The 56,693-nt window shown below is 66.2% G+C and carries 49 protein-coding genes and 1 tRNA gene (1 of these 50 running past the window's edge); 33 read left to right on the top strand and 17 right to left on the bottom strand.

Annotation, left to right across the window (positions count from 1 at the left end; translation table 11 throughout):
• Positions 1–1,521 carry the 3' portion of a Fe-S protein assembly chaperone HscA gene (gene hscA, locus AC3WR5_RS29705; RefSeq protein ID WP_492489177.1) on the top strand. 339 nt of this gene lie to the left of the window's left edge, so 1,521 of the gene's 1,860 nt are visible here — the last part of the coding sequence; the start codon falls outside the window, past its left edge; its stop codon occupies positions 1,519–1,521.
• A 40-nt stretch (positions 1,522–1,561) separates the two neighbouring features.
• Positions 1,562–1,900, top strand: coding sequence for an ISC system 2Fe-2S type ferredoxin (gene fdx / locus AC3WR5_RS29700; protein WP_141284680.1), 339 nt, complete (start codon positions 1,562–1,564; stop codon positions 1,898–1,900).
• Positions 1,901–2,027: 127 nt separating this feature from the next.
• Here the strand turns inward: fdx and AC3WR5_RS29695 are convergent, their stop codons facing one another.
• Entirely contained in the window at positions 2,028–2,297 is a 270-nt protein-coding gene (locus AC3WR5_RS29695; protein WP_141284682.1) for a hypothetical protein, read from the bottom strand.
• Positions 2,298–2,440: 143 nt separating this feature from the next.
• Here AC3WR5_RS29695 and tsaD point away from each other — a divergent pair, with 143 nt between their 5' ends.
• Complete coding sequence (tsaD, locus tag AC3WR5_RS29690; protein WP_492489175.1) at positions 2,441–3,478, top strand: tRNA (adenosine(37)-N6)-threonylcarbamoyltransferase complex transferase subunit TsaD; 1,038 nt, start codon at positions 2,441–2,443, stop codon at positions 3,476–3,478.
• Positions 3,479–3,490: 12 nt separating this feature from the next.
• On the opposite strand, the gene AC3WR5_RS29685 is transcribed toward tsaD, so the two are convergent.
• Positions 3,491–3,940 (bottom strand): Hsp20/alpha crystallin family protein, encoded by a 450-nt coding sequence (locus AC3WR5_RS29685; protein WP_492489173.1) that lies wholly within the window; start codon positions 3,938–3,940, stop codon positions 3,491–3,493.
• Between the two features lie 464 nt (positions 3,941–4,404).
• Between AC3WR5_RS29685 and rpsO the strand changes: the two genes are divergently transcribed.
• The 23 genes from rpsO to AC3WR5_RS29570 all read left to right on the top strand — a co-directional run bounded on the left by rpsO (position 4,405) and on the right by AC3WR5_RS29570 (position 26,127).
• Positions 4,405–4,674: a 30S ribosomal protein S15 gene (gene rpsO, locus AC3WR5_RS29680; RefSeq protein ID WP_141284687.1), complete on the top strand. Its 270-nt coding sequence runs from the start codon at positions 4,405–4,407 to the stop codon at positions 4,672–4,674.
• Between the two features lie 212 nt (positions 4,675–4,886).
• Positions 4,887–7,166: a polyribonucleotide nucleotidyltransferase gene (gene pnp / locus AC3WR5_RS29675; RefSeq protein ID WP_141284689.1), complete on the top strand. Its 2,280-nt coding sequence runs from the start codon at positions 4,887–4,889 to the stop codon at positions 7,164–7,166.
• A gap of 10 nt (positions 7,167–7,176) precedes the next feature.
• A complete protein-coding gene (locus AC3WR5_RS29670; RefSeq protein WP_492489171.1) occupies positions 7,177–8,169 on the top strand; it encodes an NAD(P)H-quinone oxidoreductase in 993 nt (330 codons plus the stop codon).
• 39 nt (positions 8,170–8,208) lie between these two features.
• Positions 8,209–8,949 (top strand): triose-phosphate isomerase, encoded by a 741-nt coding sequence (tpiA, locus tag AC3WR5_RS29665; protein ID WP_141284693.1) that lies wholly within the window; start codon positions 8,209–8,211, stop codon positions 8,947–8,949.
• Between the two features lie 60 nt (positions 8,950–9,009).
• Positions 9,010–9,399 carry a preprotein translocase subunit SecG gene (gene secG / locus AC3WR5_RS29660; RefSeq protein WP_141284695.1) on the top strand — a complete coding sequence of 130 codons (390 nt, stop codon included), beginning with the start codon at positions 9,010–9,012 and terminating at the stop codon, positions 9,397–9,399.
• A 267-nt stretch (positions 9,400–9,666) separates the two neighbouring features.
• Positions 9,667–9,751: transfer RNA gene (locus tag AC3WR5_RS29655), tRNA-Leu, on the top strand.
• A gap of 171 nt (positions 9,752–9,922) precedes the next feature.
• Positions 9,923–10,282 (top strand): NADH-quinone oxidoreductase subunit A, encoded by a 360-nt coding sequence (locus AC3WR5_RS29650; protein WP_141284717.1) that lies wholly within the window; start codon positions 9,923–9,925, stop codon positions 10,280–10,282.
• Positions 10,283–10,357: 75 nt separating this feature from the next.
• Positions 10,358–10,834, top strand: coding sequence for a NuoB/complex I 20 kDa subunit family protein (locus AC3WR5_RS29645; RefSeq protein WP_141284697.1), 477 nt, complete (start codon positions 10,358–10,360; stop codon positions 10,832–10,834).
• A 21-nt stretch (positions 10,835–10,855) separates the two neighbouring features.
• Entirely contained in the window at positions 10,856–11,455 is a 600-nt protein-coding gene (locus AC3WR5_RS29640) for an NADH-quinone oxidoreductase subunit C (RefSeq protein ID WP_492489168.1), read from the top strand.
• Between the two features lie 13 nt (positions 11,456–11,468).
• Positions 11,469–12,722, top strand: coding sequence for an NADH-quinone oxidoreductase subunit D (locus AC3WR5_RS29635; protein WP_141284701.1), 1,254 nt, complete (start codon positions 11,469–11,471; stop codon positions 12,720–12,722).
• Positions 12,719–13,255 (top strand): NADH-quinone oxidoreductase subunit NuoE family protein, encoded by a 537-nt coding sequence (locus AC3WR5_RS29630; protein ID WP_492489167.1) that lies wholly within the window; start codon positions 12,719–12,721, stop codon positions 13,253–13,255. The genes AC3WR5_RS29635 and AC3WR5_RS29630 overlap by 4 nt, the downstream gene beginning before the upstream one ends.
• A 3-nt stretch (positions 13,256–13,258) precedes the next feature.
• Positions 13,259–14,605, top strand: a complete 1,347-nt coding sequence (gene nuoF / locus AC3WR5_RS29625) for an NADH-quinone oxidoreductase subunit NuoF (RefSeq protein ID WP_492489165.1) — start codon at positions 13,259–13,261, stop codon at positions 14,603–14,605.
• A 16-nt stretch (positions 14,606–14,621) separates the two neighbouring features.
• On the top strand, positions 14,622–16,937 hold the full coding sequence (gene nuoG, locus AC3WR5_RS29620; RefSeq protein ID WP_492489164.1) for an NADH-quinone oxidoreductase subunit NuoG: 2,316 nt from the start codon (positions 14,622–14,624) through the stop codon (positions 16,935–16,937).
• Positions 16,938–16,960: 23 nt separating this feature from the next.
• Complete coding sequence (gene nuoH / locus AC3WR5_RS29615) at positions 16,961–18,016, top strand: NADH-quinone oxidoreductase subunit NuoH (RefSeq protein ID WP_492489163.1); 1,056 nt, start codon at positions 16,961–16,963, stop codon at positions 18,014–18,016.
• A gap of 15 nt (positions 18,017–18,031) precedes the next feature.
• Entirely contained in the window at positions 18,032–18,529 is a 498-nt protein-coding gene (nuoI, locus tag AC3WR5_RS29610; RefSeq protein ID WP_492489162.1) for an NADH-quinone oxidoreductase subunit NuoI, read from the top strand.
• Between the two features lie 60 nt (positions 18,530–18,589).
• A complete protein-coding gene (locus AC3WR5_RS29605; protein ID WP_492489160.1) occupies positions 18,590–19,228 on the top strand; it encodes an NADH-quinone oxidoreductase subunit J in 639 nt (212 codons plus the stop codon).
• A complete protein-coding gene (gene nuoK, locus AC3WR5_RS29600) occupies positions 19,225–19,539 on the top strand; it encodes an NADH-quinone oxidoreductase subunit NuoK (RefSeq protein WP_141285363.1) in 315 nt (104 codons plus the stop codon). Before AC3WR5_RS29605 ends, nuoK begins: the two co-directional genes overlap by 4 nt.
• 25 nt (positions 19,540–19,564) lie before the next feature.
• Positions 19,565–21,601 carry an NADH-quinone oxidoreductase subunit L gene (gene nuoL / locus AC3WR5_RS29595; RefSeq protein WP_492489158.1) on the top strand — a complete coding sequence of 679 codons (2,037 nt, stop codon included), beginning with the start codon at positions 19,565–19,567 and terminating at the stop codon, positions 21,599–21,601.
• A gap of 19 nt (positions 21,602–21,620) precedes the next feature.
• Positions 21,621–23,096: an NADH-quinone oxidoreductase subunit M gene (locus tag AC3WR5_RS29590; RefSeq protein WP_492489157.1), complete on the top strand. Its 1,476-nt coding sequence runs from the start codon at positions 21,621–21,623 to the stop codon at positions 23,094–23,096.
• Between the two features lie 19 nt (positions 23,097–23,115).
• Entirely contained in the window at positions 23,116–24,618 is a 1,503-nt protein-coding gene (gene nuoN, locus AC3WR5_RS29585) for an NADH-quinone oxidoreductase subunit NuoN (protein WP_141285367.1), read from the top strand.
• Positions 24,619–24,637: 19 nt separating this feature from the next.
• Positions 24,638–24,982 (top strand): DUF2818 family protein, encoded by a 345-nt coding sequence (locus tag AC3WR5_RS29580; protein ID WP_492489156.1) that lies wholly within the window; start codon positions 24,638–24,640, stop codon positions 24,980–24,982.
• Positions 24,969–25,601: an NUDIX domain-containing protein gene (locus AC3WR5_RS29575; protein ID WP_492489155.1), complete on the top strand. Its 633-nt coding sequence runs from the start codon at positions 24,969–24,971 to the stop codon at positions 25,599–25,601. Before AC3WR5_RS29580 ends, AC3WR5_RS29575 begins: the two co-directional genes overlap by 14 nt.
• 7 nt (positions 25,602–25,608) lie before the next feature.
• Positions 25,609–26,127 carry a DUF1178 family protein gene (locus tag AC3WR5_RS29570; RefSeq protein WP_492489154.1) on the top strand — a complete coding sequence of 173 codons (519 nt, stop codon included), beginning with the start codon at positions 25,609–25,611 and terminating at the stop codon, positions 26,125–26,127.
• Positions 26,128–26,145: 18 nt separating this feature from the next.
• Here the strand turns inward: AC3WR5_RS29570 and AC3WR5_RS29565 are convergent, their stop codons facing one another.
• Complete coding sequence (locus AC3WR5_RS29565; protein WP_492489152.1) at positions 26,146–27,552, bottom strand: FAD-binding oxidoreductase; 1,407 nt, start codon at positions 27,550–27,552, stop codon at positions 26,146–26,148.
• Positions 27,549–27,962 carry a DUF2069 domain-containing protein gene (locus AC3WR5_RS29560; RefSeq protein ID WP_492489255.1) on the bottom strand — a complete coding sequence of 138 codons (414 nt, stop codon included), beginning with the start codon at positions 27,960–27,962 and terminating at the stop codon, positions 27,549–27,551. The genes AC3WR5_RS29565 and AC3WR5_RS29560 overlap by 4 nt, the downstream gene beginning before the upstream one ends.
• Before the next feature lie 19 nt (positions 27,963–27,981).
• On the opposite strand from AC3WR5_RS29560, the gene AC3WR5_RS29555 reads away from it, so the two are divergent.
• The gene (locus AC3WR5_RS29555) at positions 27,982–29,226 is read left to right on the top strand and encodes a YihY family inner membrane protein (protein WP_492489150.1); all 1,245 of its coding nucleotides are present in this window, start codon (positions 27,982–27,984) and stop codon (positions 29,224–29,226) included.
• An 87-nt stretch (positions 29,227–29,313) separates the two neighbouring features.
• On the opposite strand, the gene AC3WR5_RS29550 is transcribed toward AC3WR5_RS29555, so the two are convergent.
• Complete coding sequence (locus AC3WR5_RS29550; RefSeq protein ID WP_492489148.1) at positions 29,314–29,889, bottom strand: helix-turn-helix domain-containing protein; 576 nt, start codon at positions 29,887–29,889, stop codon at positions 29,314–29,316.
• Positions 29,890–30,109: 220 nt separating this feature from the next.
• On the opposite strand from AC3WR5_RS29550, the gene kbl reads away from it, so the two are divergent.
• Complete coding sequence (gene kbl / locus AC3WR5_RS29545) at positions 30,110–31,312, top strand: glycine C-acetyltransferase (protein WP_492489146.1); 1,203 nt, start codon at positions 30,110–30,112, stop codon at positions 31,310–31,312.
• Entirely contained in the window at positions 31,309–32,262 is a 954-nt protein-coding gene (locus tag AC3WR5_RS29540; RefSeq protein WP_492489144.1) for an NAD-dependent epimerase/dehydratase family protein, read from the top strand. The genes kbl and AC3WR5_RS29540 overlap by 4 nt, the downstream gene beginning before the upstream one ends.
• A gap of 53 nt (positions 32,263–32,315) precedes the next feature.
• Here the strand turns inward: AC3WR5_RS29540 and AC3WR5_RS29535 are convergent, their stop codons facing one another.
• Genes AC3WR5_RS29535 through AC3WR5_RS29525 form a run of 3 tightly spaced genes read right to left on the bottom strand, consistent with a single transcriptional unit; the run spans position 32,316 to position 34,815 of the window.
• On the bottom strand, positions 32,316–32,666 hold the full coding sequence (locus tag AC3WR5_RS29535) for an Mpo1-like protein (RefSeq protein WP_492489142.1): 351 nt from the start codon (positions 32,664–32,666) through the stop codon (positions 32,316–32,318).
• An 11-nt stretch (positions 32,667–32,677) separates the two neighbouring features.
• Positions 32,678–33,484 (bottom strand): alpha/beta fold hydrolase, encoded by an 807-nt coding sequence (locus tag AC3WR5_RS29530; RefSeq protein ID WP_492489141.1) that lies wholly within the window; start codon positions 33,482–33,484, stop codon positions 32,678–32,680.
• Positions 33,484–34,815: an O-acetylhomoserine aminocarboxypropyltransferase gene (locus tag AC3WR5_RS29525; RefSeq protein WP_492489139.1), complete on the bottom strand. Its 1,332-nt coding sequence runs from the start codon at positions 34,813–34,815 to the stop codon at positions 33,484–33,486. The genes AC3WR5_RS29530 and AC3WR5_RS29525 overlap by 1 nt, the downstream gene beginning before the upstream one ends.
• Before the next feature lie 77 nt (positions 34,816–34,892).
• Between AC3WR5_RS29525 and AC3WR5_RS29520 the strand changes: the two genes are divergently transcribed.
• Positions 34,893–35,360: a CBS domain-containing protein gene (locus AC3WR5_RS29520; RefSeq protein ID WP_492489137.1), complete on the top strand. Its 468-nt coding sequence runs from the start codon at positions 34,893–34,895 to the stop codon at positions 35,358–35,360.
• 39 nt (positions 35,361–35,399) lie between these two features.
• On the opposite strand, the gene AC3WR5_RS29515 is transcribed toward AC3WR5_RS29520, so the two are convergent.
• On the bottom strand, positions 35,400–37,790 hold the full coding sequence (locus tag AC3WR5_RS29515; RefSeq protein WP_492489136.1) for a putative bifunctional diguanylate cyclase/phosphodiesterase: 2,391 nt from the start codon (positions 37,788–37,790) through the stop codon (positions 35,400–35,402).
• Positions 37,791–37,988: 198 nt separating this feature from the next.
• Here AC3WR5_RS29515 and aroC point away from each other — a divergent pair, with 198 nt between their 5' ends.
• Positions 37,989–39,083 (top strand): chorismate synthase, encoded by a 1,095-nt coding sequence (gene aroC, locus AC3WR5_RS29510; RefSeq protein WP_492489134.1) that lies wholly within the window; start codon positions 37,989–37,991, stop codon positions 39,081–39,083.
• Between the two features lie 86 nt (positions 39,084–39,169).
• Here aroC and AC3WR5_RS29505 read toward each other — a convergent pair whose 3' ends face one another.
• Both AC3WR5_RS29505 and AC3WR5_RS29500 read right to left on the bottom strand, forming a co-directional pair.
• Positions 39,170–42,382 carry an efflux RND transporter permease subunit gene (locus AC3WR5_RS29505; RefSeq protein WP_141289317.1) on the bottom strand — a complete coding sequence of 1,071 codons (3,213 nt, stop codon included), beginning with the start codon at positions 42,380–42,382 and terminating at the stop codon, positions 39,170–39,172.
• Positions 42,383–42,385: 3 nt separating this feature from the next.
• Entirely contained in the window at positions 42,386–43,540 is a 1,155-nt protein-coding gene (locus AC3WR5_RS29500) for an efflux RND transporter periplasmic adaptor subunit (RefSeq protein ID WP_492489131.1), read from the bottom strand.
• Positions 43,541–43,925: 385 nt separating this feature from the next.
• On the opposite strand from AC3WR5_RS29500, the gene AC3WR5_RS29495 reads away from it, so the two are divergent.
• Both AC3WR5_RS29495 and AC3WR5_RS29490 read left to right on the top strand, forming a co-directional pair.
• A complete protein-coding gene (locus tag AC3WR5_RS29495; protein WP_492489129.1) occupies positions 43,926–45,107 on the top strand; it encodes an efflux RND transporter periplasmic adaptor subunit in 1,182 nt (393 codons plus the stop codon).
• Positions 45,108–45,130: 23 nt separating this feature from the next.
• Positions 45,131–48,379, top strand: coding sequence for an efflux RND transporter permease subunit (locus tag AC3WR5_RS29490; RefSeq protein ID WP_492489127.1), 3,249 nt, complete (start codon positions 45,131–45,133; stop codon positions 48,377–48,379).
• A gap of 28 nt (positions 48,380–48,407) precedes the next feature.
• Here AC3WR5_RS29490 and AC3WR5_RS29485 read toward each other — a convergent pair whose 3' ends face one another.
• The 6 genes from AC3WR5_RS29485 to AC3WR5_RS29460 all read right to left on the bottom strand — a co-directional run bounded on the left by AC3WR5_RS29485 (position 48,408) and on the right by AC3WR5_RS29460 (position 56,496).
• The gene (locus AC3WR5_RS29485) at positions 48,408–50,738 is read right to left on the bottom strand and encodes a methyl-accepting chemotaxis protein (RefSeq protein ID WP_492489125.1); all 2,331 of its coding nucleotides are present in this window, start codon (positions 50,736–50,738) and stop codon (positions 48,408–48,410) included.
• 197 nt (positions 50,739–50,935) lie between these two features.
• Positions 50,936–52,183: an AGE family epimerase/isomerase gene (locus AC3WR5_RS29480; RefSeq protein ID WP_492489123.1), complete on the bottom strand. Its 1,248-nt coding sequence runs from the start codon at positions 52,181–52,183 to the stop codon at positions 50,936–50,938.
• 98 nt (positions 52,184–52,281) lie between these two features.
• Positions 52,282–53,358, bottom strand: coding sequence for an ABC transporter ATP-binding protein (locus tag AC3WR5_RS29475; protein WP_231012981.1), 1,077 nt, complete (start codon positions 53,356–53,358; stop codon positions 52,282–52,284).
• A gap of 18 nt (positions 53,359–53,376) precedes the next feature.
• A complete protein-coding gene (locus AC3WR5_RS29470) occupies positions 53,377–54,252 on the bottom strand; it encodes a carbohydrate ABC transporter permease (protein WP_492489121.1) in 876 nt (291 codons plus the stop codon).
• On the bottom strand, positions 54,249–55,127 hold the full coding sequence (locus tag AC3WR5_RS29465) for a carbohydrate ABC transporter permease (protein WP_231012979.1): 879 nt from the start codon (positions 55,125–55,127) through the stop codon (positions 54,249–54,251). The genes AC3WR5_RS29470 and AC3WR5_RS29465 overlap by 4 nt, the downstream gene beginning before the upstream one ends.
• 127 nt (positions 55,128–55,254) lie before the next feature.
• Positions 55,255–56,496, bottom strand: a complete 1,242-nt coding sequence (locus tag AC3WR5_RS29460; RefSeq protein WP_231013015.1) for an ABC transporter substrate-binding protein — start codon at positions 56,494–56,496, stop codon at positions 55,255–55,257.
• Positions 56,497–56,693 lie beyond the last annotated feature (197 nt).

Raw genomic sequence — 56,693 nt, 5'->3', positions numbered from 1 at the left:
GTGGCGATCCAGACGCGGCAGGGCGCGAAGACGCCGGTCGAGGTGTCGGCCGAGATCCTGGCCACGCTGCGTTTCCGCGCCGAAGACACCTTCAATGACGATGTGTTCGGCGCCGTGATCACCGTGCCGGCGTATTTCGACGACGCGCAGCGCCAGGCCACCAAGGACGCGGCCCAGCTCGCGGGCCTGAACGTGCTGCGGCTGATCAACGAGCCCACCGCTGCCGTGGTCGCGTACGGGTTGGACCACGGCAGCGAAGGCCTCTACGCCGTCTACGACCTGGGCGGCGGCACCTTCGACATCTCGCTGCTGCGCCTGACGCGCGGCGTGTTCGAGGTGGTTGGCACCGGGGGGGACGCTGCGCTGGGCGGCGACGACTTCGACCACGCGATTGCCGACTGGGCCGTGGCCCAGGCCGGCCTGACGCTCGCCAGCGCGCATGACAAACGCAGCCTGCTGGTCGCCAGCCGCGCTGCCAAGGAAGCGCTGACCGATGCGGCTGAGACCACACTGCGGGTCGTGCTGTCTGGCACCGAGCTGACGCTGCCGCTGAGCCGCGAGCAGTTCGAGGCACTGACCAGGCCGCTGCTGGACCGCACGCTGTCTGCGGTGCGCAAGGTGCTGCGCGATGCCAAGCTGAGCCGGGACGAGGTGCAGGGCGTCGTGCTGGTGGGCGGTGCCACGCGCATGCCGGCGGTACGCGAGGCCGTGGGCGCGCATTTCGGCCGCCCGCCGCTGATCGACCTGAACCCTGACGAAGTGGTCGCGCTGGGCGCTGCGATCCAGGCCAATGCGCTGGCCGGCAATGCGCGTGACGGCGACGAGTTGCTGCTGCTGGACGTGATCCCGCTGTCGCTGGGCCTGGAAACCATGGGTGGCCTGGCCGAGCGCATCATCGAGCGCAACACGACCATCCCAGTGGCCAAGGCACAGGACTTCACCACCTTCAAGGATGGCCAGACCGCGATGGCGCTGCACGTGGTGCAGGGTGAGCGTGAGCTGGTCTCGGAATGCCGTTCGCTGGCCCGCTTCGAGTTGCGCGGCATCCCGCCCATGGTGGCCGGCGCGGCGCGCATCCGCGTGACTTTCCAGGTCGATGCGGACGGGCTGCTGGGTGTCAGCGCGAAGGAGCTGATCTCCGGCGTCGAAGCGGCCGTGCAGGTCAAGCCCAGCTACGGCCTGGCCGACGACCAGATCGCGAAGATGTTGCAGGACGGTTTTGCCAGCGCCGAGACCGACATGCGCGCCCGTGCGCTGCGCGAGGCCAAGGTCGAGGCCGAGCGCATGCGCCTGGCCACGCTGGCCGCGATGGCGGCCGATGGCGACCTGCTGAGCCAGGCAGAAGGCGCCGAACTGCAGCGGCTGCTGGCTGCCTTGGCCGAAATCGCCGCTGGCGACGATGCCGACCGCATCACCCAGGCCGTCGAGGCGCTGGCCGAAGGCACCGAGGCATTTGCCGCTGCGCGCATGAACCGCGGCATCCAGGCCGCGTTGACTGGCCGCAGCCTGGACACGCTCTGAACACCGCGCAGCACCGCCGGCTGAACACTTTCAAGACACCATGCCCATCATCCGCATCCTTCCCCACGCCGAGCTGTGCCCGCAGGGCGCCGAGATCACCGCGCCCGAAGGTACCTCGATCTGCGAAGCCTTGCTGGACCATGACATCGAGATCGAGCATGCCTGCGAGATGAGTGCCGCCTGCACCACCTGCCACGTGGTCGTGAAACAGGGCTTCAACTCGCTGGGCGAGATCGACGAGATCGAGGAGGACCTGCTGGACAAGGCCTGGGGCCTGCAGCCGACCTCGCGACTCTCCTGTCAGGCGATGCTGGCCAAGGAAGACGTGACGATCGAGATTCCGAAGTACACGATCAACCATGCACGCGAACGGCACTGAGCCGACAGGCGTGATGGCGGCGCTTGAGTCGCCGCGAACGCCGGCATTGCGCCAGCGCGGCGACTGAGCGGTTCGGATCAAGAAGGACGCAGGCCGGGCAGGGCGTCATGCCCTTCGGCGAAAGTCCTCAGCTGACGCGGCTGTGCCCGATGTGGAAGGGCCAGCTCACTTTCCAGCGGCTGGGCTTGGGCGGCTCGGCTTCCCGGTCTTCCAGCAATTCGCGGGATTGCAGGTACTGCAGCAGGTTTCGCACTTCCGTGGTCGACACGCCGCTGCACTTCTGCAGGTGCGGCTCGGTCACATGGCGCTGCGACAGCTCGCTCACCATGCGGCGGTAAGCGGTGCGACGAAATTCGGCCGGAAGATCCGGCCAAGCAACAAGCTTGTATTCCTTCATGGCCCCAACAACCTTTGTTTTTGAATCTGCAACGACGTGCGCACTTATGGTGCGGCGCTGACCATTCTCTACAAACTTCGTGAAAATGCACAGTCCCGCGCCAGATCATCTGAAAAATATTTCTGTCTCGACTGAGGCTTGCCGTGTCCATCACCATCCTGGGTTTTGAATCCTCCTGCGACGAAACCGGTGTCGCCTTGGTGACTTGTTCGCCAGGGCAGGTGCCGGTGCTGCGGGCCCACGCCTTGTACAGCCAGGTGCAAATGCATCAGGCTTATGGCGGCGTGGTTCCGGAACTGGCGTCGCGCGACCATGTGCGGCGTGCATTGCCACTGGCGCGCGAAGTGCTGGCCAAGGCCGGGGCCGAGCTGGCTGAGGTGGACATCGTGGCCTACACGCAAGGGCCAGGCTTGGCGGGGGCTTTGCTGGTGGGTGCTGGCGTGGCCAGCGCGCTGGGCGCGGCGCTGGGCAAGCCGACGCTGGGTGTGCACCATCTGGAAGGCCACCTGTTGTCGCCCTTCCTGTCGGCCGATCCGCCGGAATTTCCCTTTGTGGCCTTGCTGGTTTCAGGTGGCCACACGCAACTGATGCGGGTCGATGGCGTCGGTCAATATGGCTTGCTGGGCGAAACCATTGACGACGCGGCCGGCGAGGCCTTCGACAAATCCGCCAAGCTGCTGGGCCTGGGTTACCCCGGGGGGCCCGCCTTGTCCCGGCTGGCACAGCAAGGCGATGACCAGGCCTTTGACCTGCCGCGGCCTTTGCTGCATCAGCCCAACCTGGACTTTTCGTTTGCCGGGCTGAAGACGGCGGTGATGATCGCGCTGCGCAAGCTCGGGCCAGCACCCAGCGAACAGCAAAAGGCGGATCTGGCGGCCAGCACCGAGGCAGCCATCGTCGAGGTGCTGGTGCGCAAGTCGCTGCGGGCGCTGAAGGAAAGCGGGCTACAGCGGCTGGTGGTGGCAGGTGGCGTGGGCGCCAATTCGCGCTTGCGGCGCGATCTGAACGCCGTGGCCATGCGCCGCGGGCTGCGCGTGCACTATCCGGAACTGGAACTGTGCACAGACAACGGCGCGATGATCGCAATGGCCGCGGCGATGCGCCTGCAGGCCGGGCTGGCCCAGCCCACCTGCGACTATCGCTTCGAGGTCAGGCCGCGCTGGGAGCTGGGTGCAGCCTGAGGTTCCTCAAATTCAGCTGACGGTCAACTGCGAGGCTTCCGTCGGCTGGCGCTTTTGCAGCGTCAGGGTCAACACGCCGGCTTCCAGCTTGGCTTGCGAGCTGGTCTGGTCGATCTCGACCGGCAGCACGAAGCTGCGCGCAAAGTTGGCCAGGGTGCGCTCACGGTAGATCACGCGCACACCTTCTTCGGCCGCAGGCGCGGCCGGCAGCGGCGCTTCGATGCGCACGCGGCGGCCTTCGACGGCGATCTTGATGTCTTCCTTGCGCACGCCGGGCAGGTCCAGCTGCACGCTGTAGGCCTTGTCGGATTCGCTCACGTCCAGCGCGGGGCTGAGGGTGTTGTCCTGGTTTTGTGTCGTCACGCCCAGCAGGCGGTTCAAGGTGTCATCGACCACGCGGTCAATGCCGCGGCTCAGCGGCGAGGTGCGAGCGGTGGTGCGGGTCAGCGGAACGAGCAGCATGTGAAACTCCTGAAAGATCAATGAAATTCGGGCTGTCTGGCTGCGCCGGGAATCGGCGGGCTCACGTCCCTTGTGGCTGCAGTTGGCAGCGGCCGAATGCATTTCAAGGGCTTGCACGGCGCGGCAAAAATATGCCGCCAACCGGCTTGAAACAAGGCCTTGCGCCGCCATGGCGAGCCGATCGGGGCGCCCTGGACGCCAGGTGCCCGGCTGGCAAGTCCGGACACGCTTGCGGTGTCCCATCGGGCGGGAAATCGTTTCGGGCTATAATCTTTGGCTTCCGCCTTTTGTGGCGACTGACGTGCAAAGCTTTGGGGCTGAAGTCGTTGGTTGCCGGAAGATGCGGATGCATCGCACGGCGTGGGTCGGTTTCACCCGCGACCGCAAGTTAAAACCGGAAACCGTTGATCTGCTTCGCGATTGATCGAAGGCAGCGGCGGCATTCCAAAACAAAGGAAATCGCCATGTCCGTGGTTGAAATGAAGAAGTCTGACATCGTCCAGGCCCATGCTCGCGGCCCAGCCGACACCGGCTCGCCCGAAGTCCAGGTGGCCCTGCTGACTGCTCGCATCAACGAGCTGACCCCCCACTTCAAGACCCACGCGAAAGACCATCATGGCCGCCGTGGCCTGCTGAAGATGGTCAATTCGCGCAAGAGCCTGCTGGCCTACCTGAAGGCCAAGGACGCCGACCGTTACACCGCGCTGATCCAGAAGCTGGGCCTGCGCAAGTAATCTCCCATCAGTGACCAAGAGCCTGTCTGGAACCATCGCCAGCACAGGCTCTTTGTTTTTGGAGCCAACCGGAATCGGGGCATTGCTGTGTCATTCCAACAGGCGGCTGGAGTCCGCCGCCCGTTGGAATGGCATCCCGCCCGACGCCGTCTGACTCCCGGTCCAAAAGCGCCACCGAAAGCGTGCTAGTCCCTCTCAAGGAGACCAATAACATGAGTCTGTTCAACAAAGTCACCAAGACCTTCCAGTGGGGCCAACACCAGGTCATCATGGAAACCGGTGAGGTCGCGCGCCAATCCACCGGCGCTGTGCTGGTCAACATCGAAGACACCGTGGTGCTCGCCACCGTGGTCGCCAAGAACGACCCGAAGCCGGGCCAGGATTTCTTCCCGCTGACCGTCGACTACATCGAGAAGACCTACGCTGCCGGCAAGATCCCGGGCAGCTTCTTCAAGCGTGAAGGCCGTCCGAGCGAACTCGAGACCCTGACCAGCCGCCTGATCGACCGTCCGATCCGCCCGCTGTTCCCGGAAGGCTTCTTCAACGAAGTCCAGGTCGTCATCCATGTGCTGAGCCTGAACCCTGAAGTCCAGGCCGACATCGCCGCACTGATCGCGACCAGCGCCGCACTGTCGATCTCCGGCATTCCGTTCAATGGCCCAATCGGCGCTGCACGCGTGGGCTACATCAACGGCGAATACGTGCTGAACCCGGGGCAGACCCAGCTGACCGAGTCCAAGATGGACCTTGTCGTGGCCGGCACCGAAGCCGCCGTGCTGATGGTCGAATCCGAAGCCGATCAGCTGGCCGAGGACGTGATGCTGGGCGCCGTGGTGTTCGGCCACGAGCAAAGCCAGGTCGCGATCAATGCGATCCATGCGCTGGTGCGCGAAGCCGGCAAGCCGGTGTGGAACTGGCAAGCCCCGGCGAAGAACGAGCCGTTCATCGCCAAGATCAACGAACTGGCCGAAGGCCCGCTGCGCGCCGCCTACCAGATCCGCTCCAAGCAGGCCCGCACCCAGGCTTGCCGCGACGTCACCAGCAACGTGCTGGCTTCGCTGAAGGCCGATGGCCTGGAGTTCGACAAGGTCGAAGTCGAAGGCCTGCTGTTCGAGATCGAGGCCCGCATCGTGCGCGGCCAGATCCTGGCCGGCGAGCCGCGCATCGACGGCCGCGACACCCGCACCGTGCGCGCCATCGAGATCCGCAACAGCGTGCTGCCGCGCGTGCACGGCTCTGCGCTGTTCACCCGTGGTGAAACCCAGGCGCTGGTCGCGGCCACGCTCGGCACCGAGCGTGATTCGCAGACCATCGACGCGCTGGCTGGCGAGTACAGCGAACGCTTCATGCTGCACTACAACATGCCCCCGTTCGCCACCGGCGAAACCGGCCGCGTGGGCAGCCCGAAGCGCCGCGAAATCGGCCACGGTCGCCTGGCCAAGCGCGCGCTGGTCGCCGTGCTGCCGAACAAGGAAGACTTCCCGTACACCATTCGCGTGGTCTCGGAAATCACCGAGTCCAACGGCTCCTCGTCGATGGCTTCGGTCTGCGGCGGCTGCCTGTCGATGATGGATGCGGGTGTGCCGCTGAAGGCGCACGTGGCTGGCATCGCCATGGGCCTGATCAAGGACGGCAGCCGCTTCGCGGTGCTGACCGACATCCTGGGCGATGAAGATCACCTCGGCGACATGGACTTCAAGGTGGCCGGCACGACCACTGGTGTCACTGCGCTGCAGATGGACATCAAGATCCAGGGCATCACCAAGGAAATCATGCAGGTTGCATTGGCCCAGGCCAAGGAAGCCCGCATGCACATCCTCGGCAAGATGGTCGAGGCCATGGGCACCGCCAAGACCGAGCTGTCGGAATTCGCACCGCGCCTGTACACGATGAAGATCAATCCGGAGAAGATCCGTGACGTGATCGGCAAGGGCGGCGCCACCATCCGTGCGCTGACCGAAGAGACCGGCTGCCAGATCAGCATCGAGGAAGATGGCACCATCACCATCGCCTCGACCGATGGCGACAAGGCGGCCCACGCCAAGAAGCGCATCGAAGAGATCACGGCCGAAGCCGAAATCGGCAAGGTCTACGAAGGCGCGGTCACCAAGATCCTGGACTTCGGCGCGCTGATCAACATCCTGCCTGGCAAGGACGGCCTGCTGCACATCAGCCAGATCGCGCACCAGCGCGTGGAGAAGGTCACCGACTTCCTGACCGAAGGCCAGGTGGTCAAGGTCAAGGTGCTGGAGACTGACGAGAAGGGCCGCATCAAGCTGTCGATGAAGGCGCTGCAGGAACGTCCGGAAGGCATGGAAGAGGAGCGCTTCGAACGTGCGCCTCGCCGTGAATACGGTGACCGCCCGCCGCGCAGCGACCGTGGCGACCGGCCTGACCGTCCGCGCCGCGAGCGCGCCGAGCAGCGCCCGGATGCTGTGCCCGCCGAAGGTGGCGAGGGCGAAGCCCAGCAACAACAGCAGCAACAGCAGTAGGCCAAGGCCGATGCGCGCCATCGCGATCCAAGGCTTCGGCGGCCCGGAAGTGCTGGTCGAGACCACGCGTCCCGATCCGCAACCGGCGGCCGGTGAGTTGCTGCTGCGCGTCAGCGCATCCGGCATCAACCGACCGGACGTGCTGCAGCGCAAGGGCGCTTATGCGCCACCTGCGGGCGCGTCCGACCTGCCTGGCTTGGAGGTCGCAGGCAGCATCGTCGGCGGCGACGCGGCCGAGCTGGCTGCCGCTGGCTGGCGTCTGGGTGATCGGGTTTGCGCGCTGGTGGCGGGTGGTGGTTATGCCGAGCTGTGCGTCGTGCCCATCGCGCAGTGCCTGCCGGTCCCGGCGGGCCTGAGCGACATCGAGGCGGCCACGCTGCCCGAGACCTTCTTCACCGTCTGGTCCAACGTGTTCGACCGGGCCGGCCTGCAGCCGGGCGAAAGCCTGCTGGTACAGGGCGGCACGAGCGGCATTGGCGTGACGGCGATCCAGCTGGCCAAAGCCCTGGGGGCGAAGGTGCTGGTGACGGCGGGCAGCGACGACAAGTGCGCCGCCTGCCTGAAGCTGGGTGCTGACCATGCGATCAACTACCGCACTTCCGACTTTGCAGCTGAAGCGCGGCGCCTGACCGATGGCCGTGGCGTGGACGTGGTGCTGGACATGGTGGCGGGCGACTACGTCGCGCGCGAGATCTCCTGCCTGGCCGACGATGGTCGCATTGCGATCATCGCGGTGCAGGGTGGCGTGAAGGCCGAGTTCAACGCCGGCGCCTTGCTGAGCCGGCGCCTGACCATCACCGGCTCGACGCTGCGGCCACGCTCGGTGGCCTTCAAGGGCCGCATTGCCGCGGCGCTGCGCGAACGGGTTTGGCCTCTGATCGAGGCGGGGCATGTTCGACCCGTGATCGAGAAGGTGTTCCCGGCAGCCCAGGCGGCTGCGGCGCACGCGCTGATGGAGTCTGGTCAGCACGTGGGCAAGATCGTGTTGGACTGGTCGGCCTGAGGGCCGCCTTTCCTTGAGCAACAGAGAGACGAACACACAATGCGACGCAAACTCGTGGTGGGCAACTGGAAGATGCACGGCAGCCATCAGGCCAATGCCGAACTGCTGGCCGGCATCCGTGCTGCCGGGCCGTTCGGCTGCGACCTGGCGGTCTGCGTGCCGTTTCCGTACCTGTCCGAAACCGCGGTGACGCTGGCCGCCAGCGACCTTCGCTGGGGCGCGCAGGATTGCTCGGCGCATGCGCAGGGTGCCTACACCGGCGAAGTGTCTGCGGCCATGCTGCACGAGTTCGGTTGCCGCTACGTGATCGTTGGCCACTCCGAGCGCCGCGGCTATCACGCCGAGGGCGACCAACTTGTGGCCGACAAAGCCAAGGCAGCGCTGGCGCATGGCATCACGCCCATCGTCTGCGTGGGCGAGACCCTGGCGCAGCGCGAGGCTGGCGAAACCGATGCGGTGGTCAAGCGCCAGCTGTCGGCCGTGATCCACACGCTGGGCCACTGCGCTGGCGAGATGGTCGTGGCTTACGAGCCGGTCTGGGCGATCGGCACCGGCCGCACCGCCACGCCGGAACAGGCCCAGGCGGTGCATGCGCTGCTACGCACCCAGTTGCAGGCTGCCACTGCGCATGCCGACACGATGACGCTGCTGTACGGCGGCAGCGTCAAGCCTGACAACGCCAGCACGCTGTTCGGCCAGCCGGACATCGACGGCGGGCTGATCGGCGGCGCTGCGCTGAAGGCTGCCGACTTTGTCGCCATCTGCCGTGCGGCGGGCTGACCCGGCACAAGCCCGGCCCACGCTGAAGAAGAATCAAGTCATTCCTGGAGTTTTTCCCAAATGCATATCTGGTTGAACCTGTTGGTGGTGTTGCAGATGGTTGCCGCCATCGTGATGATCGGTCTGGTGCTGGTGCAGCACGGCAAGGGTGCCGACATGGGCGCATCGTTCGGCTCCGGCGCGTCCGGCAGCCTGTTTGGTGCGACCGGCAGTGCGAACTTCCTGTCGCGCACCACGGCCGTCTGCGCCTCGGTCTTCTTTGTCGCCACGCTTGGCCTGGCCTTCATGTCCAACAGCGTGGGCCGTGCCACCCCGGTGGAAGGTGCCAGCGTACTGGAGCGTGCTGCGCCCGCCGCACCGAGCGCGCCGCAGATCCCGACGGGCGAGTCTTCGGCCAGCGTGCCTGCTGCGGCAGCACCGGCCAGCGTGGCTGCCAGCGGCGCGAACTGAGTTGGTGCGAAGCAGGCAAAAACCCTAGGAAGCCCTTTTATTTCGGGCTAGAATCTGAGGCTGGTCAAGGCGCTATTCCTTACGCGCATTGATCAATGAATCAGGCTTTGGGCATTCGTTCTCGGGCTGGGGTTCAGAAGAAGTTTCAGGGCTGCAGGGCCAGCAGCACTTGGCCTGAAAGGGCCGGGTGAGCAAGTCCGAAAGCTGCCGGTGGTGCGCAACAGACAGTTGACTGGCTGTTGAGCGCCGCGGTGACGAACAAGATGTGCCGACGTGGTGAAATTGGTAGACACGCTATCTTGAGGGGGTAGTGGCGAAAGCTGTGCGAGTTCGAGTCTCGCCGTCGGCACCAAGAAGTTTTTCGGCAAGGCCTTCATCCGGCGCCTTGCCGGGCGCCCTGGTAAAACAGGGGACAAACTGGGCGCGCTAGGTTCTGCTTTTCTGGTTCTTGCCAGAGGGCGAGAGCGGCGCGCTTTTTTGTTGCCGGATGAGACTTTTGATGACTGCTGGGAACCCGCCGACCATGGACCTGCAACCGTATTTGCCCGTCATCCTTTTCATTCTGGTCGGAGTCGGCGTCGGCGTTGCGCCGCAGCTGCTCGGCTTCCTGCTCGGGCCCAACCGCCCGGACGCGGAGAAAAACTCGCCCTACGAGTGCGGCTTCGAGGCCTTCGAAGACGCCCGCATGAAGTTCGACGTGCGCTACTACCTGGTGGCCATCCTCTTCATCCTGTTTGACCTGGAAATTGCCTTCCTGTTCCCGTGGGCGGTGTCGCTGCGCGACATCGGCGCGTCAGGCTTCTGGGCCATGATGGTCTTCCTGACCATCCTGGTCGTGGGCTTTGCCTACGAATGGAAAAAAGGCGCCCTCGATTGGGAATGAGGGGCACCACCCCTGGCCAGTTTTTTGGGGCAGGGCGCGTGGCGCCGCTGACCTCGCTGCGAGAGGCACACAAGCATGGGTATTGAAGGCGTTTTCAAAGAGGGCTTTGTCACCACCTCGGTGGACACCCTCGTCAACTGGTCCAAGACCGGTTCCTTGTGGCCGATGACCTTTGGTCTGGCCTGCTGCGCCGTGGAAATGATGCACGCCGGTGCGGCGCGCTACGACATCGACCGCTTCGGCATGCTGTTCCGGCCCAGCCCGCGGCAGTCCGACCTGATGATCGTCGCCGGCACGCTGTGCAACAAGATGGCACCGGCGCTGCGCAAGGTCTATGACCAGATGGCCGAGCCGCGCTGGGTGCTCTCGATGGGTTCCTGCGCCAACGGCGGCGGCTACTACCACTACAGCTACTCGGTCGTGCGCGGCTGCGATCGCATCGTGCCGGTCGACGTCTACGTGCCGGGCTGCCCGCCCACGGCCGAGGCACTGCTCTACGGCATCCTGCAACTGCAGGCCAAGATCCGCCGCGAAAACACCATCGCCCGCTGAAGTCAGCAGGCAAGGCATCCCATGACGCAGAAACTCGATACCCTGCAAGCGGCGCTCGAATCGGTGCTGGGCGGGCGCATTGCGCGCCTCCAGCGCGAGCGCGGCGAGCTGACCCTCACCGTCAAGGCGGCGGACTACGTCGACGTGGCCACCACGCTGCGCGACCATCCGCAACTGAAGTTCGAACAACTGATCGACCTGTGCGGCCTGGACATGTCCTCGTACAAGGACCTGCCCTGGGACGGCCTGCGCTACTGCACCGTCTCGCACCTGCTGTCGGTCACGCTGAACTGGCGCCTGCGCCTGAAGGTTTACGCGCCTGACGACGACGTGCCGGTGGTGGCTTCGCTGACGCCGGTCTGGAACTCGGCGAACTGGTTCGAGCGCGAGTCCTTCGACATGTACGGGATCATCTACGAAGGTCACAACGACCTGCGTCGCATCCTGACCGACTATGGCTTCATCGGCCACCCGATGCGCAAGGACTTCCCGGTGTCGGGCCATGTCGAGATGCGCTACGACGCCGAGAGCCGCCGCGTGATCTACCAGCCGGTCACGATCGAGCCGCGCGAGATCACGCCCCGCGTGATCCGTGAAGACAACTACGGCGGCCTGCACTGAGTCCGGGAACGTCATGGCAGAAATCAAGAACTACACCCTGAACTTCGGTCCGCAGCATCCATCCGCACACGGCGTGTTGCGCCTGGTGCTGGAGCTGGACGGCGAAGTCATCCAGCGCGCCGACCCGCACATCGGCCTGCTGCACCGCGCCACCGAGAAGCTGGCCGAGACCAAGACCTTCATCCAGTCCTTGCCCTACATGGACCGGCTGGACTACGTCTCGATGATGTGCAACGAGCACTCGTATTGCCTGGCGATCGAGAAGCTGATGGGCATTGATGTGCCGATCCGTGCGCAGTACATCCGCGTGATGTTCGACGAGATCACGCGGCTGCTGAACCACCTGATGTGGCTGGGCGCGCACGGCATGGACTGCGGTGCGATGAACATGCTGATCTACTGCTTCCGCGAGCGGGAAGACCTGTTCGACATGTACGAAGCCGTCTCCGGCGCGCGCATGCACGCGGCCTATTACCGGCCGGGTGGCGTCTACCGCGACCTGCCGGACAGCATGCCGCAGTACAAGGTCAGCAAGATCAAGAACGAGCGCGCCATCAAGGCGCTGAACGAGAACCGCCAAGGCTCTCTGCTCGACTTCATCGACGACTTTTGCAAGCGGTTCCCGAAGAACGTCGACGACTACGAAACCCTGCTGACCGACAACCGCATCTGGAAGCAGCGCACGGTTGGCATCGGCATCGTCACGCCCGAGCGCGCGATGAACCTGGGCTTCTCCGGCCCGATGCTGCGTGGCTCCGGCATCGCCTGGGACCTGCGCAAGAAGCAGCCGTACGACGCCTACGCCAAGATGGATTTCGACATTCCCGTCGGCGTCAACGGCGACACCTACGACCGCTACCTGGTGCGCGTGGCCGAGATGCGCCAATCCAATCGCATCATCCAGCAGTGCGTGGAATGGCTGCGCAAGAACCCTGGTCCTGTCATCACCGACAACCACAAGGTCGCGCCGCCTTCGCGCCTGGACATGAAGTCCAGCATGGAAGAGCTGATCCACCACTTCAAGCTCTTCACCGAAGGCTTCCATGTGCCCGAAGGCGAGGCCTACGCCGCGGTCGAACATCCGAAGGGCGAGTTCGGCATCTACCTGGTGAGCGACGGCGCGAACAAGCCCTACCGCCTGAAGATTCGCGCGCCCGGCTTCCCGCACCTGGCGGCACTGGACGAAATGGCCCGTGGCCACATGATTGCCGACGCTGTTGCGGTGATCGGCACCATGGACATCGTGTTTGGCGAGATCGATCGATGATGACTGACACCGTCACCCACCAGACGCCGCCCGTGGCGTCGCTGAGCGAAGCGACGCAGGCGCGATTCGCGCGTGAAGTCGCGAAGTACCCGAAAGATCAGGCGCAGTCGGCCGTGATGGCCTGCCTGTCCATCGTGCAGCAGGAACAGGGCTGGGTTTCGACCGAGGCCGAGGCGGCCATCGCCGCCTACCTGGGCATGCCCGCGATGGCCGTGCATGAGGTCACGACCTTCTACAACATGTACAACCAGCAACCGGTGGGGAAGTTCAAGCTGAACGTCTGCACCAACCTGCCGTGCCAGCTGCGCAACGGCCAGGGCGCGCTGGAGCACCTGTGCAAGTCGCTGAACGTCGAGGACGGTGGCACCACCGCCGACGGCCTGTTCACCGTGGCCAAGTGCGAATGCCTGGGCGCCTGCGCCGACGCGCCGGTGATGCTCGTCAACGACCGCCAGATGCTGAGCTACATGAGCAACGACAAGCTCGACGAAATGCTGGCGCTGATGCGCGCCGAAGCTGGAAAGGCGGCCTGAACCATGGCACTCGATCTTTCCCGTTTCCAGACCACTGGCAGCGCCACCTGCTTCCATGACCGCCACATCGGCGCCCAGATCTATGCCGGCCTGAACGGCAACAACTGGGGCCTGGCCGATTACCAGGCGCGCGGTGGTTACCAGGCCCTGCGCAAGATCCTCGGCGTGGACGGCGGTGAGCCGATGACCCAGGACCAGGTGATCGCCGAGGTCAAGGGTTCCGGCCTGCGGGGCCGCGGCGGCGCCGGTTTCCCGACCGGCCTGAAGTGGAGCTTCATGCCCCGCGCATTCCCGGGCCAGAAGTACCTGGTCTGCAACTCCGACGAAGGCGAGCCGGGGACCTGCAAGGACCGCGACATCCTGATGTACAACCCCCACATCGTCATCGAAGGCATGGCGATTGCCGCCTACGCGATGGGCATCTCGGTGGGCTACAACTACATCCACGGCGAGATCTTCGAGGTCTACGACCGCTTCGAAGCCGCGCTGGAAGAAGCTCGCGCCGCTGGGCTGCTGGGCGACAACATCCTGGGCAGCAAGCACAGCTTCCAGCTGCATGCCTTCCACGGCTTTGGTGCCTACATCTGCGGCGAGGAAACTGCGCTGCTGGAGTCGCTCGAAGGCAAGAAGGGCCAGCCGCGCTTCAAGCCGCCGTTCCCGGCCAGCTTCGGCCTGTACGGCAAGCCGACCACGATCAACAACACCGAGACCTTCGCAGCGGTGCCCTGGATCATCCGCAATGGCGGCCAGGCCTACCTCGAATGCGGCAAGCCGAACAACGGCGGCACCAAGATCTACTCGATGGTCGGCGACGTTGAACGTCCCGGCAACTACGAGATCCCGATGGGCACGCCGTTCTCCAAGCTGCTGGAGCTGGCGGGTGGTGTCAAGGGTGGCAAGAAGCTGAAGGCCGTGATCCCCGGTGGATCTTCGGCCCCGGTGCTGCCGGCCCACATCATGATGGAGTGCACGATGGACTATGACTCCATCGCCAAGGCCGGTTCGATGCTGGGCTCGGGGGCAGTCATCGTGATGGACGAGACCCGCTGCATGGTCAAGAGCCTGGAGCGCCTGGCCTACTTCTACGCGCACGAATCGTGCGGCCAGTGCACGCCGTGCCGCGAAGGCACCGGTTGGCTGCACCGCCTGGTCCACCGCGTGGAACATGGCGAGGGCAGGGCCGATGACCTGGCGCTGCTGGACAACGTGGCCGAGAACATCATGGGCCGCACCATCTGCGCGCTCGGTGATGCGGCTGCCATGCCGGTGCGCGGCATGCTCAAGCACTTCCGGGACGAATTCGTCCACCACGTCGACCACAAGACCTGCACGGTCCCGTCCTACGTCTGACCGGGGCAAACCCAACATGCTCGAAATCGAACTCGACGGCAAGAAGGTCTCGGTGCCGGAAGGCAGCATGGTGATGCATGCAGCCGACGCTGCCGGCACCTACATCCCGCACTTCTGCTACCACAAGAAACTGTCCATCGCGGCCAACTGCCGCATGTGCCTGGTGGACGTGGAGAAGGCGCCCAAGCCGATGCCGGCCTGCGCCACGCCGGTCACGCAAGGCATGATCGTCCGCACCAAGAGCGACAAGGCCCTGAAGGCCCAGCGCTCGGTGATGGAGTTCCTGCTGATCAACCATCCGCTGGACTGCCCCATCTGCGACCAGGGTGGCGAATGCCAGCTGCAGGACCTGGCCGTCGGCTACGGCGGTTCGTCCTCTCGCTACGAGGAAGAGAAGCGCGTCGTCTTCCCCAAGGACGTCGGCCCGCTGATCTCGATGGCCGAGATGAGCCGCTGCATCCACTGCACCCGCTGCGTGCGCTTTGGCCAGGAGATGGCCGGCGTGATGGAGCTGGGCATGCAGCATCGCGGCGAGCACTCGGAAATCACGACCTTCGTCGGCCAGACGATCGACTCCGAGCTGTCGGGCAACATGATCGACATCTGCCCGGTCGGCGCGCTGACCAGCAAGCCTTTCCGCTACAGCGCCCGGACCTGGGAACTGTCGCGCCGCAAGAGCGTCAGCCCACATGACTCCACCGGTGCCAACCTGATCGTCCAGGTCAAGAACCACCAGGTGCTGCGCGTCGTGCCGCTGGAGAACGACGACGTCAACGAATGCTGGATCGCCGACCGCGACCGCTTCAGCTACGAGGCTGTCAACAGCCCGTCGCGCCTGACCACGCCGATGATCAAGCAAGGCGGCGAGTGGGTCAGCGTTGACTGGAACACCGCGCTGGGTTATGTCGCTGACGGCCTGAAGCGCGTGAAGGGTGAATTTGGCGTGTCCGGCATCGGCGCGCTGGGCTCGGCCCACAGCACCGTCGAAGAGCTGCATCTGCTGGCCAAACTGGTCCGCGGCCTGGGCAGCGACAACATCGACCACCGCCTGCGCCATGCCGACTTCACGGCGGGCGAGGGCGCGCGCTGGCTCGGCGCCTCGATTGCCTCGCTGTCGTCGCTGGACCGCGTGCTGGTCGTCGGCTCCTTCCTGCGCAAGGACCATCCGCTGTTCGCGCAGCGCATCCGCCAGGCCGCGCGCCGCGGCGCGCAGGTCTTCAGCCTGAATGCCGCGCAGGACGACTGGGCGCTGACGCTGGCCGGCCGCCTGGCCGCCGCGCCGGACGCCTGGGCCCAGTCGCTGGCCGACATTGCCGGCTACATCGCCAGCGCCAATGGCGTGGCGGCTCCGGCCAACGCAATGGTCTCGGCCGAAGCCGAAGCGATTGCGCAGGCCTTGCTGACCGGGTCGCAAAAAGCCATTTTGCTGGGCAACGCCGCCGCGCAGCACCCGCAAGCGGCCACGCTGCTGTCGCTGGCCAACTGGATTGCCGCGCAAACCGGCGCCAGCGTCGGCTACCTGGGCGAGGCCGCGAACAGTGTCGGCGCGCAGCTGGTGGGCGCACAGCCGCGCAACGGCGGCCTGAACGCCGGCCAGATGCTGTCGCAACCGATGAAGGCGCTGCTGCTGCTGAACGTCGAGCCGGTGCTGGACGCGGCCGATGCAGCCGCTGCCCGTGCCGCGATGCAGGCCTCCGGCCTGGTCGTGGCACTGACGCCGTTCAAGGACGCCGCGGTCGACAACGCCGACGTGCTGCTGCCGATCTCGCCGTTCACCGAAACCGCCGGCAGCTACGTCAACGCCGAAGGACGCCTGCAGGCCTTCCACGGCGTCGTCAAATCGCTGGGCGACAGCCGGCCGGGCTGGAAGGTCCTGCGCGTGCTGGGCAACCTGCTGGGGCTGGAAGGTTTCTCCCAGGAGACGGTCGAGGAAGTGCGCCACGAAGCGCTGGGCAATGTGGCCTCGCTGGCTGAGCGCCTGTCCAACGCCAGCAAGGCATCTGCCACGCCGGTCGCGCCTGTCACCGCTGGCCTGCAGCGCCTGGCCGACGTGCCGATCTACAGCACCGACAGCCTGGTCCGCCGTGCCACCTCACTGCAGCTGACGGCTGACGCCAAGCCGCCGGTTGCCAGCCTGCCCTCCGCGCTGTGGGCCGAGCTCGGCCTGAGCGAAGGCGCCAAGGTGCGCGTGACGCAAGGCAGCGCCTCTGTGCTGCTGCCGGCCAGGCTGGACGCCAGCCTCGCCGCAGGCACGGTGCGCGTGCCGGCAGGCCATCCGGACACGGCCGGCCTCGGCGCGATGTTCGGCTCCCTCACGGTCGCCGCGGCCTGAAAGCCACGCAGGAACCAACGCTCATGATCGACAACTTCAACCAAGCCGGACTGGCGCTGATGGGCGGCGTGCTCTGGCCCATCGTCTGGTCCCTGATCAAGATCATCGTGGTGATGCTGCCGCTGCTCGGCTGCGTCGCCTACCTGACGCTGTGGGAGCGCAAGGCCATTGGCTGGACGCAGATCCGTCCGGGCCCGAACCGGGTGGGCCCGTTCGGCCTGCTGACGCCGATTGCCGACGCGGTCAAGCTGATCTTCAAGGAAATCATCCGCCCGACGGCGGCCAGCAAGGGCCTGTTCTTCATCGGCCCCATCATGACCATCATGCCGGCGCTGGCCGCGTGGGCCGTGGTGCCGTTCGGCCCCGAGGTGGTGCTGGCAGATGTCAACGCCGGCCTGCTGTTCCTGATGGCCATCACCTCGATGGAAGTCTATGGCGTGATCATCGCCGGCTGGGCCTCGAACTCGAAGTACGCCTTCCTCGGCGCGCTGCGCGCTTCGGCGCAGATGGTGTCCTATGAAATCGCGATGGGCTTCGCGCTGGTCATCGTGCTGATGGTCTCGGGCAGCCTGAACATGACCGACATCGTGATGCAGCAGGGCCGCGGCCGCATGGCGGACGTTGGCTGGGGAGTGCTGTCGTGGAACTGGCTGCCGCTGCTGCCGGTGTTCTTCGTGTACTTCATCTCCGGCCTGGCCGAGACCAACCGCCACCCGTTCGACGTGGTGGAAGGCGAGTCGGAAATCGTCGCCGGTCACATGATCGAGTACTCCGGCATGTCGTTCGCGATGTTCTTCCTGGCGGAATACGCGAACATGATCCTGGTCTCGATGCTGACCGTGCTGCTGTTCCTCGGCGGCTGGCTCAGCCCGTTCGGTTTCCTTCCCGATGGTTGGGGTTGGCTCATCCTGAAGGTCTTCGTGGTCGTCACGATGTTCCTCTGGGTCCGCTCCACCTTCCCGCGCTTCCGCTACGACCAGATCATGCGTCTGGGCTGGAAGATCTTCATCCCTGTCACGCTGGTGTGGCTGGTCGTCGTGGGTCTGTGGATCCAGTCGCCGCTGAACATCTGGCCATAAAGGGAGCGAGCACACATGTCTACTTTTGCCGCCATCAAGGACCTCTTCACCAGCTTCCTGCTGCTGGAGTTGTGGAAAGGCCTGGCCGTCACCGGCCGGCACTTCTTCTCGCGCAACATCACGGTGCAGTTTCCCGAGGAAAGGACCCCGGCCTCGCCACGTTTCCGCGGCCTGCATGCGCTGCGCCGCTATGAGAACGGCGAAGAGCGCTGCATTGCCTGCAAGCTCTGCGAAGCCGTTTGCCCGGCGATGGCCATCACCATCGAGTCCGACGTGCGCGCCGACGGCAGCCGCCGCACCACGCGCTACGACATCGACCTGACCAAGTGCATCTTCTGCGGCTTCTGCGAAGAGAGCTGCCCGGTGGACTCCATCGTCGAGACGCACATCTTCGAATACCACGGCGAAAAGCGCGGCGACCTGTACTTCACCAAGGACATGCTGCTGGCCGTGGGCGACCGCTACGAAAAAGAGATCGCCGCCAACAAGGAGGCCGACGCCAAGTACCGCTGAGCCCGGCAGCCGGTTTCGTCCGGCCTGCGGGTTCGGCGTGCCCTCACGGCGCGCAACAACATGAACACCACCTCCGCCCTGTTCTACCTCTTCTCAGCCGTGCTGCTGGTGTCGGCCTTCATGGTCATCACCGCACGCAGCACCGTGCATTCGGCCCTCTACCTGGTGCTCGCCTTCTTCAACGCTTCGTGCGTGTGGATGCTGCTGCGCGCCGAGTTCCTGGCCATCACGCTGGTGCTGGTCTACGTCGGTGCCGTGATGGTGCTGTTCCTCTTCGTCGTGATGATGCTGGACATCAGCACCGACAAGCTGCGTGAGGGCTTCTGGAGCCATTTCCCGCTGGCCGGGTTCATCGGCGTGCTGATTGCGCTCGAGATGTACCTGGTGATGAAGAGCGGCTTCAACCTGCCGGCCGCCAAGGCCATGCCGGAAGCCGTGATGAAGCTGGGCAATACCCGCGCGCTGGGTGTCGAGATCTACACCCAGTACCTGTACCCGCTGCAGGTCGCCGCAGTGCTGCTGCTGGTGGCCATGATCGCCGCCATCGCGCTGACCATGCGCCAGCGCAAGGACAGCCGCTCGCAGAACCCGTCGGAGCAGGTGCGCGTCAAGGCCGCAGACCGCTTCCGAATTGTCAAGATGGACGCGGTCATCGAAGCACCGTCGGTTCCCAAGACGCCCGAAGGAGACAAGGCATGAGCGCCGGCATCACGCTGTACCACTACCTGACGCTGGGCGGCTTCCTGTTCGCGCTGTCGGTCGTGGGCATCTTCATGAACCGCCGCAACCTGATCGTGCTGCTGATGGCCATCGAGTTGATGCTGCTGGCGGTGAACATGAACTTCGTCGCCTTCTCGCACTACCTTGGCAACATGGACGGCCAGGTCTTCGTGTTCTTCATCCTCACCGTCGCGGCGGCCGAGTCGGCCATCGGCCTGGCCATCCTCGTCGTGCTGTTCCGCAACCGCTCCACCATCGCGGTGGACGAACTGGACACCCTGAAGGGTTGAGTCGCACCACGGAGTCCAGAAGAACATGTCAACACAACTCTCACAGAACCTGCTGCTGGCGGTGCCACTGGCGCCGCTGGTCGGCTCCATCATTGCCGGCCTGTTCGGCAAGGCCGTCGGCCGGCGTGGCTCGCACGTCCTGACCATCCTCGGCGTGCTGGTCGCTTTCCTGATCTCGGCCAGCGTGCTGAAGTCGGTGGCGATCGACGGTGCCCGCTTCAACGCGACGATCTACGAGTGGATGAACGTCGGCGGCCTGAAGATGGAAGTCGGCTTCCTGATCGACGGCCTGACCGCGATGATGATGTGCGTGGTGACCTTCGTGTCGCTGATGGTGCACATCTACACCATCGGCTACATGGAAGAGGATCCGGGCTACCAGCGCTTCTTCTCGTACATCTCGCTGTTCACCTTCTCGATGCTCATGCTGGTGATGAGCAACAACTTCCTGCAGCTGTTCTTCGGCTGGGAAGCGGTGGGCCTGGTGTCGTACCTGCTGATCGGCTTCTGGTTCAAGAAGCCCACGGCCGTGTTCGCCAACATGAAGGCCTTCCTGGTCAACCGCGTGGGCGACTTCGGCTTCATCCTGGGCATTGGCCTGCTGCTGACCTATGGCGGCTCGCTGAACTATGCCGAGGTGTTCGCCAAGTCCGGCGAGCTGGCCAAGCTGGGCTTCCCCGGCACCGACTGGGGCATGCTGACGGTCGCCTGCATCTGCCTGTTCATCGGCGCGATGGGCAAGTCTGCGCAGTTCCCGCTGCACGTCTGGTTGCCGGACTCGATGGAAGGTCCGACCCCGATCTCGGCGCTGATCCACGCCGCCACGATGGTGACCGCCGGCATCTTCATGGTCACGCGCATGTCGCCGCTGTTCGAGCTGTCGGATACCGCGCTGAACTTCGTGCTGGTCATCGGCTCGATCACCGCGCTGTTCATGGGCTTCCTGGGCATCATCCAGACCGACATCAAGCGCGTCGTTGCGTACTCCACGCTGTCGCAGCTGGGCTACATGACGGTGGCGCTGGGCGTCTCGGCCTACAACGTGGCGGTCTTCCACCTGATGACGCATGCCTTCTTCAAGGCACTGCTGTTCCTCGGCGCCGGTTCGGTGATCATCGGCATGCACCATGACCAGGACATCCGCAACATGGGCGGCCTGCGCAAGTACATGCCCATCACCTGGATCACCTCGCTGCTGGGTTCGCTGGCGCTGATCGGCACGCCGTTCTTCGCCGGCTTCTACTCGAAGGATTCGATCATCGAGGCGGTGGCCGCGAGCCACCTGCCCGGTGCGGGCTTCGCGCAGTTCGCCGTGACTGCCGGTGTGTTCGTCACCGCCTTCTACAGCTTCCGGATGTACTTCCTGGTCTTCCACGGCAAGGAACACTTCCACCACAAGCCGTTCCCCGGCGAACACGATCACCACGACGAGCACGACGACCATGGCCACGGCCATGCGCACACGCCGCACGAATCGCCGTGGGTCGTCACTGCGCCGCTGGTGCTGCTGGCCATTCCGTCGGTGGTGATCGGGTGGATGACCATCCAGCCGATGCTGTATGGCGACTTCCTGAAGGATGCGATCTTCGTGAATCCCGAGGCGCACCATGCGATGGAGTCGCTGGCCGAGGAATTCCACGGCGCAGCTGCGATGGGCGTGCATGCCTTCACCTCGCTGCCGTTCTGGCTGGCGCTGGCCGGTGTGGTCACGGCCTATGTGTTCTACATGGTCAGCCCGGCCATTCCGGCGGCGATTGGCCGGGCACTGTCGCCGGTCATCCGCGTGCTGGAGAACAAGTACTACATGGACTGGTTCAACGAGAACGTGCTGGCCGCGGGTGCCCGCCTGCTGGGCGTGGGCCTGTGGAAGGGCGGCGACATCGCGCTGATCGATGGCGTGCTGGTCAACGGCTCGGCGCGTGCGGTGGGCGGTTTCGCCTCCATCGTGCGCACGGTGCAAACGGGCTACCTTTCCTGGTATGCCCTGGTGATGGTCCTGGGCGTCTTCGGTCTGATGACCTGGCAGCTGTGGCCCTATCTGATGAGCCTGATCGGCCATTGAACGAGGGCGGAGAACAAGAATGGGTCTTTTGAGCGTTGCCATCTGGCTGCCGATTGTTTTCGGCGCCTTGTTGTTGGCTGTGGGGCGGGAGCAGAACGCGAATGCGGCGCGTTGGATCGCGCTGGTCGGTGCGATCCTGAGCTTCCTGGTCACGCTGCCGCTGATCACCGGCTTCGACACCGGCACTGCAGCGATGCAGTTCGTCGAGAACGCCGGCTGGATCGAGCGTTTCCACGTTCGCTACCACCTGGGCGTGGACGGCCTGTCGGTCTGGTTCGTGCTGCTGACGGCTTTCATCACCATCATCGTGGTGATCGCCGCCTGGGAGGTCATCACCGAGCGGGCGCACCAGTACCTGGGCGCCTTCCTGATCCTGTCCGGTCTGATGGTCGGCGTGTTCAGCGCGATGGACGGCCTGCTGTTCTACGTGTTCTTCGAGGCCACGCTGATCCCGATGTACATCATCATCGGCATCTGGGGCGGCCCGCGGCGCGTCTATGCGGCCTTCAAGTTCTTCCTCTACACGCTGCTCGGTTCGCTGCTGATGCTGATCGCGCTGACCTACTTGTACTTCCAGTCGGGTGGCAGCTTCGAGATCCAGCAATGGCACAAGCTGCCGCTGCCGATGGACGCGCAGACGCTGCTGTTCTTCGCCTTCTTCGCCGCCTTCTCGGTCAAGGTGCCGATGTGGCCGGTGCACACCTGGCTGCCGGACGCCCACGTGGAGGCGCCGACCGGTGGCTCTGTCGTACTGGCTGCGATCATGCTGAAGCTGGGTGCCTATGGCTTCCTGCGCTTCTCGCTGCCCATCGCCTCTGACGCCGCGCATCACTACGCCTGGCTGATGATCGCGCTGTCGCTGATCGCGGTGATTTACATCGGCCTGGTGGCGATGGTCCAGCAGGACATGAAGAAGCTGGTCGCCTATTCGTCCATCGCCCACATGGGCTTCGTCACGCTGGGCTTCTTCATCTTCAACGAGCTGGGCGTCTCCGGCGCCATCGTGCAGATGATCTCGCACGGCTTCGTCTCCGGCGCGATGTTCCTGTGCATTGGCGTTTTGTACGACCGTGTGCACTCGCGGGAGATCGCCGCTTACGGCGGCGTGGTCAACACGATGCCGAAGTTCGCGGCCTTTGCGCTGCTGTTTGCCATGGCCAACTGCGGGCTGCCAGGCACGGCTGGCTTCATCGGCGAGTGGATGGTGATCCTGGGCGCTGTCGGCTTCAACTTCTGGATCGGCGCGCTGTCCGCCACGGCGCTGATCTTCGGTGCGGCCTACACGCTGTGGATGTACAAGCGCGTCTACTTCGGCGAAGTGGCCAACGACCATGTTCGCGAACTGACCGACATCAATGCCCGCGAATTCCTGATGCTGGCGCTGCTGGCTGTGGCCGTGCTGGCCATGGGCCTGTACCCCAAGCCCTTCACCGACGTGATGCATGTCTCCGTGACCGAGCTGCTCAAGCACGTGGCTGTCTCCAAACTGCCTTGATGCGCCGGGAATGCACACCATGACTCAAATGAACTGGCTCGTCGTCTACCCTGAAATCCTGCTGCTGATCGCGGCTTGCGTGGTCGCGCTGGTGGACCTCGGCGTCACCGAGCCGCGCCGGCGGCTGACCTTCTGGCTGACCCAGGCCTCGCTGGCCGGCGTGGCCGTGATGCACGCGGTGGCCCTGAAGAACGGCCTGGGCACCGAAGGTGCCGCGGCTTCGGTCTACGCGATGCAAGGCCTGGTCGTGTCCGACCCGATGGGCCATTTGCTGGCCCTGTGCGCGGCGCTGGCGATGATGCTGACCATTGCCTACGCCCAGCCCTACAACGGCTCGCGCGAACTGCAGAAGGGCGAGTTCTTCTCGCTGTCGATGTTCGTGCTGCTGGGCATCTCGGTGATGATCTCGGCCAACAACTTCCTGGTCATCTACGTGGGCCTGGAACTGATGAGCCTGTCGTTGTATGCGCTGGCCGCCTTGCGGCGTGACCACGGCGTGTCCACCGAAGCCGCAATGAAGTACTTCGTGCTCGGCGCGCTGGCCAGCGGTTTCCTGCTGTACGGCATGTCGATGATGTACGGCGCCACCGGCTCGCTGCAGATCGACGAAGTCTTCGACGTCATCAGCAAGGGTGGCGTCAACAGCACCGTGCTGACCTTCGGTGTGGTGTTCATCGTTGCCGGCCTGGCCTTCAAGCTGGGTGTGGTGCCGTTCCACATGTGGGTGCCGGACGTTTACCAGGGTACGCCGACTTCGGTCACGCTGCTGATCAGCGGCGCGCCCAAGCTGGCCGCCTTCGCGATCACGCTGCGCGTGCTGGTCGAAGGCCTGAGCGGCCTGGCGCAGGACTGGCAGGAAATGCTGATCGTGCTGTCGGTGCTGTCGATGGCGCTGGGCAACCTGGCCGCCGTGGCGCAGACCAACCTGAAGCGCATGCTGGCCTACTCGGCCATCGCGCAGCTGGGCTTCATGCTGCTGGGCTTCACGCCCACGGTGATCCAGGGCGACACCGCCTCCGCTGCCAACGGCTACAGCTCGGCGCTGTTCTACATCATCACCTACGTGATGACGACGCTGGCCACCTTCGGCCTGATCATGTTCCTGAGCCGTGAAGGCTTCGAGAGCGAAGAGGTCAACGACCTGGCAGGCCTGGCCAGGCGCAAGCCCTGGCTGGCCGGCGTGATGACTGTGCTGATGTTCTCGCTGGCAGGCGTGCCGCCGATGGTGGGCTTCTACGCCAAGTTCGCGGTGGTGCAGGCCCTGGTCAGCACCAATGTGCATGGCTACATCGTGCTGGCCATCGTCGCGGTGCTGCTGTCGCTGATCGGCGCGTTCTACTACCTGCGCATTGTCAAAGTCATGTACTTCGACCCGCCCAAGGATGCGACGCCTGTCGCATCGCAAGGCGGTGTGGGCGTGCTGCTGGCCTGCAATGGTGCTGCTGCGCTGGTGCTGGGCCTGCTGCCGGACGGCCTGATGGGCCTGTGCCGCGACGTGATCCTGGCCGCGCTGGCCGGGTGAGCCTCAACAGCCGCACCCGATGACGCAGACAGCAGCCGTCTGGCTGGTGCTGGTGGTGGCGATCATCGCCGCCAACCTGCCATTTTTCAGCGAGCGCATGCTGGTCGTGGGCCCGCGGCTCGCGCCCAAGGCTTTTGCCTGGCGCCTGCTGGAGCTGCTGATCCTGTGGGGCCTGACGCTGGCGTTGGGATTTACGCTGGAAGCGCAGCTCGGGCAGCGTTCTCCGCAGCAATGGGAGTTTTTCGTTGCCACCGGCTGCCTGTTCCTGACGCTGGCCTCGCCGGGCTTTGTCTGGCGCCAGCTGCGCAAACCGGCCAAGCCCGCCTCCTTGACCGCCAAGGAACTGCACGATGGCGTTGCCTGACGGGACCGAGGATTCGCAGCACGCCGCACCCGAGGCGCACCTGGTCGAACGCACGCTGTCGAGTGAGCAGGCCTACCGCGGCCATTTCCTGGACGTGCGTGCCGACAAGATCGCGCTGCCCGATGGCGGCGAGGCTTCACGCGAATACATCGTGCACCCTGGTGCCGTGGTCATCGTGCCGATGCTGGACGATGGCCGGCTGGTGCTGGAGCGTCAGTACCGCTACCCGCTGCAGCAGGTGCTGCTGGAATTCCCGGCCGGCAAGCTGGACCCGGGCGAGTCGCGTGTTGTCGCTGCGATGCGCGAGCTGGCCGAGGAAACCGGTTACCGCGCGGCCGAATGGGCTTGCGCTGGCGTGCTGCACAACGCGGCCGCCTATTCCAACGAGTTCATCGAGATCTGGTTCGCCCGCGGCCTGACGCTGGGCGAGCGCCAGCTGGACCACGGCGAGCTGATCGACCTGTGCCTGATGCAGGAGTCCGAGTTGGACGCACTGGCTGCCCGAGGCGAACTGACCGACGCCAAGACGCTGATTTGCCTGTTGTGGTTGCAAAAGTGGCGTTCCAGCCAATGGACTTTGGACTGGCAACCCACTGCGAAGCTGGCCAGCTGCCCATAATGCGCAGATGAAGGTGTGGAACCTCCGCTGCGCAAGCGGACATGGATTTGAGGGCTGGTTCGGTTCGGAGCAGGATTTCGTCGACCAGCAGCAAAATGGTCTGCTGAGCTGTCCGATGTGTGGCGATGCCCAGGTCGAACGGCTGCCCAGCGCGCCGCGCCTGAACCTGTCCGGCGCCAAGCCACCCAAGCCCTCCCGGGCGGTCACCGAGAAGACCCAGCCGTTACCCGAAGCCACGCCTGAAGCGTCCGGTGGGGGCATGGCGCAGCAGCAGCTGACGATGTCCCCCGAAGGCTTGGCAGCACTGCAAACTGCCTGGATGGGCATGGTGCAGCAGGTGCTGAGCAAGACCGAAGATGTCGGCGAGCGTTTCCCGGAAGAAGCCAGGCGCATGCACTACGGCGAGACCGAAAGCCGCGGCATCCGCGGCCAGGCCACGGCGGAACAGCGTGCCGAGCTGAGCGAAGAAGGCATCGAGGTGCTGGCGCTGCCGGTGCCTGAAGGTTTGGCCGGCCCGCGTCACTGAGCGCCAACCGGGGCTGCGCTACAGCATGCGCCCCGGGTTCAGCCGCCCGTGCGGGTCCAGCGCCTGTTTGATCGCCCGCATCAGCCCCAGCGCCACCGGCGACTTGTAAAGCGGCAAGGTGTCGCGCTTGAGCGCGCCAATGCCGTGTTCGGCGGAGATCGAGCCGCCGTGGCGCTTCACCGCGTCGTACACCAGCGTGTTGACCGCCGGCTCGTGCGTGGCCAGGAACGCTGCAGCCGAGTCGCCCTCGGGGGCCTGCACGTTGTAATGCAGGTTGCCGTCGCCCAGGTGGCCGAAGTTGACCAGCCGCGCACCGGGCACCAGCCGGGCCAGCGCGGCGTCGGTCTCGGCCACGAAACCAGGAATCGCCGAGACGGGCAGGGCGATGTCGTGCTTGATGTTCAGGCCTTCCTCGGCCTGCGCCAGCGGAATGGATTCGCGCAGGTGCCACAGCGCCGAGGACTGGGCGAGGCTTTCGGCCACCACCGCGTCATCCACCAGGCCCTGTTCCATCGCCTCGCCCAGCAGTGCTTCCAGCGCTTCGCGGGCCTGGCCTTCGTCCTGGCCGGAAAGCTCCAGCAGCACGGCCCAGGCGGCGTTCGGCAACGGCCGTGGCAGCTGCGGGAAATGCGTCGCCACGAGTTGCAGCGCAAATGCCGACATCAGCTCGAAGCCCGTGAGCCCGGCGTCCAGCCGCTGGCGGGCCAGCGTCAGCAAGCCCACCGCAGCCGGCACGTCGGCACAGGCGGCCAGCGCCGTCATGCGCGCTGCAGGCTTGGGAAACAGCTTCAGCGTGGCGCCGGTGATGATGCCCAGCGTGCCTTCGCTGCCAATGAACATGTCACGCAAGTCGTAGCCGGTGTTGTCCTTGCGCAGGCCGGACAGCCCGTCCCATATGTCGCCTTCCGCGGTGACCACTTCCAGCCCCAGGCACAGCTCGCGTGCATTGCCGTAGCGAAGCACCTGGGTGCCACCGGCGTTGGTCGCCAGGTTGCCGCCAATCGTGCAGCTGCCTTCGGCCGCGAGGCTGAGCGGGAACAGCAGGCCGGCGGCGTCCGCTGCCTGTTGCACCGCCTGCAGCACGCAGCCAGCGTCCACGGTCATCGTCAGGTTCGCGCTGTCCAGCTGGCGTACACGCTGCATGCGGCCCAGGCTCAGCAGCACCTGCGTGCCACTGTCGTCCGGCACACCGCCACCGACCAGGCCGGTGTTGCCGCCTTGCGGCACCAGCGCAGCGCCATGTGCCGCACAGGCCTTCACGACTGCGGCGACCTGGGCGGTGTCCACCGGCCGCACCACCGCCAGCGCCTTGCCGCGGTAGCGCTTGCGCCAGTCCAGTTCCCAGGCGCTCAGGTCGCCCTCGAACAGCACGTGACTGCTGCCGACGATCTCGGCCAGTTGTGCGAGCAAGGCTTCCTGTTTCATGCGGCTTGCTCGCTGGCAAGGTTCTTCAGCCTGGCCTGGTTCAGCCGCCAGCGCACCTGCAGTGCACAGGCCACAAACAGCAGCAGGCACAACAGCACTTCCAGCGTGGCCAGCCACTGGCCGATGCCGTGTTCGCTGGTCGCGCGCACCAGGCCTTCGGTGCAATACAGCCAGACCAAGAGGCTCAGCCAGCGGTAGGTGTAGAGCCGGTGGCGCAGCAGGCCGGGCAGCGGCACCAGCAGCGGCAGCACCTTCAGCGCCAGCAAGCCGCTGCCGGTGCGGGCCAGCCACAGCTCCCAGGCCAGGCCCAGCACGATCAGTCCCAGCAGGCTGCCCAGGGCCAGCGCGCGGCTCGCGCGCACCACCTGATCGGGCGCCTGTGGCGCGGAGGAAAACGACGCATCGGACATGGCTGGCATCATAGTCGCCATGATTTCCAAAACTGCCCTGCGCGGGCACTGGCAGGCCGGCGTGGCGGCCACGCTGGAGGCGCTTCGCACGTGGCCCTGGTACGACACCTTGCGCACGCTGCGCGAGCGTTTCCGCGAGGACCGCCTGGGCCTGAGCGCCGGCAGCCTGACCTTCACGACACTGATCGCGCTGGTGCCGCTGGTCACGGTGATGCTGGCCTTGTTTACCGCCTTCCCGATGTTCGGCAAGTTCCAGGACTCGCTGCAGAAGTACTTCCTGCAGACCCTCGTGCCGGACGCGATCGCCAAGCCGGTGCTGGGTGCGCTGACGCAGTTCGCCGCCAAGGCCAACCGCCTGGGCAGCGCCAGCCTGGCGGTGCTGCTGTTCAGCGCCTTGTCGCTGATGCTGACCATCGACCGCACACTCAACGGCATCTGGCGCGTGCGCAAGCCGCGGCCCATCGCGCAGCGGGTGCTGGTCTACTGGGCCGCCATCACGCTGGGCCCGCTGATGCTGGGCATCAGCCTGAGCCTGACCTCGTATGCGCTGACCGAGTCCCGCGGCATGGTCAGCGCCATCCCGGGCGGTCTGAAGTTGGTGCTGGACATCATCGAGTTCTGCCTGCTGGCGATGGCGATGGCCGCACTGTTCCGCTACGTGCCCAACACGGAGGTGAGGTGGCGGCATGCGATGTCGGGGGGCCTGTTCGTCGCCATCGGCTTTGAGGTCGCCAAGCGGGCGATGGCCTGGTATGTAGGCTCCGTGGCAACTTTCTCGGCGATCTACGGCGCGTTCGCCACTGCGCCGATCTTCCTTCTCTGGCTTTACCTCGGCTGGGTCATCGTGCTGATGGGCGCGGTGATCGCAGCCTACGCGCCCAGCTTGCAGATGCGCCTGGTACACACGCCACGCCGGCCTGGCCGCATGTTCGCGCTGGCCATGCGGGTGTTGCAGACCCTGTTGGACGCGCGAGCAGGGCAGGGCCACGGTGTGTCGTTGGCTGCACTGGCCGAAAGCCTGAAGACCGACCCTCTGCAGATCGAACCGGTGCTGGAAACCTTGATCTCGCTGGATGTGATTGCGCGGCTGGATGAGCAAAACCCGCCTCAGGGCGCGCGCTACGTGCTGCTGTGCGACCCGGAGCGCACCTCCGCCAGCGGCATGATCAACGAGCTGCTGCTCGGGCCTGCCGACAGCGTGCAGGCCTTCCGCGAGAAGGCCGGGTTGGACCGGCTCAAGGTGGCCGACCTGCTGCGGCGCTAGGCGGGGCCGTGCCGGGCCGCCCCCAAGCGCTCCCGCCAACCCGCTTGGCGGGTGGTCTTGCGTACTCGCAAGGCCGGGTGCACTGGTTCAGGCCGGGTGAAGCACGACCAGCAGGCCCAGTGCCGGCGAATCCCCTGGATTGCGAATCGCATGCGGCTGGTCCACCGCGTAGCGCGCCGTCTCGCCCTCGGCCAGCTCGGCCCGGCTGTCGCCGGCTTCCACCGTCAGGCTGCCTGACAGCACCGTCAAGTGCTCGCGCGAGCCTGGCTCATGCGGCTCGGAAGCCAGTGCGCCGCCGGGCTGCACGGTGAGGTGGTACCACTCGAACTGGCCGGCCAGCTCGATCGGCCCGAGGATGCGCAGCTCGCAGGAGCCATCCGGGCTGCGCATGGCCGGTGTGGAATGCGCCGGCATGGTGACGATGCTGGGCGTTTCCGGCTTGTCGCCGCTCAGCAGCTCGGCCATGGTCACGCCCAGCGCGTTGGCCAGCCGCCAGACCACGGCCACCGTGGGGTTGGCCTGGTTGCGCTCGATCTGTGACAGCATCGATTTGGACACGCCCGCCTGGCGTGACAGCTCGTCCAGCGACAGCGCGCGCGCCTGGCGCAGGCCGGCCAGCGTGGCGCCCACGCGGGGCGGTTCCGGGGGCAGGCGAGGGGACATGCGGCGGGGCTTTCGGCGGGATTTTTGGACTAAGAGCGCCCCCAGACCTGCCGCGTTGCGTCAGGCCCCCGGGGGACGAGAAAACTTGGGACGGCCCGGCGTTTCCTCATGAGGTCTTGACGCCATCCACTGGTGTACGAGATACTGCATTTTTGTTCGATATATCGAACATGGAATTTCGCAGTGAACACGCATTGTGCTGCAAGACAAGGACATGACCATGGCCAGCGCCACCGATTTCTACGCCCACCTGCGCACCGAGCTGCAAGGCATCCGGGAAGCCGGCCTGTACAAGGCCGAGCGCATCATCGCCACGCCGCAGGGCGCCGAAGTGCGCACGACCGATGGCCGCGAGGTCATCAACCTCTGCGCCAACAACTACCTGGGCCTGTCCAGCCATCCGCAGGTCATTGAAGCCGCGCACGAGGCGCTGCGCACCCACGGCTACGGCCTGTCCTCGGTGCGTTTCATCTGCGGCACGCAGGATCTGCACAAGACGTTGGAAGCACGCCTGGCGCGCTTCCTGGGCACCGAAGACACCATCCTCTACGCTGCAGCGTTTGATGCCAACGGCGGCCTGTTCGAGCCGCTGCTGGGCGAAGACGACGCCATCATCAGCGACGAACTGAACCACGCCTCCATCATCGACGGCATCCGCCTGTGCAAGGCCAAGCGCTTCCGCTACAAGCACAACGACATGGCCGACCTGGCGCGCTGCCTGCAGGAAGCCGAAGCGGCAGGCGCCCGCTTCAAGCTGGTCTTCACCGACGGCGTGTTCTCGATGGACGGCACCGTCGCGAAGCTAGCCGAGATGCGCGAGCTGTGCGACCAGCACGGTGCGCTGCTGGGCATCGACGAATGCCATGCCAGCGGCTTCATGGGCGCGACCGGCCGCGGCACGCACGAACACCGCGGTGTGTTCGGCAAGGTCGACATCATCACCGGCACGCTGGGCAAGGCGTTGGGTGGTGCCTCCGGCGGCTTCACCACCGGCAAGAAGGAAGTCATCGAACTGCTGCGCCAGCGCTCGCGGCCTTACCTGTTCTCCAACACCGTGGCGCCCAGCATCGTCGGCGCGTCCATCGCGGTGCTGGACCTGCTGGAAGCGTCCACCGCGCTGCGCGACAAGCTGGCCGACAACACCGCGTATTTCCGTGAAGCCATCCAGGCCGCGGGCTTCGAGATCAAGCCGGGCGACCACGCCATCGTGCCCATCATGGTCTACGACGCGGTCGTGGCGCAGAAGCTGGCGGCGCGGCTGCTGGAACTGGGCGTCTACGTCGTCGGCTTCTTCTTCCCGGTCGTGCCCAAGGGCCAGGCGCGCATCCGCGTGCAGATGAGCGCCGCGCATGACCGCCACCACCTGGAGCGCGCTGTGGCCGCTTTCGCCCAAGCGGGCCGTGAACTGGGACTGGTGAAATGAGCGTGACTCCAAAGATCCTGATCATCGGCGCCAACGGCCAGATCGGCACCGAGCTGGCCGAAGCGCTGGCCGCACGCCACGGCAATGGCGCGGTGATCACCAGCGACCTGTCGCCCAAGGGCCGCGTGCCTGGCTTGACGCACGAGGCGCTGGACGTGACCGACGCCGCGGCGCTGACGCAGATCGCCGAGCGCCACGGCATCACCCAGGTCTACCACCTGGCTGCTGCCCTCTCGGCTCGCGGCGAGCAGCATCCGATGTGGGCCTGGGACCTGAACATGAAGGGCCTGCTGAACGTGCTGGAACTCGCCCGCACGCACAAGCTGGACAAGGTCTTCTGGCCCAGCTCCATCGCCGCGTTTGGCCCGACCACGCCGCGCGACCACACGCCGCAGAAGACCGTGATGGAGCCGACGACGGTCTACGGCATTTCCAAGCTGGCCGGCGAAGGCTGGTGCGCCTGGTACCACCGCATGCACGGCGTGGACGTGCGCAGCATCCGCTATCCCGGCCTGATCAGCTGGAAGACCCCGCCCGGGGGCGGCACCACCGACTACGCAGTGGAGATCTTCCACGAGGCCTTGAAGGCAAACCGCTACACCAGTTTCCTCGGCGCCGAAACCGCTCTGCCGATGATGTACATGGACGACGCGATCCGCGCCACGCTGGAGCTGATGGATGCGCCGGCAGAGCAGGTCAAGGAGCGCCACGCCTACAACCTGGGCGGCATCAGCTTCACGCCAGCCCAGATCGCCGAAGCCATCCGCGCCGAACTGCCGGGCTTCGAGATCGGCTACGCGCCGGACTTCCGCCAGGCGATCGCCGACAGCTGGCCACGCTCCATCGACGACAGCACCGCGCAGGCCGACTGGGGCTGGCAGGCCGAGTTCGACCTGAGGGCGATGGTCAAGGAAATGCTGACCCAGCTGCGCCCGCTGCTGGCGGCCTGAAGCCGCCGCAGGCAAAACGACAGAGCCGCTCTCGGGGAGCGGTTTTCTTCATTTCAGAGCGAGACTTTTCCGCGCCAGATGTCGAAGTACATCCGCCAGTCGCCCATGAAGCTGTAGAGCGGGCGTTTGAAGCTGGCCGGTTTGTTCTTCTCGAACACGAAGTGGCCGATCCAGGCGCAGCCGTAGCCGCACAGCAGGCCAAAGAACAGCCAGCGCAGCTGACCCGTCATCAGCAGGCCGTAGAGGCAGCCCAGGCCCAGCGTGGAACCAATGAAATGCAGCTGCCGGCAGGTCCGGTTGCTGTGCTCGCTCAGGTAGAAAGGGTAGAACTCGCCGAAGCTGTGGAAGCTGGCCGGGTTGACGGCGTCGCCGCCAGTCGGCGGATGGGCGGAGGCCTGGGACATCGCATGCTCCTTCAGCGCAAGGCGCTGCGAAGCACATTCAACACCCCATCGGGCTGCTCCTGCATCAGGGAATGTCCGCCGGGCAGCCGGTGCACATGCGCCTTCAGCGCAGCGGCCAACTCGCGCGTGGCCCTGGGCGGCGTCATCTGGTCGGCATCACCCAGGATGAAGTCCACCGGGCAACGCACCTCGGCCGCCGCTTCCAGCCCGCGCCGGTAGGCGTTGCAGCACTGGAAGTCGTGCAGGAAGACGTTGGCCTCGGGCTGGCTGGCCTGCACCCGAGCCATCAGCGCCAGGCCCGCGCCGTGCAGCCAACTGCCGGGACCGGGGTAGCTCGGCTTGGCGGCGAGCTGGGACAGCGCGAAGGCGTTGACCATCGCCATGCCCTTGGCCGGCGTGTCGCGTGCGGCACTCAGCAGCGCGTCCGAGACCTGCATCGGGTACGCGGTGGCCATCATCGCCAGCCGGCCGATGCGGTCGGCGCCGCGCGCTGCGGTTTCCAGCGCGATCAGCGAGCCCATGCTGTGGCCCGTGACCAGCGTGTCCTCTCGCCTGGCGCCAGCGGCGTCCAGCAGCGCGAGCGTCCAGTCCGCCATCGTCTCCACGCTGTCCAGCAGCGGGCCTTCGGAGCGGCAGTGGCCGGGCAGGTCCGGCGCCAGCACGCTGTGGCCATGGTGTGCGAACCAGCGCGCCAGCAGCGTCCACACGCTGTGGTCGTTCAGCGCGCCGTGCAGGAAGACCACGCAGGGCAGGGTGGGGTCGAAGGGCTTGCCGCCGGTGTAGGCATAGGCGCGGCGGCCCTGGACGGTGAGTTCCATCAGGCGCCTGCCTTTTCTGCAGCTTTCAGTGCACGCTTCAGGTCGTCGATCAGGTCGGCCGCGTCTTCCAGGCCGATGGACAGCCGGATCGTGCCGGCCGTGATGCCGGCCTTGGCCAGTGCGGCGTCGTCCATGCGGAAATGGGTGGTCGAGGCCGGGTGGATCACCAGCGAGCGGCAGTCGCCCACGTTGGCCAAGTGGGAAAACAGCTTCAGCGCCTCGATGAAGGCGATGCCTTGGTTGCGCGTGCCTTTCAGGTCGAAGCTGAACACCGCGCCGCAGCCGCGTGGCAGCAGCTGTTTCGCCAGCGCCTGGCTGGGATGGCCGTCCAGCTCTGGGTAGCCCACGTGTTCGACCATCGGGTGCGCCGCGAGGAACTGCACGACGGCGCGGGTGTTTTCGACGTGCCGCGCCATGCGCAGCGGCAGCGTCTCCAGCCCCTGCAGCAGCAGCCACGCGGTGTGCGGGCTCATGCAGGCGCCGAAGTCGCGCAGGCCTTCGCGGCGTGCGCGCAGCAGGAAAGCGCCCACGGTGCTTTCCTCTGCGAACACCACGTCGTGAAAGCCGTGGTACGGCTCGCACAGCGTGTCGAACAGGCCGTGCTTCGCATGCGCCGCGACCCAGTCGAAGCGACCTGAATCGACCAGCACGCCGCCGACCACCGTGCCGTGCCCGCCAATGAACTTGGTGGCCGAGTGAAACAGCAGGTCAGCGCCGTGTGCAAAGGGCTTCAGCAACCATGGCGGCGTGAAGGTCGAGTCGACCAGCAACGGCAGGCCGGCGGCGTGCGCAATGCCGCTCACAGCCGGAATGTCAAGCACGTCCAGCCCCGGGTTGCCAAGCGTCTCGCCGAACAGCAGCCGGGTGTTGGGGCGGATGGCAGCCTGCCAGCCGGCCAGGTCGCCGGGCTGCACGAAGGTGGTCGCTATGCCGAAGCGGCGCAGCGTGTAGTCCAGCAGGTTGTGCGAGCCGCCATACAGCGCGGCGCTGGCCACCAGGTGCGAGCCGGTGCCGCACAGGGTCATGATGGCCAGGCTCAAGGCGGCCTGGCCGCTGGCGGTGGCAATGGCGCCCACGCCGCCTTCCAGCGCCGCCATGCGCTCCTCGAAGACGGCGGTGGTCGGATTCGAGATGCGGCTGTAGACGTGGCCGGAGCGCTCCATGTTGAACAGCGAGGCCGCGTGCTCGCTGGACTCGAAGACAAACGAGGTGCTGAGGTGCAGCGGCACCGCGCGAGCGCCTGTTGCCGGGTCCGGCTGAGCGCCTGCGTGCACCGCGAGCGTGTCGAATCCGGGGTCTGAGATGCCTGGCGGCATAGGTTCTTTCGCCATGTAGGATGGCGCCGGATTGTGTGCTATGTTGGTTACCTCAAGGTCAGAGGAAGTACCAGCGGAGCGAGAGGAGCCAAATGAAAGTCACTGACATCCTGCGTGTGAAGGGCAACACCCTGTTCACGATTTCGCCCGACCAGCCGCTGGCCCAGGCCGTGCAGACCATGGCCGAACACGACATTGGCTCGCTGGTCGTCATGGACCATGGTGACCTGATCGGCATGCTGACTTTCCGTGAGGTGATCGCTGCCATTGTTTCCAACGACATGGCCATCGGCACGCGCCTGGTACGCAGCGTGATGGACGACGCGCCGCTGACCTGCACGCCCGAGACCGAGATCGACGAGGTTCGCCGCATGATGCTGGGCCGCCATGCCCGCTACATGCCGGTGCTCAATGGCAAGACGCTGATGGGCGTGGTTTCGTTCTACGACGTGGCCAAGAGCGTGGTGGACGCGCAGGACTTCGAGAACCGCATGCTCAAGGCCTACATCCGCGACTGGCCCGTCGAGGAAGAGGCCGCACCCGGCACCCAACCGAGCTGAAGCAGCAGTCGCCTCCAGCCACCAGCCAACGGCGGGCGCTCAGCCCGCAAACGTGGTGTCGGTGATCGCCGGCAGCGGGCTTGTTGCCGGCTTGTCGGCGCTTTCCCCTGCCCGCTGGCGCTGCCCATGGATCCATGCCAGCGCATCTGCCGGCGGTTGCGGCCGGCAGTAGCGATAGCCCTGCACCATGTCGCAGCCGTGGGCACGCAGGAAATCAGCCTGGGCATCGGTTTCCACGCCTTCGGCAATCGTCGTCAGCCGCAGCGCATGGGCCATCTGGATGATGGCCTGCACGATGGCGCGGTCGTCGGCATCGGTGGTGATGTCGCGCACAAAGGACTGGTCGATCTTCAGCGTGTGGATGGGGAAGCGCTTGAGGTGGTTCAGCGACGAGAAGCCGGTGCCGAAGTCGTCGATCGACAGGCGCACGCCTAGTGCATGCAGCCGGTCCATCATCGCGCAGGCGGCCTGCGGGTTGCCGGCGGCCACGCTTTCGGTCAGTTCCAGTTCCAGGTACTCGGGCGGCAGTCCGGCTTCCTCCAGCACCGCCTGTACCAGCTCGGGCAGGCCAGGGTCGCGGAACTGCAGCGCTGACAGGTTCACCGCCACCACACAGGGCGCCAGGCCCTCGCGCACCCAGTCTGCCATCTGTCGCACGGCCGTGCGCAGCACCCAGGTGCCGATGGCCAGGATCTGCCCGCTGCTCTCGGCCAGCGGAATGAATTCGCCGGGCGAGACCATGCCCAGCTCCGGGTGCTGCCAGCGGATCAGCGCCTCGACGCCGATCACCTGGCCGGCAATCTCGCCACTGCGGGTGACCGCCAACTGCGGCTGGTAGTGCAGGCGCAGTTCGTCGCGCTCTTCGGCGCGGCGCAGGGCCGCTTCCAGCTGCATCTGCCGCACCGAGCGCTGCTGCATTTCGGTCGTGTAGAAACACCACTGGCCGCGGCCCTCTTGCTTGGCGCGGTACATCGCCGTATCGGCGCAGCGCATCAAGGCCTCGGCGCCTTCGGCATCGTTCGGGTAGACCGCCACGCCCATGGAGAGCGTGAGGCTCAGCTCCTGGCCGACCGACTCGCCTGCGGCATTGCGCAGGTCGCCCACGTGGCAAGGCTGGGCCAGCCGCTCGACCAGCTTGGTCGCCACCTGTTGCGCGCCATCTGCCGGCGTGCCGGGCAGCAGCACCGCGAACTGGTCGCCGCCGAGGCGGGCCACGGTGTCCACGTCGCGCAGGCTGTCGCGCAGCCGGCAGGCCACTTCCAGCAGCACTGCGTCGCCGGCGCTGTGGCCGAAATGGTCGTTGATGTCGCGCAGCCGGTTCAGGTCCAGGAACAGCAGCGACAGCGTGTCGCCGTTGCGCTTGGCGGTATGCAGCGCCTGCACCAAGCGGTCGGTCAGCAGGTGGCGGTTTGGCAGGTCGGTCAGCGTGTCGAAATGCACCTGGCGCAGCAGCTTCTGCTCCGTCTGCTGGCTCTGCGTGATGTCGTTGACGATGGCGATCAGGTGGCTGGTGCGACCGCTGGGGTCCAGCCGATGGGCCAGCGAAACCCAGGCTGCCAATGGGGTGCCGTCCTTGCGCAAGGTGCGCAACTCGCCGCGCCAGTGGCCGCACCTGGCCAGGCTGCGGTGCATGCGCGCGGCCAGCCGTGGGTCGTCCATGCCGGCTTTCAGCGCGGCCGGGAACTGGCCCTGGATCTCCTCGGCACCGTAGCCGGTGATCTTGCAGAACGCCGGGTTGACTGACAACACGACGCCGTGCGCGTCGGTGATCAGGATGCCTTCGTGGGTCTGCTCCAGCACCGAGCCGGCCAGCATCAGCTTGTCCTCGGCCTGGCGGCGCACCGTCACGTCGCGTGCTTCCAGCAGCAGATGGCGGGCGCTGCCATTGGGGCCTGTGGGCACCTGGCGCAGAGAAAGATCGGCCAGCCGGGTGCCGGCAGCGCCGTGGTCCAGGCGCAGCTCGAGCCGACAGGTGGCGCCTGCTGCGGCCTGGGCCACAGCCTGGCGCAGCCGCTCGGCCTGCCCGGGCTCGGCGCCCCAGGCCGGATGCAGCCAGATCGGTGCACGGGTCAGCGTTTCGGCGCTGTCGCCCATCCACTGATGGGCGACCTGGTTCATGCGGCGCACGCGGCCGTCTGCGGTCATCAAGGCGATCAGCTGCGGGCTGTGGTCCAGCATCGCGCGGCTCAGCGTGTCTTCCTGTTCGTGCCGGCGTGCCAGGCTGCACATGCGCCAGGCCAGCGCCAGCAGGCCCAGCAGCACGGCGGCCTGCACCAGCGCCCAGAGCGGGAGCGGCTGCGGCACCGCCTGCGCCCCGTTGCGGAGGGCCGGGGCTGCCCACGCGCAGGCACTGCCGAAGACCGCGGCAACGCTCCCGGCGGCGGCCAGCAGGCGGCGCAAAAGGAGGTAGGGCAGGGCGGAAACAGGCATGAGCAAGGACGGACGCACGCGAAGCATCGGGATGGCAACACTTTCGCCGAGTTCGGTCCAGGGCAATGGGCCGAGCCGGCGGCGAAAACCGGTGCTGTTTCACGCTGAAGCCGGCTGCAGGCGGGCCTGGCCCGTAAAATCGAGGCCTTTTCCCACCTTGCATCGTGTGCGGGCCTGCTGGCCGGCCACGACCTTCGCATGTCTGGCAGCACCCTCGGCGAACTCTTCCGTGTCACCAATTTCGGCGAAAGCCACGGCCCGGCCATTGGCTGCGTGATCGACGGCTGCCCGCCTGGCATGCTGCTGTCCGAGGCCGACATCCAGCCCGAGCTGGATCGCCGCCGCCCGGGCACCTCGCGCCACGTCACCCAGCGCAACGAGGCCGATGCGGTGGAAATCCTGTCCGGCGTCTACGAAGGCCGGACCACCGGCACGCCGATCTGCCTGTTGATCCGCAACACAGACCAGCGCAGCAAGGACTACGGCAACATTGCCCAGACCTTCCGCCCCGGCCACGCCGACTACACCTATTGGCACAAGTACGGCATCCGCGATCCGCGGGGCGGTGGCCGCAGTTCGGCCCGCTTGACGGCACCGACCGTGGCCGCCGGCGCGGTGGCCCGCAAATGGCTGGCCGAGCAGCATGGTGTGTCGCTGCGCGGCTGCATGACGGCGATTGGCGAGATCGACATTCCGCGCGACGACTGGACCCAGGTCGACCAGAACCCGTTTTTCGCTGCCACCGCGAGCAAGACGGCCGAGCTGGAGGCCTACATGGACGCGCTGCGCAAGTCCGGCGACTCGGTCGGCGCGCGGCTGTATGTGGAAGCCAGCGGCGTGCCGGTGGGCCTGGGCGAGCCGCTGTATGACCGGCTGGACGCCGACATTGCCCACGCGATGATGGGCCTGAATGCCGTCAAGGGCGTGGAGATCGGTGCTGGTTTCGACAGCGTGCGCCAGCGTGGCAGCGAGCATGGCGACGAGCTGACGCCCGAAGGCTTTGCCAGCAACCACGCCGGCGGCGTGCTGGGCGGCATCTCCACCGGGCAGGACATCACGGTGAACCTGGCGATCAAGCCGACCAGTTCGATCCGCACCCCGCGCCGCTCCATCGACCTGGCCGGCACGCCGGCCACTGTCGAGACCTTCGGCCGCCACGATCCTTGCGTCGGCATCCGCGCCACGCCGATTGCCGAGGCGCTGCTGGCGCTGGTGCTGATCGACCACGTCATGCGCCACCGCGCGCAGTGTGGCGACGTGCACGTCGCCACACCGGACATCGCCCGCGGCTGAACTCGGGGGCGACCGGCCAGAAAAAACGGCGCCTGATCCAGGCGCCGTTTTGCGTTTGGAGGGCAGGCCGCCATGGCCTGCGTGCTTCAGACCGGTTGGCGGTAGTCGACCGTCTTCGGCCCGGTGATGCGATGGAACACCCACACCAGGCAGCGCCAGCTGAAGCGCAGCCAGGTCAGGGTCGCCAGAGTCTCCAGGAAGGTCACGATGCCGGCAAAGATGACCGGCCAGCGAGCCGCCCGCGCATGGAACTTCAGTCCGGCGTTGGCCGTCTTCAGCTCGATGGTGTCGTACAGGCAGGGCACGACCAGCAGCGTCAGGAAGGTCGAGGTGATGGTGCCGCCGATGATGGCCACGGCCATCGGCCGGTAGAACTCGCCGCCTTCGCCGACCCCGATGGCCACCGGCAGCATGCCGGCGATCAGCGCGAAAGTGGTCATCAGGATGGGCCGCAGCCGCCGCTGGCCGGCAATGTGCAGTGCATCCTCGCGGGCCATGCCTTCGGCTTCGCGCGCCCGCGCGGCGTCCAGCAGCAGGATGGCATTTTTCGCCACCAGGCCGACCAGCATGATGATGCCGATGAAGCTCATCAGGTTCAGCGTGCTGTGCGACAGCAGCAGTGCCAGCACCACGCCGATGGAGGTGCCCGGCAGCGACAGCATCACCGGGATCGGCGCGGTGAACGAACCGAACTGGATCACCAGCACCAGGTACATCAGCGCAATGCCCATGATCAGCGCGAACAGCATGCGCGAGAACACTTCCTGCTGGTCCTTGGAGGCACCGGCCAGTTCCAGGCCGTAGCCATTGGGGAAGGTGATGGACTTGGCCAGCTTCAACGCGTCGGCCGTGACTTCGCCGGACGAACGGCCTTGTGCATTGGCCGTGACGGCCATCATGCGCTTGGTGTCCGAGTGCTGGATCTGCGACGGGCCCTTGCCGGTCGAGATGGTCGCGATCTGGTCCAGCGGCACCACCATGCTGCTGTTGCCCACGGCCACCGGCAGGCGCTCGATGTTGCTGGCGTCCACCCGGTCGTTGGGGTGCAGGCGCACCGCGACATCGCGGGTTTCGCCTGTCGGGTCCACCCAGTCGCCCACCTCCACACCGGCAAACGCGACCCGCAGCGCCTGCGCCGCGTCGTTGACCGAAATGCCCAGCTGGTTGGCCAGACCACGGTCCAGCTCGATCTTCAGTTCGTTCTGCGGATCCTGCTCCGACAGCCCGATGTCCACTGCGCCGGGCACGCCGTGCAGCTTGTCCATGAAGTCGCTGGTGATGCTTTGCAGCGTGCGCGAATCGGCGCCATGGAAGCGGATCTGCACCGGCTTTTGCGCGCCGTTGTTCAGGTCTTCCAGCACCACGTATTCAGCACCGACCAGGCGCGCCACCTTCTTGCGCAGTTCCTCGGCAACCTCGACGCCCGAGCGCTTGCGCTCGGTGCTCTTGCCGATGTCCACGTAGATGCGGCCGCCATTGACGTTGATGTAGCTGTTGGTCGCCTTGGTCTCCGGCATGCTGCGCGCCAGCTCGGCTGCAGCCTCCAGCTTCAGCCGCGAGTATTCGAGGCTGCTGCTGGGGGGCGTGCGCACCTGGATGGCGAGCGTGCCCCAGTCGCCCGTGGGCAGGAAGCTGGAGCCGCCGAACTTGCTGAAAAGCCCCAGCGACGCCACCAGGGTCAGCAGCGCCAGGAAATAGATCCACGCGCGGTGGTGCAAGGCCCAGTCGATGACCTTGCCGTAGCGGCTGGCCTGGTGGTCGAACCAGTGGTTGAAGCTGGCCAACACCTTGCTGATGCCACGCTTGGGCGCGTCATGGTGTCCGGGCGGGTCGCCCCAGAAGGCCGACAGCATCGGGTCCAGCGTGAACGAGATGAACAGGCTGACGATCACCGAGGCGACGACCGTCAAGCCGAACGGGCGGAACCACTGGCCCGAGATGCCCGGCATGAAAGCCACCGGCACGAAGACGGCGACGATGGAGAACGTGGTCGCGGCGACCGCCAGGCCGATCTCGGCCGTGCCGTTCAGCGCCGCGGTGCGCCTGTCCTCGCCCATTTCCATGTGGCGCACGATGTTCTCGCGCACCACGATCGCATCATCGATCAACACCCCGATGGCCAGCGACAGGCCCAGCAGGCTCATGAAGTTCAGCGTGAAGCCGCACAGCCAGACGGCGATGAAGGCGGCGATCACCGAGGTCGGCAGGCTGAGCGCGGTGATCAGCGTCGAGCGCCAGGAGTTCAGGAACATGTAGACCACGAAGATGGTCAGGCCGGCGCCGAAGATCAGCGCGTGAACGACGTTGTTCAGGCTGTTCTCCGCGTCCTTGCCGCCGTCCTGTGTCACTTCGAGCTTGGTGCCTTCGGGCAGGGTCTTGTTGATCTCGCCCACCAGCTTGCGCACTTCGTTGGCCACGCCCACGGTGCTCGAGTCCCGTGCGCGGGTGACCGAGATGCCGACGTTGTTGCGGCCGTTTCGCATTGAGTGGGTCACCAGCTCGGCAAAGCCGTCGTTGATCTCGGCCACCTGGCCCAGGCGCACCGTCTGGTCCGCGCTGCGCTTGATGACGACCTGCTCGAAGCCGGCCGGTGACTCGATGCGGCCGACCAGCCGGATGCTCTGGTCTTCCAGCGTGCCGCGCACCTTGCCGACCGGCGCGGTGGCGTTCTGCACCCGCAGCGCGTTGACGACGTCGGCCACCGAGACATTGAACTCGCGCAGCTTCTCGGCATGCAGCAGCACCGACAGCTCGCGCTGCAGCCCGCCATTGATCTCCACCACCGCCACGCCGGACACGCCGCGGAAGCGGTCCGCCAGGTCGTCGTCCGCCAGCTGCGAGATCTGGGCATGCGTCATCGTGGATGACGACAGGGCCATCTGCATGATGGGCTGGGCGCCGGGGTCCACCCGCTCCAGCACCGGCTCGCGCATTTCGGAGGGCAGCTTGTAGCGCACCGTGGCAATCGCGTTGCGCACCTCGTCGGAGGCTTCGATCAGGTTCTTGGTGAACTCGAATTCGATGACGATCTGCGCCGAACTCTCATTCGCCGTGGAGCGAACTTCCTTGACGCCGCTGATGCTTTGCAGCGCCTTCTCGATGCGGTTGATGATTTCGCGCTCTACCGTGTCCGGCGAGGCGCCGGGGTAGTCGATGCTGATCACCAGCACCGGCGGCTCCACGTCCGGCATCTGGTTGACGCGCAGTTGCTTCAGGGCCATCAGCCCCATCGCCATCAGGCTGATGATGATGACGATGGTCGCGATCGGCCGCTTGATGCTGAAGTCGGAAAGAAACATCGGTCACCCCTTGCTGGGTTGCGAAGCGGTGGACGCGGCCGCCGCCGCACGCTCCACCTTCTGGCCGTTGACCAGCGTAGAGCCGGGGTGGCGCAGGACCTCGTCGCCGTCGGCAAGGCCGGAAGCCACCGGGTATTCGCCGCTGCGCACGTCGCGCTGGCCAACCTTCACCGGCACCTTGGCCAGCGTGTTGTTGCGCACACGCCAGACGCTGGTGGCATCGCCTTCGCGCACCAGCGAGGCTTCCGGCAGCATCAACGCGGCACTTTCGCCGGTCAGCACCCGACCCTCGGCATACAGCCCGGCCACACGCGGCTGCTTGTCGCCGGTGAGTGCCACCAGCACCTCCACCTGGCGGGTGGTGGCATTGGCCGAGGCGTCCACGCGGCGCACCTTGCCCTGGAAGTCCACGCCCGGGTAGCCGTTGATGCGGAAGACGACCTGCTGGCCGGGCTGCAGTTCGTGCACCCGGTCGGCCGAGACCAGGCCCTCGAAGCGCATGCTCGCCGGGTCGATCACCTTGATCAGCTCCTTGCCGATCTGGGCCGTGTCGCCGGCCGAGACCTTGCGGTCGCTGACCACGCCGTCGAACGGCGCCCGCACCTCGGTGCGCTGCAACTGCTGGCGGGCGGTGACCACACGGGCGTTGGCCGCCACGCGGTCGCTCTGCGAGTTGTTGCGGCGAATCTCGGCGTCCTCTGCCGCCTGGATCGAGCTCATGCCCTGGGCCTGCAGCGTCTTGAGGCGTTGGTACTGGCGCTCGGCCTGCTCGAAGCTCTGGTTGGCGGCGCGCTCGGCTTCTTCGGCCGAACGCAGGCTGTCGCGGATGGAGGTGTCGTCCAGCCGCACCAGCAGGTCGCCGCGCTTGACCTGCTCGCCGTTGTCACGCACCACCTGCAGCACCACGGCGGCCACTTCGGCACGCAGGTCGGCCTTGCGTTCGGGCTCGACCGAGCCTGTGATGACCGCGCCGGAGGCCTGGGTGCCGGTGCGGATGGGCCGCAGGTCTTCCGGCGCCAGCAGCAGCACCGGGCTGGACGCCGCGCCGGCCGCAGCGGTGGCCGAAGCCGGGCTTGCCGGGGCGGCCGGGCCGCTGCCTTTGTTGCAGGCGGCCAGCAGGCTGGTGGCAATCACCACGGGCAGGACGATGAGACGCATCGGTCGACTCCTCAGGATCTGTTCTGTAGGCGGGCCACGCTTCGTGGGCGGGCACCGCAAGGTGCGAAAAAAGTGGCGCGAGCTTATCTCGACCATGAAGTTTTGCAGCCCCCTCTTGCGACAAATCGACGCCAGGCGGTGATGAAGCGCAGATGGCACGCGTGGACGGCAGCCGGCCTTGATGCGCTGCAGCATGTTCGCCAACGCTTTGGCGTTCGGCGGCGCCCGGTGCATGGGCTCGCGCAGGGCACCGCCGTTCGTCCGTCACCGCTGCAGTTCGTCAGCCGGCGCAACGGCTCGTCGCGCCGCCACTTGAAGCCGCGAACCCCAGACCTACACTGCGGCCGCTCCAGCACAGGGCTGGTCCAAACAAGCAGGTGACGACATGGAAAAGCGCAGGGTGGTGATAGGGGGTGTGGTGGCCGTGTTGGTGCTGGGCTCGGTGGGCGGCGTGGTCGCCATGCGCAAGGGTGGCGGGCATGGCGACAGCGCCAAGGCGCCGGAAAAGCCGCTGGCCTTCACAGCGCGCGAGGTGGTGCGCCCGCAGGCGCTGGCGCTGCCGGCCAATGTCAGCTTCTCCGGCCCGCTGGTGGCGCCGAACACGGTGGTGGTGCGCGCCAAGGCGGCCGGCACGCTGGTCAACCTGCAGGTGGCCGAAGGCAGCCGGGTGACGGCCGGCCAGCGCCTGGGGGTGATCGACCTGGCCGAGCTGAATGCCCGCATGAACGAGCGCGAGGCCAACGCCGAAGCGGCGCGCGCCACCATGGTCCAGGCCGAGCGTACGCACACCTCCAACCTGCGCCTGGCCGAGCAGCACTTCATCTCGCCCAACGCGGCTGACGCCTCCAAGGCCGCACTGGACACCGCTCGCGCCCAGTACACCGCTGCGCAGGCCCAGGTCGAGACGGTGCACATCCTGCAGCGCGACGCGGCGCTGGTGGCGCCGATCTCCGGCATCGTCGCCAAGCGGCATGCGCTGCCGGGCGAAAAGGTGGCGGCCGAGCAGCAGTTGCTGACCATCGTCGACCTGCGCACGCTGGAAATGGCGGGCAGCGTCGGCACGCATGAGGTGTCGCAGCTGCGGCCCGGCATGCAGGTGACGCTGCAGGTCGAAGGCCTGGCCGAGCCGATGCAGGGCACGCTGGCGCGCATTGCGCCTGCCGCCGAGGTCGGCACGCGCTCGATTGGCGTCACGGTCACGCTGGCCAACCCCAAGGAAGTGCTGCGGGCAGGGCAGTTCGCCAGCGCCCGGGTGATGCTGCCGGCTGGCGAACCGAAGCTGACGGTGCCGGTCACCGCCATTGCCTCTGCTTCCGGGCAGGACTACGTCTGGACGCTGGAGGCCGGCAAGCTGATGCGCCGCACCATCGTCACCGGCCGGCGGGATGCCGAGCGCGGCCTGGTCGAGGTGGCAGAAGGCCTGCCGGCCGGCGCGCAGGTGCTGGGCGCCCGCTTCGACAACCTGCGCGAAGGCGCGGCAGCGGTGATTGCCAGCGACCCGGCGAGCGCCACCGCGACGCGGGCAGCCCTGGCGGCGCCGGCCGCTTCGGCACCGCGCGCACTCTGAACATCCCCTGAAGGACCTGCATCATGTGGATGACCCGCGTCGCCATCACCAACCCCGTGTTTGCTGCCATGGTCATGGTGGCGCTGTGTGTGCTGGGGCTGTTTTCCTACCAGCGGCTGGGCGTGGAGCAGATGCCCGACGTTGCCCCGCCGGTGGTCTTCATCCAGATCGCCTACCCAGGTGCTTCGCCGGCCGCGGTCGAGACCGAGATCACCAAACCGGTGGAGTCGGCCGTGAACGCCATTGCCGGCGTCAAGATGATCCGCTCCAACAGCCTGGAAGGCCGCAGCGAGACGGTGATCGAGTTCAGCCTGGACGCCGACATCAACCAGGCCACGCAGGACGTGCGCGACAAGATGTCCGCCGTACAAGCCGGCCTGCCCAAGGACGCCAAGCCCCCGTTCATCGGCCATTTCGACAACGACAACGCCCAGCCCACCGTGGTGCTGGCGCTCATCGCCCATGACCGCAGCGAACGCGAGCTGTCGCTGATTGCCGACCAGACGGTGGTCAAGCGCCTGGAGCGCAGCGAAGGCGTGGCCCGCGTCGTGGCCAACGGCCTGAACGTGCGCCAGGTGCGCATCGACCTGGATGCCGCCCGCCTGCGCGCCGCCGGCCTGACACCGGCCGACGTGGCCACTGCGCTGCAGCGCGCCAATGCCGACGAACCGGTCGGTCTGGTGACCAACGGCACGGCAGACGCCATCGTGCGCGTCGAAGGCCGGGTGCGGGACCCGAAGGACTTCGCCCACATCGTCGTCTCTCGCAACACCAGCAACGGCGTGACCACGCTGGGCGACCTGGGGCAGCTGGTGGAGGCCGACCGCGAGCCGGACGCGATCTCGCGCCTGAACGGCAAGCCAGCCATCAACATCCAGGTCTTCAAGCAGAAGGACGCCAACATCGTGCGCGCCGGCGACGCGATCAAGGAAGCCGTGGCCGACATGCAGCCCGGCCTGCCGCCCGGCGTGGAGCTGAAGGTGGTCTATGCCAACAGCGACTGGGTCAAGAACTCGCTGACCGGCGTGCAGCACACGCTGATCGAAGGTGCGCTGCTCACGGTGGGCATCGTCTTCCTGTTCCTGCACAGCTGGCGCTCGACCATCATCACCGGGCTGACGCTGCCGATCTCGGTGATTGCCAGCTTCATCGCGGTCTACATGTTTGGCTTCACGCTGAACTTCATGACCATGATGGCGCTGAGCCTGTGCATCGGCCTGCTGATCGACGACGCCATCGTCGTGCGCGAGAACATCGTGCGCCATGTGGCGATGGGGCGGGACCACCACAGCGCAGCCCGCATCGGCACCGACGAGATCGGCCTGGCGGTGATGGCGACGACCTTCGCGATCTGCGCGGTGTTCGTGCCGGTGGCCTTCATGAAAGGCATCGTCGGCAAGTTCTTCTTTCCGTTTGGCATCACCGTCACGGTGGCGGTGCTGGTCAGCCTGTTCGTCAGCTTCACGCTGGACCCAATGCTGTCCTCCGTCTGGCCGGACCCACCCGGCGACCGCATCCGCAAGCTGCCGGTGATCCGCCAGCTGATCGGCGGGCTGGACTGGGCGATGGACCACCTGCACGCAATCTACGACCGCCTGATCGTCTGGTCCTTCAGCGGCCGGCGCTACCGGCTGATGCTGCCGCCGGTGCCCGCCTTCGGCCGTCCGTTCGATGCGGCAGGCCAGCGTGACAAGACACTGCCACGCCGGCTACGCTGGGCCACGCTGACGCCGCGCGGCATCGTGGTCGGCCTGGCCGCGTTGAGCTTCGTCGGTGCGATCTTCCTGGTGCCCTTCATCGGCGCCGAGACCATTCCGCAGAACGACCAGGGCTACACGCAGATCCAGGTCAAGCTGCCGGTGGGCAGCAGCCTGGCCCGCTCGGACGACAAGATCCGCCAAGTGGAGGACATCGTGCGCCGCTTCCCGGAGATCGACACGATGAGCACGACCGTGGGTGGCGAAGCCGGGCGCAATGCCGCTGAGATCGGCCTGGGCCTGAAGCCGCGCAAGGAGCGCAAGCGCAGCCAGCAGGAGATCGAGGACGCGATACGCGAGGCGCTGAAGGAGGTGCCGGGCATCGACATCTCGCTGGGCTGGAACCGGCCGATCTTCATCGCCGTGCTGGGCCCGGACCCGACCGTGCTGGACCAGATCACCAACGACCTGTCGACCAAGATCAAGCAGATCAAGGGCGTGACCGACCTGGAAACTTCGGTCAAGCCGGGTGTGCCGGCCTTTGCGGTGCGCATCAAGCCGGACGCCGTGCGCGAACTCGGCCTGTCCACCACCGACCTGGCTGCTTCGCTGCGCACCTTCGTCAACGGCGACGTGGCGACCTACTGGACCACGCCGGACGGCCAGCAGGTGGAGGTGCAGTTGCGCCTGGGCAGCGAATACCGCCAGCAGGTCGCCCAGCTGCGCCAGCTGCCGGTGGCCTATGCCAAGGACGGCACGCCGATCCCGCTGGAGCGCGTGGTCACCATCGAGCCAGTCGAAAACCCGGTGGTCATCAAGCGCCAGAACCTGGAGCGCCGGCAGGCCATCTATGCCGGTGTGGACAAGGCTTCAGGCCGCGCGGTGGGTGACGTGGGTTCGGACGTGCAGAAGCTGGTCAAGGCCACGGTGCTGCCGCCGGGCTACCGCTTCGACGTGGGCGGCCAGACCAAGGAGCAGGGCGAGATTTTCGGCAACATCCTGGCCGCGCTGGGCCTGGCCGTGGTCTTCATCTACATCGTGCTGGCCAGCCAGTTCGGCAGCTTCCTGCAGCCGATCGCCATCATGGCTTCGCTGCCGCTGTCATTGATAGGCGTGATGCTGGCGCTGCTGCTCACCGGCTCGACCATCAACCTGTTTTCTATGATCGGCTTCATCATGCTGATGGGCCTGGTGACCAAAAACGCGATCCTGCTGGTCGACTTTGCCAACCATGCGGTGCGCGCCGGCAAGAGCGTGGCCGAGGCCATCCGCGAAGCCGGCTCCATCCGCCTGCGCCCCATCATCATGACGACGGCCGCGATGGTGTTCGGCATGCTGCCGCTGGCGCTGGCCTTCAACGAAGGCGGCGAACTGCAAGCCCCGATGGGCCGCGCCATCATCGGCGGCGTCATCACCTCCACGCTGCTGACGCTGCTGGTGGTGCCGGTGATCTACAGCTACCTGGTGCGGCCGGAGAAACTGCGGGCTGCGGCTCGGCGGGCGGCTGGCGACCCTGCGATGGCAACGCAAGCGCAGGTCAAGCTGCCCCTGGATGCCGCGGCACCAGAGCTCTGAGATTGGTGCGTGGCCCGGGCGAAGGCGCTCAGTGCCCCTTGACCCGGTACACGCCGCAGCCCAGCAGCAGCTTGGCGTCGATGGCCTGCACGAAGCTGGCTTTGGGCATCACGCTGCCGGTTTCAGGGTTGACGATGTCGTATTCCACCCAGTGGCTGCCTTCGCTGGCTTGCCATGCCTCGCGGGTGAAGCGGTCACCGTCGATGCCCGGCACGTCATGCACCCGCTTGCCATTCATGGCCGGCTTGGCGCCGTGGGTGCGGTAGCGGCCTTCGCGGTCCACGATGAAGACATAGAGGTCGCGGTCCAGGAAGCCGCCGTCCGGCTGGCAGAAGACCTTGGACGCGGCATCCAGGCCGCGCGAATCGATCAGTTTCATGGCCTTGGTGACCATGGCATAGGCTTCGTCCGCGCTGCCTTGCCGCAGCCGGATGGCTGCGACAGCCTCGCCAAGTGCTCCGGCCCTGGACACCAGTTCGGTCGATGCGGTTGCAGACTCCACCACCATCTCTGCGTTCTGGCGGGTGATCTCTTCCATACCGGCAACACTGGCGCTGACCTGGACCAGCCCCTCGCTCTGCACTGCACTTGCCTGTGCGATGGAGCGCAGGCGATGGGAGACGTCGCGTACACCGGCCACGACCGTCTGCAGCGTGCCGCTGACCGACTGGATGCTGGCGACCGAGCTGCCGACCTGGGTGGTGGAGCTGCCGATCAGCTGGCGGATTTCACCGGCCGCTGAAGCGCTGCGCTGCGCCAGCTGGCGGACTTCGGTGGCCACGACGGCAAAGCCACGGCCGGCCTCGCCGGCGCGCGCGGCTTCGACGGCGGCGTTCAGCGCGAGGATGTTGGTCTGGAACGCAATGCCGTCGATCACGCCGATGATTTCGGCCATTCGGCGGGAGCTCGCTTCCAGCTGACCCATGGCCTCCACCGAACTGCGCATCGCATCGCCGCCGGCCTCGGTCTGGTCACGCAGGCGGTCGGTCAGGTGGTCCAGTTCGCGCGAGGCTTCGGCATTGCTGCTCACCGCCTTGCTCAGTTCGCTGACCGTGGCCATGGTCTGCTGCAGGCCGGCGGCCTGTGCATCGGTGCGGGTGGACAGGGCGTCGCTGCTGGCGACTAGCTGCTGGCCCGCCAGGCCGACGCGCACGGCGCTGCTGCGGATCTCCGCCACCATGGACGAGAGCTGGTGGCTCATTTTTTCGACCAGTGCACCGATCTCGGCCACCTCGTCATGCCCTTCGATCCGCACCGAGTGGGCCATGTCGCCGCGCTCCATGGCCGCCACGCCCAGGCGCAAGGCATTCAGGCCGCTGATGAAGCTGGCATACAGCGAAGAGGCCAGGTAGATCCACAGCAACATGCCGAGCGCGCAGGCACCGAGCTGCAGCCAGAGGCTGTACCGCACTGCGTCGATGCGCGCGACCAGCGACGCATCGAGCTTCTCGCTGATCTCATGCTGCAGGGCGACGACTTGTTCGATCGCCTCGGTGCCGGCGGCAAAGTAGGCACCGGGGTCGCCTTCAATCGCGTCGCCAGAGAAAATCTGCTTGACCTGGCTGGCATAGGCATTCGAGCGTTGCTTGGCGGCTTCCCAGTGGCTGGGCATGGGGGCACCGGCGCGTTGCAATGCATCGACTCGAAACTGCATGTCGGCATCGATCGTTGCCAGCGCAGCCGCCCGGCCCAGCACGCGCGCCCTGTCGGCGCCGGTGGCTTCGCCGCGCTTGATCAACGCCGCGCCTTCGCCACGCATCACGCCCAGGTTCTCGGTCCAGGGAATGGTGCGCTCGACGACGATGTCCATCAGGAAGAAGGTCTGGGCCTCGGGGTCGAGCAGCAATGTGGAGCGTTCCCCCGTCAACAGCACCAACTGGCGCAGTGCATCGACGCTGGCGCTGTGCTCGGCGAACAAGGCGGCCCGGTTGGCGCCTGCCGGTGCCGGCTGCGCGAGGGTCTGCAGTGGCTGGCGCAGTGCGTCCCACTCGGTGCGCAACGAGAAAGCGTGCAATTCGCTGACGACGGCATCCACCTCGGTCAGGCCCTGCTGCAAGCGGCCGTGGCTCTCCAGCAGCGCGGCCCGGGCGCCCTCATCGCCACTGAGCACCCGGTTGCTCAGGCCGCGATGGGCCTGGGTTTCGGCCACCAGGTCCGACAGTGCGCGCACCACGCGCACACCTTCACGCTCGGTGTTGGCAAGCTCGACCTCGGCCAGCTTCTGGCGGGCCTGGTTCACCATCACCAGCACCATGGGCACCAGCAACATGGCCGCCATCAGCCCCAGCTTGGTCGGCATGCGCAGTCGGCGCATCAGTCCAATGCCGGGCTGCAGCAGGCGTTTCATGGGCTTCATCATGGTTCTTCTCTCCTGGGCGACGGCGCGAGAGCCGATTCGGGGCTCGCGAATCTTGCCGCGGCCAGCCCCGGTGCAATGCCGGAAAAGAAGGCAGGCAAACGCCTTGCTCGCCGCATTCAGCGGCCCAGGAAGAGCCCGCCAGGGCCGCGCCATGACGTATGCGGAAGCAGACTTCCGCGCGGTGATTTGACGCGGGCTCAGCGCACCAGCGCGTCCAGCACCTCGTGGCAGGCGCCCATGTTGTGATAGTCGACCTTGCCCGCGGGGCTCTTGTCGTCGTTGATCTTGCGGTTCTCGGCGCTCAGGATGCGGAACCAGGCGCCGTGCGTGTGGTCCACGAAATTGGCCCAGGCGTGGCCCCACAGCCGGTCGTACCAGTCCCAGTAGGCACCGTCATGGGTGCGCTGGGCCAGCACCGCAGCAGCGGCCAGCGATTCGGCCTGCACCCAGTGGTATTTCTCGGCGTCACAGACCAGCAGGTGCCGGTCGGTGGAGGGGTTGCCGGCCGGCGCCAGGCCGTAGACCAGGCCGCCGTGGGCACGGTCCCAGCCCTGCAGCGTGGCCACGCCAAACAGCTCCTTGGCCCGTTGCAGCATCCAGCTGCTGTCGTCTTCCGGTTCGCCGAGGTTGCGCTCCAGTTGAAGCAACAGCTTGGCCCATTCGGTCTGGTGGCCGACCTGGAAGCCCCAGGGCCGGAAGATGTTGGTCTTGTCGTGGCGGTTGTATTCCCAGTCGGGCGACCAGTCGGCGTGGTAATGCTCCCAGATCAGGCCGCCGGCATGTTCGGCCAGACGCTGGGTGACCGACTGGGCCAGCTCGGCGGCACGCAGCAGGAACTGCGGCGCCTCGGTTGCCTCGTAGGCGGCCAGCATGGCTTCGCAGGCATGCATGTTGGCGTTCTGGCCCCGGTAGGGCGAAAGCACCCAGTCCGGCGTGGCTTCGTCGGCATACAGCTTGGCGGCAGGCTCCCAGAAGCGCCTTTCCATCAGCTCCGCGGTCTCGAACAGGCCGGTGCGGGCCTCTTCGATGCCGGCGCGCAGCGCCTGTGCATGCGCCAGCAGCACAAAGGCCAGGCCGTAGCAATGGTTGGTCGCGTCCAGCACCTTCTTCTGGCCGCTGTCCCAGTGCAGCAGCCAGGCGTAGCCGCCGGTGGTGGGGTCGCGGTGCACGTCCTGCACGAAGCGCAGCGCGTGGCGGGCGTTGGCCAGCCATTCGGCGGCGCGCGCATGCCCGGGGAAGCGCCTGGCCATGGTCGCATGCGTGATGACGAAGCGCGTGCTGCTGACCAGGTGGCGGGTGTACGGGTCATAGACCCGGCCGTCGTCCTTGTAGAACTGGTACAGGCCGCCGCTGGGGTCCACACAGCGGTCGTCATAGAAGGCCTGCGTCTGCAGCAGGTGTTCCTCCAGGAACTCGGCGCGACGGAAGTCGGGATCTTGCTTCATGGGGTGATGCTAAGTCGGCAAAGGGTGCCAAGCCAAGCCCGTTCCCATGTCCTCGGCACCCCCAGGACGTGGGGCGCAGGGCCACGTCGTTGGCGAGCTCAGGCCAGCCGTTGTTCGCTCTTGGCGTCGAACAGATGGGCGGACAGCGGGGACCATTGCAGCGCAACGGCGTCGCCGACGCGCTGCACCACCTTGCCCGGCACGCGAGCGGTCAACACGCCCAGTGCGGTCTCGACCAGCGCATAGGTTTCCGGGCCGGTGGGCTCCAGCATGCTGATGCGGCCGGGCAGGGCGCCGGTTTGATCGGCGCTGACCAGCGCGATGTCTTCCGGGCGGATGCCGTAGCTGACTTCGTTGGCCGCGCCGGCCGAGATCGAGGCGCGCTGCACCTCGGCCAGCGGCAGGGCCACGCCGCTGGCGGCCAGGCCGGCGGCCGCGCGCTGGGCCGTCATCAGGTTCATGGCCGGGGAGCCGATGAACTCGGCGACGAAGCGGGTCGCCGGGCGGCTGTAGATGTCGTCCGGGGTGCCGAACTGCTGCACCTGGCCGTCCTTCATCACCGCGATGCGGTCGCCCAGCGTCATGGCCTCGACCTGGTCGTGGGTCACGTACACGGTGGTGGTCTGGGTCTTCTGATGCAGGCGCTTGATCTCGGCGCGCATTTCCACACGCAGCTTGGCGTCCAGGTTGGAGAGTGGTTCGTCGAACAGGAACAGCTTGGGGTTGCGTGCCAGGGCGCGGCCCATCGCCACGCGCTGGCGCTGGCCGCCGGAGAGTTGGCCGGGCTTGCGGTCCAGCAGGTGGCCGATCTGCAGCATGCTCGCCACGCGTTGCACCGCGGCTTCGCGTTCGGCCTTGGGCACCTTGCGCATCTCCAGCGCGAAGGCGATGTTCTGCGCCACGCTCATGTTCGGGTAGAGCGCGTAGCTCTGGAACACCATCGCGATGTCGCGGTCCTTGCTGGGCAGGTGGGTGATGTCGCGGTCGCCCAGCAGGATCTTGCCGGTGGTCGGCACGTCCAGGCCGGCGATCATGTTCAGCAGCGTGGATTTCCCGCAGCCCGAGGGGCCGACGAGGATCAGGAATTCGCCGGCTTCGATGTCGATGTCGATGCCCTTGAGGATCTCGACGTTGCCGAAGGTCTTGCGGACCTGTTCAATGGTGAGTGCGCCCATGATGTGCTCTTTTCCTTCTTAGCCTTTGACGGCGCCAGCCGTCAGGCCACGCACGAAATACTTGCCCGCCACGACGTAGACGAACAGCGTGGGCAGCGCAGCAATCAGCGCGGCAGCCATGTCGACGTTGTATTCCTTGACGGAACTGGTGGTGTTGGCGAGGTTGTTCAGACCCACGGTGATGGGCTTGCTGTCCGCGCCGGAGAAGACGACGCCGTACAGGAAGTCGTTCCAGATGTTGGTGAACTGCCAGATCAGCGTCACGACCAGGATGGGCGTGGACAGTGGCAGCACGATGCGCCAGAAGATCTGCCAGAAGTTCGCACCGTCCAGCATCGCGGCCTTGACTAGCTCATCGGGCAGGCCCACGTAATAGTTGCGGAAGAACAGCGTGGTCGACGGGATGCCGGCCAGCACGTGGATCAGCACCAGGCCCCAGATCGAGCTGGCAATGCCCAGCCAGCCCAGGATCTGGCTCATCGGGAGCAGCACGACCTGCATCGGCATGAACACGCCGAACAGCATCAGCGCGAACATCAGTTCGCTGCCGCGGAAACGCCATTTGGACAGCACGTAGCCATTCAGCGACCCAATCAAGGTGGAAACGCCGACAGCCGGCACGACCATCATCACCGAGTTCATGAAAAACGGCTTCAGGCCGCCGCAATCGGTGCCGGTGCATGCGCCGGACCAGGCCTTGGCCCAGGCATCCAGTGTGGGCGACAGGGGCAGCGACAGCAGCGTGCCGTTGCGGATCTCGTCCATGCTCTTCAGCGCGGTCGAGAGCATCACGTACAGGGGGGTCAGGAAGAACAGGGCGAACAGCCCGAGCGCCGTGAAGAGCGCGATGCGGCCCCACGACAGGCGCGGGGCGAGAGAGGACGGCGCGCTCATTTCTTGGTACGGAGTTCAGAGTACAGGTAAGGCACGACGATGGCGGCCACCGTCGCGAGCATGATGGTTGCGCTGGCGGCGCCCAGGCCGATCTGGCCGCGCGAGAAAGCCATCGTGTACATGAAGGTCGCCGGCAGGTCGGTGGCGTAGCCGGGGCCGCCAGCGGTCAGCGCCATCACCAGGTCGAAGCTCTTGATCGCGAGGTGGCTGACCACCATCAACGTGGAGAAGAAGACCGGACGCAGGGTCGGGATGATGATGCGCCAGTAGATGCGCGGCAGGCTCGCACCGTCGACCTGCGCAGCCTTGATGATGGAGTCGTCGATGCTGCGCAGGCCGGCGAGGAAGAGCGCCATCACGAAGCCTGCCGATTGCCAGATGCCGGCAATGGCGACGCAGTAGATGGCCTTGTCCGGGTCGACCAGCCAGCCGAATTCGAAGTTGGTGAAGCCCCATTCGCGCATCAGGTGCTCGATGCCGAGGCCGGGATTCAGGATCCACTTCCACGCGGTGCCGGTGACGATGAAGGACAGCGCCATCGGGTACAGGTAGATGGTGCGCAGCACGCCTTCGGCACGCACCTTCTGGTCCAGCAGGATGGCCAGCAGCAGGCCCAGGGCCATGCCGCCGAAGATGAACAGGCCGCCGAAGATGCCCAGGTTCTTCAGCGCCACCCACCATCGGTCGTTGTCGAACAGCTTGACGTACTGCTCCAGGCCAACGAAGTCGTAATTGGGCAGCAGGCGGGAAGCGGAAAGCGAGAGGTAACCGTTCCAGGCGATCAGCCCATAGATGAAGAAAAACGACAGCACAAACGACGGTGCGATGACCAGTTTGGGCAGCCAGGGTGTGCGCAGGGCGGATGGGGCTGACATGGAGACGGACAGTAGGTCAGAAAAACGACCGCGCCAATGGCGCGGTCGAAACGGCTTGGAAGAACTTCAGCTGACCAAGCCGCCCGGAGACCGGCGAGCGCCATCGCCGGCGCTCACCGCATCACGCTTACTTGGTCTTGGCAGCGCTGGCGATCTTGTCCATCGCTTCCTTGGCGGTCATCTTGTCGGTGTTCCAGAACTGGCTCACGGCGTCCTTGATGGCACCTTCGGCAGCCGACGGCACGGCCATGCCGTGGGCAATCGACGGCACCAGCGCGCCGGTCTTGGCGGTGGAGACGAAGTCAGCCGACGAGGTCTTGGCGCACTCGTCGAACTTGTCCATCTTCACGCCCAGGCGAACCGGGATCGAGCCCTTGTTCAGGCTGAAGGTTTCCTGGAATTCGGGCGACATGATGGCCACGGCCAGGTCCTTCTGGGCCTTGATGTTGGCTTCGTTCTTCAGCTTGAACATCGCGAAGGAGTCGATGTTGAAGGTGTAGGACTTGGCGGTGCCAGGGGCTGCGCTGCAGGAGAAGTCCTTGCCCGGCACCTTGCCGGCTGCCAGGAATTCGCCCTTGGCCCAGTCGCCCATGATCTGCATGCCGGCTTCGCCCTTGATGACCATCGCAGTCGCCAGGTTCCAGTCACGACCCGGGGCGTTCTTGTCGGTGTAGTCCTTGACCTTCTTGAAGGTCGTCAGGACCTTTTCCATGGTCGGGCTGCTCAGCGTCTTCGGATCCAGTTGCACCAGCGCCTTCTTGTAGAAGTCCACGCCGCCGACGCCCAGGGCGACCGCTTCGAAGGTGGTGAAGTCCTGCCAGTTCTGGCCACCGTGCGCGACCGGGATCACGCCAGCCTTCTTCAGGCCTTCGGCGGCGACGAAGAACTCGTCCCAGGTGGTCGGCACTTTGACGCCGGCCTTCTTGAAGACTTCAGGGTTGGACCACAGCCAGTTCACGCGGTGCACGTTGACCGGGGCGGCAATGTAGTGGCCCTGGTACTTCATGACGTCGCTGACGACCTTGGGCAGCACGGCGTCCCAGTTCTCGGCCTTGGCGACGTCGTCCATGTTGGCCAGCACGCCTTCAGCGGCCCACTCCTGCAGCGACGGGCCCTTGATCTGGGCGGCAGCCGGGGCATTGCCCGAAACCACGCGCGACTTCAGCACCGTCATGGCCGAATCGCCACCGCCACCGGCGACTGCGAAGTCCTTCCAGGTGTCGCCCTTGGCTTGCAGCGTGGCCTTCAGCGAGGACACGGCCTTGGCTTCGCCGCCACTGGTCCACCAGTGCAGCACTTCAACTTCACCCGCTTGAGCGGCGGTGGCCACGACGCAGGCGCAGGCCAGCACGACGGCGCTCAGGGGCATTGCACGAAAGCTATTCATCAGACTCTCCAATTTGCGAAGGGCCCGTGCTGCATCCTCACTCAGCAGCACGGGCCTGGAAACAGGGTTCACGCGAGGTTCAGCACGGCCTCGAAACCCGTGTCAGAACCACCATTCGATCTGGGCGCCGAAGCTGTTGCCCGAGGTCTTGTCGTCGAAGGCGGTCTGGCCGGTGACGT

The sequence above is a fragment of the Ideonella sp. FW305-24 genome, from assembly GCF_058788035.1.
Note: the sequence above shows the minus strand (reverse complement) of the source record. Positions and strands in the feature narration are given on the sequence as shown.

Coding starts and splice junctions, on each gene's coding strand:
- AC3WR5_RS29525 (WP_492489139.1), bottom strand. CDS start 34,815: ATGGCGAAAGAACCTATGCCGCCAGGCATCTCAGACCCCGGATTCGAC.
- AC3WR5_RS29565 (WP_492489152.1), bottom strand. CDS start 27,552: ATGAAACAGGAAGCCTTGCTCGCACAACTGGCCGAGATCGTCGGCAGC.
- tpiA (WP_141284693.1), top strand. CDS start 8,209: ATGCGACGCAAACTCGTGGTGGGCAACTGGAAGATGCACGGCAGCCAT.
- AC3WR5_RS29685 (WP_492489173.1), bottom strand. CDS start 3,940: ATGCTGCTCGTTCCGCTGACCCGCACCACCGCTCGCACCTCGCCGCTG.
- AC3WR5_RS29590 (WP_492489157.1), top strand. CDS start 21,621: ATGGGTCTTTTGAGCGTTGCCATCTGGCTGCCGATTGTTTTCGGCGCC.
- AC3WR5_RS29535 (WP_492489142.1), bottom strand. CDS start 32,666: ATGTCCCAGGCCTCCGCCCATCCGCCGACTGGCGGCGACGCCGTCAAC.
- secG (WP_141284695.1), top strand. CDS start 9,010: ATGCATATCTGGTTGAACCTGTTGGTGGTGTTGCAGATGGTTGCCGCC.
- AC3WR5_RS29465 (WP_231012979.1), bottom strand. CDS start 55,127: ATGTCAGCCCCATCCGCCCTGCGCACACCCTGGCTGCCCAAACTGGTC.
- nuoH (WP_492489163.1), top strand. CDS start 16,961: ATGATCGACAACTTCAACCAAGCCGGACTGGCGCTGATGGGCGGCGTG.
- pnp (WP_141284689.1), top strand. CDS start 4,887: ATGAGTCTGTTCAACAAAGTCACCAAGACCTTCCAGTGGGGCCAACAC.
- AC3WR5_RS29560 (WP_492489255.1), bottom strand. CDS start 27,962: ATGTCCGATGCGTCGTTTTCCTCCGCGCCACAGGCGCCCGATCAGGTG.
- AC3WR5_RS29530 (WP_492489141.1), bottom strand. CDS start 33,484: ATGGAACTCACCGTCCAGGGCCGCCGCGCCTATGCCTACACCGGCGGC.
- AC3WR5_RS29540 (WP_492489144.1), top strand. CDS start 31,309: ATGAGCGTGACTCCAAAGATCCTGATCATCGGCGCCAACGGCCAGATC.
- AC3WR5_RS29520 (WP_492489137.1), top strand. CDS start 34,893: ATGAAAGTCACTGACATCCTGCGTGTGAAGGGCAACACCCTGTTCACG.
- AC3WR5_RS29630 (WP_492489167.1), top strand. CDS start 12,719: ATGATGACTGACACCGTCACCCACCAGACGCCGCCCGTGGCGTCGCTG.
- AC3WR5_RS29500 (WP_492489131.1), bottom strand. CDS start 43,540: ATGCGTCTCATCGTCCTGCCCGTGGTGATTGCCACCAGCCTGCTGGCC.
- AC3WR5_RS29695 (WP_141284682.1), bottom strand. CDS start 2,297: ATGAAGGAATACAAGCTTGTTGCTTGGCCGGATCTTCCGGCCGAATTT.
- AC3WR5_RS29550 (WP_492489148.1), bottom strand. CDS start 29,889: ATGTCCCCTCGCCTGCCCCCGGAACCGCCCCGCGTGGGCGCCACGCTG.
- AC3WR5_RS29580 (WP_492489156.1), top strand. CDS start 24,638: ATGACGCAGACAGCAGCCGTCTGGCTGGTGCTGGTGGTGGCGATCATC.
- kbl (WP_492489146.1), top strand. CDS start 30,110: ATGGCCAGCGCCACCGATTTCTACGCCCACCTGCGCACCGAGCTGCAA.
- AC3WR5_RS29475 (WP_231012981.1), bottom strand. CDS start 53,358: ATGGGCGCACTCACCATTGAACAGGTCCGCAAGACCTTCGGCAACGTC.
- AC3WR5_RS29485 (WP_492489125.1), bottom strand. CDS start 50,738: ATGATGAAGCCCATGAAACGCCTGCTGCAGCCCGGCATTGGACTGATG.
- AC3WR5_RS29515 (WP_492489136.1), bottom strand. CDS start 37,790: ATGCCTGTTTCCGCCCTGCCCTACCTCCTTTTGCGCCGCCTGCTGGCC.
- nuoG (WP_492489164.1), top strand. CDS start 14,622: ATGCTCGAAATCGAACTCGACGGCAAGAAGGTCTCGGTGCCGGAAGGC.
- AC3WR5_RS29575 (WP_492489155.1), top strand. CDS start 24,969: ATGGCGTTGCCTGACGGGACCGAGGATTCGCAGCACGCCGCACCCGAG.
- nuoF (WP_492489165.1), top strand. CDS start 13,259: ATGGCACTCGATCTTTCCCGTTTCCAGACCACTGGCAGCGCCACCTGC.
- nuoL (WP_492489158.1), top strand. CDS start 19,565: ATGTCAACACAACTCTCACAGAACCTGCTGCTGGCGGTGCCACTGGCG.
- AC3WR5_RS29645 (WP_141284697.1), top strand. CDS start 10,358: ATGGGTATTGAAGGCGTTTTCAAAGAGGGCTTTGTCACCACCTCGGTG.
- AC3WR5_RS29640 (WP_492489168.1), top strand. CDS start 10,856: ATGACGCAGAAACTCGATACCCTGCAAGCGGCGCTCGAATCGGTGCTG.
- AC3WR5_RS29605 (WP_492489160.1), top strand. CDS start 18,590: ATGAACACCACCTCCGCCCTGTTCTACCTCTTCTCAGCCGTGCTGCTG.
- AC3WR5_RS29670 (WP_492489171.1), top strand. CDS start 7,177: ATGCGCGCCATCGCGATCCAAGGCTTCGGCGGCCCGGAAGTGCTGGTC.
- rpsO (WP_141284687.1), top strand. CDS start 4,405: ATGTCCGTGGTTGAAATGAAGAAGTCTGACATCGTCCAGGCCCATGCT.
- AC3WR5_RS29495 (WP_492489129.1), top strand. CDS start 43,926: ATGGAAAAGCGCAGGGTGGTGATAGGGGGTGTGGTGGCCGTGTTGGTG.
- AC3WR5_RS29460 (WP_231013015.1), bottom strand. CDS start 56,496: ATGCCCCTGAGCGCCGTCGTGCTGGCCTGCGCCTGCGTCGTGGCCACC.
- AC3WR5_RS29650 (WP_141284717.1), top strand. CDS start 9,923: ATGGACCTGCAACCGTATTTGCCCGTCATCCTTTTCATTCTGGTCGGA.
- AC3WR5_RS29480 (WP_492489123.1), bottom strand. CDS start 52,183: ATGAAGCAAGATCCCGACTTCCGTCGCGCCGAGTTCCTGGAGGAACAC.
- AC3WR5_RS29635 (WP_141284701.1), top strand. CDS start 11,469: ATGGCAGAAATCAAGAACTACACCCTGAACTTCGGTCCGCAGCATCCA.
- aroC (WP_492489134.1), top strand. CDS start 37,989: ATGTCTGGCAGCACCCTCGGCGAACTCTTCCGTGTCACCAATTTCGGC.
- AC3WR5_RS29505 (WP_141289317.1), bottom strand. CDS start 42,382: ATGTTTCTTTCCGACTTCAGCATCAAGCGGCCGATCGCGACCATCGTC.
- AC3WR5_RS29470 (WP_492489121.1), bottom strand. CDS start 54,252: ATGAGCGCGCCGTCCTCTCTCGCCCCGCGCCTGTCGTGGGGCCGCATC.
- nuoK (WP_141285363.1), top strand. CDS start 19,225: ATGAGCGCCGGCATCACGCTGTACCACTACCTGACGCTGGGCGGCTTC.
- AC3WR5_RS29490 (WP_492489127.1), top strand. CDS start 45,131: ATGTGGATGACCCGCGTCGCCATCACCAACCCCGTGTTTGCTGCCATG.
- AC3WR5_RS29555 (WP_492489150.1), top strand. CDS start 27,982: ATGATTTCCAAAACTGCCCTGCGCGGGCACTGGCAGGCCGGCGTGGCG.
- nuoN (WP_141285367.1), top strand. CDS start 23,116: ATGACTCAAATGAACTGGCTCGTCGTCTACCCTGAAATCCTGCTGCTG.
- fdx (WP_141284680.1), top strand. CDS start 1,562: ATGCCCATCATCCGCATCCTTCCCCACGCCGAGCTGTGCCCGCAGGGC.
- nuoI (WP_492489162.1), top strand. CDS start 18,032: ATGTCTACTTTTGCCGCCATCAAGGACCTCTTCACCAGCTTCCTGCTG.
- AC3WR5_RS29570 (WP_492489154.1), top strand. CDS start 25,609: ATGAAGGTGTGGAACCTCCGCTGCGCAAGCGGACATGGATTTGAGGGC.